Source organism: Devosia sp. 919, from assembly GCF_013185965.1.
Taxonomy (GTDB): Bacteria; Pseudomonadota; Alphaproteobacteria; order Rhizobiales; family Devosiaceae; genus Devosia.
Genome location: NZ_JABAOL010000001.1, coordinates 3,554,416 through 3,609,179, shown reverse-complemented (window position 1 = coordinate 3,609,179; position 54,764 = coordinate 3,554,416). Strand labels below are relative to the sequence as shown.

At 61.0% G+C, this 54,764-nt stretch carries 56 protein-coding genes and 2 pseudogenes (2 of these 58 only partly in view); 27 read left to right on the top strand and 31 right to left on the bottom strand.

The features are described 5' to 3' along the window. Positions 1 to 1,045: the 5' portion of an amidohydrolase family protein gene (locus HRQ64_RS17410; protein WP_172124695.1), read on the bottom strand. The gene continues 197 nt to the left of window position 1, outside the view; only the first 1,045 of its 1,242 coding nucleotides appear in the window; it begins with the start codon at positions 1,043 to 1,045; its stop codon lies beyond the left edge, outside the window. A gap of 115 nt (positions 1,046 to 1,160) precedes the next feature. Between HRQ64_RS17410 and HRQ64_RS17405 the strand changes: the two genes are divergently transcribed. Then, positions 1,161 to 1,592, top strand: a complete 432-nt coding sequence (locus HRQ64_RS17405) for a nuclear transport factor 2 family protein (RefSeq protein WP_172124693.1) — start codon at positions 1,161 to 1,163, stop codon at positions 1,590 to 1,592. An 18-nt stretch (positions 1,593 to 1,610) separates the two neighbouring features. Here HRQ64_RS17405 and HRQ64_RS17400 read toward each other — a convergent pair whose 3' ends face one another. Further along, entirely contained in the window at positions 1,611 to 2,381 is a 771-nt protein-coding gene (locus tag HRQ64_RS17400; RefSeq protein WP_172124691.1) for a GntR family transcriptional regulator, read from the bottom strand. A 242-nt stretch (positions 2,382 to 2,623) separates the two neighbouring features. Between HRQ64_RS17400 and HRQ64_RS17395 the strand changes: the two genes are divergently transcribed. The 4 genes from HRQ64_RS17395 to HRQ64_RS17380 all read left to right on the top strand — a co-directional run bounded on the left by HRQ64_RS17395 (position 2,624) and on the right by HRQ64_RS17380 (position 6,851). Then, positions 2,624 to 3,505 (top strand): ABC transporter ATP-binding protein, encoded by an 882-nt coding sequence (locus HRQ64_RS17395; RefSeq protein WP_172125160.1) that lies wholly within the window; start codon positions 2,624 to 2,626, stop codon positions 3,503 to 3,505. Further along, positions 3,502 to 4,272: an ABC transporter permease gene (locus HRQ64_RS17390; protein WP_172124689.1), complete on the top strand. Its 771-nt coding sequence runs from the start codon at positions 3,502 to 3,504 to the stop codon at positions 4,270 to 4,272. Before HRQ64_RS17395 ends, HRQ64_RS17390 begins: the two co-directional genes overlap by 4 nt. 36 nt (positions 4,273 to 4,308) lie before the next feature. Then, the gene (locus HRQ64_RS17385) at positions 4,309 to 5,337 is read left to right on the top strand and encodes an ABC transporter substrate-binding protein (protein ID WP_172124687.1); all 1,029 of its coding nucleotides are present in this window, start codon (positions 4,309 to 4,311) and stop codon (positions 5,335 to 5,337) included. A gap of 68 nt (positions 5,338 to 5,405) precedes the next feature. Then, positions 5,406 to 6,851 carry an amidohydrolase family protein gene (locus HRQ64_RS17380; protein ID WP_172124685.1) on the top strand — a complete coding sequence of 482 codons (1,446 nt, stop codon included), beginning with the start codon at positions 5,406 to 5,408 and terminating at the stop codon, positions 6,849 to 6,851. Positions 6,852 to 6,979: 128 nt separating this feature from the next. Here HRQ64_RS17380 and HRQ64_RS17375 read toward each other — a convergent pair whose 3' ends face one another. After that, positions 6,980 to 7,915 (bottom strand): LysR family transcriptional regulator, encoded by a 936-nt coding sequence (locus HRQ64_RS17375; protein ID WP_172124683.1) that lies wholly within the window; start codon positions 7,913 to 7,915, stop codon positions 6,980 to 6,982. A gap of 113 nt (positions 7,916 to 8,028) precedes the next feature. On the opposite strand from HRQ64_RS17375, the gene HRQ64_RS17370 reads away from it, so the two are divergent. Then, positions 8,029 to 8,892 (top strand): NAD(P)H-binding protein, encoded by an 864-nt coding sequence (locus tag HRQ64_RS17370; RefSeq protein ID WP_172124681.1) that lies wholly within the window; start codon positions 8,029 to 8,031, stop codon positions 8,890 to 8,892. Between the two features lie 201 nt (positions 8,893 to 9,093). Here HRQ64_RS17370 and HRQ64_RS17365 read toward each other — a convergent pair whose 3' ends face one another. The 4 genes from HRQ64_RS17365 to HRQ64_RS17350 form a co-directional block, all read right to left on the bottom strand. Beyond that, positions 9,094 to 10,203 (bottom strand): ABC transporter permease, encoded by a 1,110-nt coding sequence (locus HRQ64_RS17365; RefSeq protein ID WP_172124679.1) that lies wholly within the window; start codon positions 10,201 to 10,203, stop codon positions 9,094 to 9,096. Then, positions 10,200 to 12,959 carry a ribosome-associated ATPase/putative transporter RbbA gene (gene rbbA, locus HRQ64_RS17360; protein ID WP_172124677.1) on the bottom strand — a complete coding sequence of 920 codons (2,760 nt, stop codon included), beginning with the start codon at positions 12,957 to 12,959 and terminating at the stop codon, positions 10,200 to 10,202. Before rbbA ends, HRQ64_RS17365 begins: the two co-directional genes overlap by 4 nt. Beyond that, the gene (locus tag HRQ64_RS17355) at positions 12,956 to 14,023 is read right to left on the bottom strand and encodes an HlyD family efflux transporter periplasmic adaptor subunit (protein WP_172124675.1); all 1,068 of its coding nucleotides are present in this window, start codon (positions 14,021 to 14,023) and stop codon (positions 12,956 to 12,958) included. The genes rbbA and HRQ64_RS17355 overlap by 4 nt, the downstream gene beginning before the upstream one ends. A 335-nt stretch (positions 14,024 to 14,358) precedes the next feature. Then, complete coding sequence (locus tag HRQ64_RS17350) at positions 14,359 to 14,955, bottom strand: alkylhydroperoxidase (protein ID WP_248308215.1); 597 nt, start codon at positions 14,953 to 14,955, stop codon at positions 14,359 to 14,361. Positions 14,956 to 15,142: 187 nt separating this feature from the next. Here HRQ64_RS17350 and HRQ64_RS17345 point away from each other — a divergent pair, with 187 nt between their 5' ends. After that, positions 15,143 to 15,919 carry an MFS transporter gene (locus tag HRQ64_RS17345; protein ID WP_172124673.1) on the top strand — a complete coding sequence of 259 codons (777 nt, stop codon included), beginning with the start codon at positions 15,143 to 15,145 and terminating at the stop codon, positions 15,917 to 15,919. Positions 15,920 to 16,221: 302 nt separating this feature from the next. On the opposite strand, the gene HRQ64_RS17340 is transcribed toward HRQ64_RS17345, so the two are convergent. The 10 genes from HRQ64_RS17340 to HRQ64_RS17300 all read right to left on the bottom strand — a co-directional run bounded on the left by HRQ64_RS17340 (position 16,222) and on the right by HRQ64_RS17300 (position 25,432). Continuing rightward, positions 16,222 to 17,967, bottom strand: coding sequence for an ABC transporter substrate-binding protein (locus tag HRQ64_RS17340; protein ID WP_172124671.1), 1,746 nt, complete (start codon positions 17,965 to 17,967; stop codon positions 16,222 to 16,224). 78 nt (positions 17,968 to 18,045) lie between these two features. Further along, positions 18,046 to 18,327 carry a DUF2160 domain-containing protein gene (locus HRQ64_RS17335; protein ID WP_127751903.1) on the bottom strand — a complete coding sequence of 94 codons (282 nt, stop codon included), beginning with the start codon at positions 18,325 to 18,327 and terminating at the stop codon, positions 18,046 to 18,048. Between the two features lie 10 nt (positions 18,328 to 18,337). Next, entirely contained in the window at positions 18,338 to 19,225 is an 888-nt protein-coding gene (locus tag HRQ64_RS17330; protein WP_248307078.1) for a carbohydrate ABC transporter permease, read from the bottom strand. Beyond that, entirely contained in the window at positions 19,222 to 20,094 is an 873-nt protein-coding gene (locus HRQ64_RS17325) for a sugar ABC transporter permease (protein ID WP_172124669.1), read from the bottom strand. The genes HRQ64_RS17330 and HRQ64_RS17325 overlap by 4 nt, the downstream gene beginning before the upstream one ends. Continuing rightward, positions 20,095 to 21,165 (bottom strand): ABC transporter ATP-binding protein, encoded by a 1,071-nt coding sequence (locus tag HRQ64_RS17320; protein WP_172124667.1) that lies wholly within the window; start codon positions 21,163 to 21,165, stop codon positions 20,095 to 20,097. A gap of 10 nt (positions 21,166 to 21,175) precedes the next feature. After that, entirely contained in the window at positions 21,176 to 22,255 is a 1,080-nt protein-coding gene (locus tag HRQ64_RS17315) for an ABC transporter ATP-binding protein (RefSeq protein ID WP_172124665.1), read from the bottom strand. Between the two features lie 404 nt (positions 22,256 to 22,659). After that, entirely contained in the window at positions 22,660 to 22,896 is a 237-nt protein-coding gene (locus tag HRQ64_RS20260) for a helix-turn-helix transcriptional regulator (RefSeq protein WP_248308214.1), read from the bottom strand. Further along, complete coding sequence (locus HRQ64_RS17310; RefSeq protein ID WP_248308213.1) at positions 22,893 to 23,660, bottom strand: AraC family transcriptional regulator ligand-binding domain-containing protein; 768 nt, start codon at positions 23,658 to 23,660, stop codon at positions 22,893 to 22,895. The genes HRQ64_RS20260 and HRQ64_RS17310 overlap by 4 nt, the downstream gene beginning before the upstream one ends. 48 nt (positions 23,661 to 23,708) lie before the next feature. Continuing rightward, positions 23,709 to 24,530 carry an SDR family oxidoreductase gene (locus HRQ64_RS17305; RefSeq protein WP_172124663.1) on the bottom strand — a complete coding sequence of 274 codons (822 nt, stop codon included), beginning with the start codon at positions 24,528 to 24,530 and terminating at the stop codon, positions 23,709 to 23,711. 260 nt (positions 24,531 to 24,790) lie between these two features. Beyond that, a complete protein-coding gene (locus tag HRQ64_RS17300) occupies positions 24,791 to 25,432 on the bottom strand; it encodes a TetR/AcrR family transcriptional regulator (protein WP_248307077.1) in 642 nt (213 codons plus the stop codon). A gap of 221 nt (positions 25,433 to 25,653) precedes the next feature. Here HRQ64_RS17300 and HRQ64_RS17295 point away from each other — a divergent pair, with 221 nt between their 5' ends. From HRQ64_RS17295 to HRQ64_RS17280, 4 genes are all read left to right on the top strand, one after another. After that, positions 25,654 to 26,394, top strand: coding sequence for an SDR family oxidoreductase (locus HRQ64_RS17295; protein WP_172124661.1), 741 nt, complete (start codon positions 25,654 to 25,656; stop codon positions 26,392 to 26,394). A gap of 75 nt (positions 26,395 to 26,469) precedes the next feature. After that, positions 26,470 to 26,754: a hypothetical protein gene (locus HRQ64_RS17290; RefSeq protein WP_172124659.1), complete on the top strand. Its 285-nt coding sequence runs from the start codon at positions 26,470 to 26,472 to the stop codon at positions 26,752 to 26,754. 15 nt (positions 26,755 to 26,769) lie between these two features. After that, positions 26,770 to 27,516 (top strand): alpha/beta hydrolase, encoded by a 747-nt coding sequence (locus tag HRQ64_RS17285; protein ID WP_349236744.1) that lies wholly within the window; start codon positions 26,770 to 26,772, stop codon positions 27,514 to 27,516. Between the two features lie 104 nt (positions 27,517 to 27,620). Next, positions 27,621 to 27,980 (top strand): ester cyclase, encoded by a 360-nt coding sequence (locus tag HRQ64_RS17280; RefSeq protein WP_172125152.1) that lies wholly within the window; start codon positions 27,621 to 27,623, stop codon positions 27,978 to 27,980. Positions 27,981 to 28,116: 136 nt separating this feature from the next. Here the strand turns inward: HRQ64_RS17280 and HRQ64_RS17275 are convergent, their stop codons facing one another. Then, a complete protein-coding gene (locus HRQ64_RS17275; RefSeq protein ID WP_127755317.1) occupies positions 28,117 to 29,049 on the bottom strand; it encodes a LysR family transcriptional regulator in 933 nt (310 codons plus the stop codon). Positions 29,050 to 29,138: 89 nt separating this feature from the next. Here HRQ64_RS17275 and HRQ64_RS17270 point away from each other — a divergent pair, with 89 nt between their 5' ends. From HRQ64_RS17270 to HRQ64_RS17260, 3 genes are all read left to right on the top strand, one after another. Then, positions 29,139 to 30,152: an NADP-dependent oxidoreductase gene (locus tag HRQ64_RS17270; protein ID WP_172124655.1), complete on the top strand. Its 1,014-nt coding sequence runs from the start codon at positions 29,139 to 29,141 to the stop codon at positions 30,150 to 30,152. Positions 30,153 to 30,219: 67 nt separating this feature from the next. Further along, positions 30,220 to 30,525: a putative quinol monooxygenase gene (locus HRQ64_RS17265; protein ID WP_248307075.1), complete on the top strand. Its 306-nt coding sequence runs from the start codon at positions 30,220 to 30,222 to the stop codon at positions 30,523 to 30,525. 67 nt (positions 30,526 to 30,592) lie between these two features. Next, positions 30,593 to 31,393, top strand: coding sequence for a class I SAM-dependent methyltransferase (locus tag HRQ64_RS17260; protein ID WP_172124653.1), 801 nt, complete (start codon positions 30,593 to 30,595; stop codon positions 31,391 to 31,393). 250 nt (positions 31,394 to 31,643) lie between these two features. Here the strand turns inward: HRQ64_RS17260 and HRQ64_RS17255 are convergent, their stop codons facing one another. The 4 genes from HRQ64_RS17255 to HRQ64_RS17240 all read right to left on the bottom strand — a co-directional run bounded on the left by HRQ64_RS17255 (position 31,644) and on the right by HRQ64_RS17240 (position 35,383). Next, positions 31,644 to 32,480, bottom strand: a complete 837-nt coding sequence (locus HRQ64_RS17255; protein ID WP_248308212.1) for an SDR family NAD(P)-dependent oxidoreductase — start codon at positions 32,478 to 32,480, stop codon at positions 31,644 to 31,646. Between the two features lie 259 nt (positions 32,481 to 32,739). Further along, positions 32,740 to 33,912: an MFS transporter gene (locus HRQ64_RS17250; protein ID WP_172124651.1), complete on the bottom strand. Its 1,173-nt coding sequence runs from the start codon at positions 33,910 to 33,912 to the stop codon at positions 32,740 to 32,742. Between the two features lie 26 nt (positions 33,913 to 33,938). Continuing rightward, the gene (locus HRQ64_RS17245; RefSeq protein ID WP_172124649.1) at positions 33,939 to 34,589 is read right to left on the bottom strand and encodes an NAD(P)-binding domain-containing protein; all 651 of its coding nucleotides are present in this window, start codon (positions 34,587 to 34,589) and stop codon (positions 33,939 to 33,941) included. Between the two features lie 32 nt (positions 34,590 to 34,621). After that, entirely contained in the window at positions 34,622 to 35,383 is a 762-nt protein-coding gene (locus tag HRQ64_RS17240) for an SDR family oxidoreductase (RefSeq protein ID WP_172124647.1), read from the bottom strand. Between the two features lie 156 nt (positions 35,384 to 35,539). Between HRQ64_RS17240 and HRQ64_RS17235 the strand changes: the two genes are divergently transcribed. Beyond that, positions 35,540 to 36,130 (top strand): TetR/AcrR family transcriptional regulator, encoded by a 591-nt coding sequence (locus HRQ64_RS17235; protein WP_172124645.1) that lies wholly within the window; start codon positions 35,540 to 35,542, stop codon positions 36,128 to 36,130. 90 nt (positions 36,131 to 36,220) lie between these two features. On the opposite strand, the gene HRQ64_RS17230 is transcribed toward HRQ64_RS17235, so the two are convergent. Then, positions 36,221 to 36,589: a hypothetical protein gene (locus tag HRQ64_RS17230; protein WP_172124643.1), complete on the bottom strand. Its 369-nt coding sequence runs from the start codon at positions 36,587 to 36,589 to the stop codon at positions 36,221 to 36,223. A 98-nt stretch (positions 36,590 to 36,687) separates the two neighbouring features. On the opposite strand from HRQ64_RS17230, the gene HRQ64_RS17225 reads away from it, so the two are divergent. Beyond that, complete coding sequence (locus HRQ64_RS17225) at positions 36,688 to 37,578, top strand: LysR family transcriptional regulator (protein ID WP_172124641.1); 891 nt, start codon at positions 36,688 to 36,690, stop codon at positions 37,576 to 37,578. 139 nt (positions 37,579 to 37,717) lie between these two features. Here the strand turns inward: HRQ64_RS17225 and HRQ64_RS17220 are convergent, their stop codons facing one another. Together HRQ64_RS17220 and HRQ64_RS17210 are read right to left on the bottom strand one after the other, a co-directional pair. After that, positions 37,718 to 38,965, bottom strand: a complete 1,248-nt coding sequence (locus HRQ64_RS17220; RefSeq protein ID WP_210258572.1) for an MFS transporter — start codon at positions 38,963 to 38,965, stop codon at positions 37,718 to 37,720. Positions 38,966 to 39,523: 558 nt separating this feature from the next. Then, positions 39,524 to 39,901, bottom strand: coding sequence for a helix-turn-helix domain-containing protein (locus HRQ64_RS17210; RefSeq protein WP_172124637.1), 378 nt, complete (start codon positions 39,899 to 39,901; stop codon positions 39,524 to 39,526). A 47-nt stretch (positions 39,902 to 39,948) separates the two neighbouring features. On the opposite strand from HRQ64_RS17210, the gene HRQ64_RS17205 reads away from it, so the two are divergent. Beyond that, positions 39,949 to 40,758: an SDR family NAD(P)-dependent oxidoreductase gene (locus HRQ64_RS17205; protein ID WP_172124635.1), complete on the top strand. Its 810-nt coding sequence runs from the start codon at positions 39,949 to 39,951 to the stop codon at positions 40,756 to 40,758. 256 nt (positions 40,759 to 41,014) lie between these two features. Here HRQ64_RS17205 and HRQ64_RS17200 read toward each other — a convergent pair whose 3' ends face one another. After that, positions 41,015 to 41,821 carry a helix-turn-helix domain-containing protein gene (locus HRQ64_RS17200; RefSeq protein ID WP_127754275.1) on the bottom strand — a complete coding sequence of 269 codons (807 nt, stop codon included), beginning with the start codon at positions 41,819 to 41,821 and terminating at the stop codon, positions 41,015 to 41,017. 118 nt (positions 41,822 to 41,939) lie between these two features. Between HRQ64_RS17200 and HRQ64_RS17195 the strand changes: the two genes are divergently transcribed. Next, positions 41,940 to 42,878: a DUF6282 family protein gene (locus tag HRQ64_RS17195; protein WP_172124633.1), complete on the top strand. Its 939-nt coding sequence runs from the start codon at positions 41,940 to 41,942 to the stop codon at positions 42,876 to 42,878. A 75-nt stretch (positions 42,879 to 42,953) separates the two neighbouring features. On the opposite strand, the gene HRQ64_RS17190 is transcribed toward HRQ64_RS17195, so the two are convergent. Beyond that, positions 42,954 to 43,868: a hypothetical protein gene (locus HRQ64_RS17190; RefSeq protein WP_172124631.1), complete on the bottom strand. Its 915-nt coding sequence runs from the start codon at positions 43,866 to 43,868 to the stop codon at positions 42,954 to 42,956. Between the two features lie 29 nt (positions 43,869 to 43,897). Continuing rightward, the gene (locus HRQ64_RS17185; protein WP_172124629.1) at positions 43,898 to 44,791 is read right to left on the bottom strand and encodes a 3-keto-5-aminohexanoate cleavage protein; all 894 of its coding nucleotides are present in this window, start codon (positions 44,789 to 44,791) and stop codon (positions 43,898 to 43,900) included. Between the two features lie 202 nt (positions 44,792 to 44,993). Between HRQ64_RS17185 and HRQ64_RS17180 the strand changes: the two genes are divergently transcribed. The 7 genes from HRQ64_RS17180 (at position 44,994) to HRQ64_RS17150 (ending at position 51,846) form a co-directional block, all read left to right on the top strand. Next, positions 44,994 to 45,767: an aldolase/citrate lyase family protein gene (locus HRQ64_RS17180; RefSeq protein ID WP_172124627.1), complete on the top strand. Its 774-nt coding sequence runs from the start codon at positions 44,994 to 44,996 to the stop codon at positions 45,765 to 45,767. A gap of 16 nt (positions 45,768 to 45,783) precedes the next feature. Then, positions 45,784 to 46,545, top strand: a complete 762-nt coding sequence (locus HRQ64_RS17175) for an SDR family oxidoreductase (protein ID WP_172124625.1) — start codon at positions 45,784 to 45,786, stop codon at positions 46,543 to 46,545. A 105-nt stretch (positions 46,546 to 46,650) separates the two neighbouring features. Next, positions 46,651 to 48,075, top strand: a complete 1,425-nt coding sequence (locus HRQ64_RS17170) for an aldehyde dehydrogenase family protein (protein WP_172124623.1) — start codon at positions 46,651 to 46,653, stop codon at positions 48,073 to 48,075. A gap of 36 nt (positions 48,076 to 48,111) precedes the next feature. Then, positions 48,112 to 48,582, top strand: coding sequence for a tripartite tricarboxylate transporter TctB family protein (locus tag HRQ64_RS17165; protein WP_172124621.1), 471 nt, complete (start codon positions 48,112 to 48,114; stop codon positions 48,580 to 48,582). 9 nt (positions 48,583 to 48,591) lie between these two features. Further along, the gene (locus HRQ64_RS17160; RefSeq protein WP_172124619.1) at positions 48,592 to 50,097 is read left to right on the top strand and encodes a tripartite tricarboxylate transporter permease; all 1,506 of its coding nucleotides are present in this window, start codon (positions 48,592 to 48,594) and stop codon (positions 50,095 to 50,097) included. Positions 50,098 to 50,134: 37 nt separating this feature from the next. Next, positions 50,135 to 50,767, top strand: coding sequence for a nuclear transport factor 2 family protein (locus HRQ64_RS17155; protein WP_172124617.1), 633 nt, complete (start codon positions 50,135 to 50,137; stop codon positions 50,765 to 50,767). A 101-nt stretch (positions 50,768 to 50,868) separates the two neighbouring features. Then, on the top strand, positions 50,869 to 51,846 hold the full coding sequence (locus HRQ64_RS17150; RefSeq protein WP_127754265.1) for a tripartite tricarboxylate transporter substrate binding protein: 978 nt from the start codon (positions 50,869 to 50,871) through the stop codon (positions 51,844 to 51,846). A gap of 165 nt (positions 51,847 to 52,011) precedes the next feature. On the opposite strand, the pseudogene HRQ64_RS20250 reads toward HRQ64_RS17150, so the two are convergent. After that, positions 52,012 to 52,193, bottom strand: a pseudogene (locus HRQ64_RS20250) (hypothetical protein); the annotation flags it as partial. A gap of 14 nt (positions 52,194 to 52,207) precedes the next feature. Between HRQ64_RS20250 and HRQ64_RS20245 the strand changes: the two are divergent. Further along, positions 52,208 to 52,497, top strand: a pseudogene (locus tag HRQ64_RS20245) (3-carboxy-cis,cis-muconate cycloisomerase); the annotation flags it as partial. 155 nt (positions 52,498 to 52,652) lie between these two features. After that, positions 52,653 to 53,195: a cupin domain-containing protein gene (locus tag HRQ64_RS17140; protein WP_210258570.1), complete on the top strand. Its 543-nt coding sequence runs from the start codon at positions 52,653 to 52,655 to the stop codon at positions 53,193 to 53,195. A 12-nt stretch (positions 53,196 to 53,207) separates the two neighbouring features. Here HRQ64_RS17140 and HRQ64_RS17135 read toward each other — a convergent pair whose 3' ends face one another. Then, complete coding sequence (locus HRQ64_RS17135) at positions 53,208 to 54,101, bottom strand: LysR family transcriptional regulator (RefSeq protein WP_172124613.1); 894 nt, start codon at positions 54,099 to 54,101, stop codon at positions 53,208 to 53,210. 132 nt (positions 54,102 to 54,233) lie between these two features. Next, positions 54,234 to 54,764 carry the end of a beta-N-acetylhexosaminidase gene (locus tag HRQ64_RS17130; protein WP_172124611.1) on the bottom strand. 1,482 nt of this gene lie beyond the right edge of the window, so 531 of the gene's 2,013 nt are visible here — the last part of the coding sequence; its start codon lies beyond the right edge, outside the window; the stop codon is at positions 54,234 to 54,236.

Sequence of the window (54,764 nt, the reverse complement as noted above, 5' to 3'; positions counted from 1 at the left end):
CCGCGCTTTGGGTCACGAGGTCGAGCACCGTGTCGAATTCCAGCGGACCGGCATGACACACATTGGCGTAGAGATTGGCCATGCGCAGCAGTGAGAAATCGCCAAAGGGTGTGAAGGGATTGAGCACATTGTTGGTCGCGATCGAGCAGCACACCCCCGCACTTGCCAATCGATGAACCGGCGCAACGCCGCGGGGCACGTCTTGAGCGCGATCTCGGCCGGTCAGGAAGAGGTCGGTGGCAGGCAGCGAGGTTACGGCGACCCCGGCGGAGACCAGCCTCGTCGTGACAGCGGCGAGGGTTTCGGGCGTGAGCGCCGAAAGCTTGGTGGCATGGCCAACAGCAACTCTTCCCCCGAGGCGCCGCTTTTCGGTTTCGTGCAGGACCGTGTCGAGGTGCGTCCAGCTTGGGTCCAGATCGAAATCGAGATGAAAATCGATATCGACCTCGAAGCGCTCGGCGAGGTCGAAGACGCGGCCTATATGAGCTTCGGGCTGCGTGTCGGTATAGGGGCAGCCTCCGACCAAATCCGCGCCATTTTCCAGCGCCTCGACCAGCAACGCCTCCGTCCCGAGATTATTGAACAGCCCTTCCTGGGGGAACACGCAGATTGAAAGATCGATCGCCCAGGCATACTCGCGCTTGAGCTGCCGGATAGCTTCAAACGAACGTAGACCGATCTTGGGGTCGATCTCCACATGCGTGCGCATATAGCTCGTGCCCTGGACAATAGCCCGCTCGAGGCATCGGGCGCCCCTGTCGTAAACGTCCTCGACGCTCATGCCTTGTTTGAGCGCTGAAACAGCGGCGATGGCTTCGCCCAGCGTTGCATGATCATGCCCGCAGCGATCCAGCAGGCACGCCTTGTCGAGATGAACATGGCTGTCGCAAAAGCCAGGGAGCACAATGCAGCGCCCCACATCTTCGACGGGCGCATCGGCAGTGATCTCGCGCTCGATGGCCTGGATGCGCCCGCTTCCGATCGCCATGTCCCAGACGCCCTCGCGACCGCGCAGACATGCTTTGCGGACAATCAGATCGATCATAGGCAAGAACTCCCTTGCAGCGGCGCGTCAGTCGCATACACTTCTGAAGCATTATTGCATTCACTTTGGCAAGGTCCAGTGCGCGAATGCCACTGCTCGATGGAAGGACAGATCGATGGCTGCAACCCTATCCTCACACAACATCCCGGCTCGTCTAGTTGACCAGGACGCCGAGATCGTGCGGCAATATCTAGATGCCTCCATGATCCCAGATCCCGATGCGGCAGCCGAATTCGTGGGGCCCGATTTCGTCGTCACCTTTACGGGCGGCCGAGACTACGATCACCCGCGGGGCCCGACGGGCTTCAATGCTGCGCGGTACAAATGGGTGAAAAAGAGCATGCAGCGGTTCGATGTCGCTCGCTCAGCCGGGGAGACGGTCGTCTACAGTATCGGCACGCTGTATGGCGAATGGCCTGACGGCACGCCGTTTAAGGACAATCGCTACGTTGATCGCTTCGTCGTGCGCAACGGTAAGATCGTCAAGATGGATGTGTGGAACGATAGTGCCGAATGGATCCTCGACCCTTCGGTTTCGCGGCGTTGATGTGACGGCCGAGCTGGGTCAGCGCCTGCCCGATGGCCCCCGATCGGGCGCTAACGCCACTTGCTCGGCATAGGGCGCAAGAATATCCATCAGGTCGCGTGCGCGCGCCTCGGGCGCTACCAGAAGCGCGCGTTCGGCGACTTCCTCAAGATGACTGCTCATCAGTTTCATGGCGTCCTCCGCGCTCCCGGCGGCGAGCGCCTCGATGATCTGACTATGCTCATTGACGGCGCAGTCCGCAGAGTGCGGGCGGCTGAAAGCCGACAGCGTCAATGCACAGCGGTATGAGACTTCGTTGACATAGCGGGTGAGGATGGACTTGCCGGTCATCTCCGCCAGCAACACGTGGAACTCGGTGGCCAGGCGGATCGAGGCCGCTTCGCTTCCGCCCCTTGCTGATTGTTCCGCCTTGACGTGCTCACGCAGCAAAGCAATCTGGCTCTTGTCCAGCCGGCCTGCCAGCGCCTTGACGACAAGCCGTTCCAGTTCGATGCGGACCTCGAACGTGTCGCGCGCCTCTTCCATTGACGGCGTCGCGACTACGGCAATCCGGTTGCGGCGCAGATCGACTAGGCCTTCCGAGGCCAATTGACCGAGCGCATGACGCGCAATGGTGCGGCTGACACCGAAGCGCTCGCCCAAGGTATCCTCGGGGAGTCGGTCACCGGGGCGTAACGCGCGCTCGACAATGGCACCGCGGATCGCCCGGCGGATCGTCCCCGCCTTGTCTTCGCCCCTAGAGCCGTCGTTGTCGAGTGCACTAGTCTTCGTGGTCCTGGACACAGTCATCCCGCTCCCTTGGTGCGCCGGTGATAGCGGCGTCAGCATCCACAAGCAATCACCGACCCGCTGGCGCCCCTCTCCGCTCATTCTGAATCCGAGATGCCTAAATAGTACGCAGATTCTTCTGATTGTTCCCTAAATGATCAATTCAGGTCGGCAGGACTTCCCTGCGACAGCGGGACTCTGGGGCAGCGCTGCAGGACGGCCAAGTGGCACCGCAATTGCATACAGGTTTGGTTATGATGAGTATGCAAGTGACGTCACCCCTTTCTTCAGAGGCGAGAGCCGAGGTGGCTTCCCCACCGCGCGTGATTTCCCCCGCCGTCGAGCTGTCGCAGGCGACAGTGACCTTCGGGCGGGGCAACAACCAGGTTCCGGCCCTGTCGGAAACCTCGCTGAAAGTTGCCGATGGCGAGTTCCTTGCCCTCGTAGGCCCGTCGGGATGCGGTAAGTCGACAATACTCAAGCTTGCTGCGGGCCTGATCAATCCAACCACCGGCGCCGTGATCGTCGGCGGACGCGAAGTCGCCGCCAAGGCACTGCGTATCGGGATGGCCTTCCAAAACCCGACCATGCTGCCATGGCTGACCATCGAAAAGAACGTGATGATGCCGCTCAAGATAGTGCGGCCGTTCCGGCAGGAGTTTCACGCCAAAAAGAAGACCGGGTATCGCGATCGCGTCCATGCGCTTCTCGATGAGGTGGGGTTGAAGGGCTTCGCCAATCATTTTCCCTGGCAGCTCTCGGGCGGCATGCTGCAGCGGGCAAATCTGTGCCGCGCGCTGGTTCACGAGCCGCGCCTGCTCCTCCTCGATGAACCCTTCGGGGCCCTGGATCAGTTCACCCGGGAGGAACTCTGGGGGACCTTGCAGGATCTTTGGATCAAACTGCGCCCCACGGTGCTTCTGGTCACCCATGATCTCAAGGAAGCCGGTTTTCTTGCCGAGCGCATCTGCGTCATGAGCGCTCGTCCCGGCCGCATTCTTGATGACAGCGCCGTCACTTTCGCACGCCCCCGCACAATCGAAATGACCTTCGAGTCTGACTTTGTCGATCTTAACCAACGCTTGCGCGGCCTCATCGTCGACGCGCGCGGCAGTGCCCGCCCCGGCGAGGAGTCCCGCACATGAGCTATACTCTCCGGCGCCGGCTCGCCGCGGCCGCCGTCATCGTCGGGTTCTTCGTGCTTTGGGAAGTGCTCTGCCTTGCGCTTGGAATTTCAGACCTCATCCTGCCGCGACCCTCACAGGTATTTGCCACCCTGTTCTCGCGGATGAATGTGCTCTGGCCGCATGTCGTGCAGACACTAGTCACAACCTTGATCGGCTTCGGGCTGGGGGTCGCGATCGGCGTTCTGATCGGCGCGGCGGTCGGGGTCTCGCGCACTGCCTATGACACGGCCTATCCGCTGCTCATCGGCTTTTCATCGATCCCCAAAGTCGCCGTGGTGCCGATCTTCGTGCTCTGGTTTGGCTCGGGCACCGTGCCGGCAATCCTCACCGCCATCGTGATCTGCTTCTTCCCCATTGTCGTCAACATCGCGACTGGTCTGGCGACCACCGAGCCGGAACAGGAAGATGTGCTCAAGGCCCTTGGGGCTAGCAAGCTCGATATTCTCTGGAATGTCGGGCTCCCGCGCACCATGCCGTTCTTTTTCGCGTCGCTGAAGGTGGCCGTCACCTACGCGTTCGTTGGCACCGTGCTGTCCGAAACCGTCGCCTCGAACCGTGGCATCGGCAACGTCATGATGACAGCCTCATCCAATTTCGACGTGCCGCTCGTCTTTGCGGGCCTGTTCATTCTCGCGGCGCTCGGGGTCGCTCTCTACGCCATCTTCTCGCTGATCGAGGGTCGGGTCACCGGCTGGGCGACCCGCAAGCGGGAAATTCCGACCTGATCCATTCACCTCGTCCCACGCATAAGGAGAACTTGAATGAAACGTCTACTGATTGCGGGCCTCGGCTTTCTCGCTCTGACCACCTCGTCAGCCTTCGCGCAGGAGCTCACCGATATCCGCTTTACCCTCGGCTGGGTCACTCAGGGCTCGGACGCCGCCTTCTTCGTCGCCAAGGACAAGGGGTACTTCGAGGAAGAAGGCCTTAATGTCGTAATCGACAAGGGTGAGGGCTCCGGGGCGACGGTGACCCGCATCATGGGTGGCGCTTATGACGCCGGCTTTGGTGACATCAATGCCATCATCCAGAACGCGGCGGAGCGTCCCAACGAGGTTCCGGTGATGGTCTACATGATGTGGAACCAGCCTCCATTCGCTGTAGTCACCAAAAAGAGCAGCGGCATCACCTCGATCAAGGACTTCGAAGGCCGCACCCTCGGCGGCGCGCAGGGCACACCAACGACCCGCCTCCTGCCGGTTTTTGCCCGCACCAACGATCTCGATGTCGACGCCATCGCCGTTTCGAACATGGCGCCCAACCTGCAGGAACCCATGCTGATCCGCGGCGAGATCGACGGCGCCCTGGTCTTTAATATCACCAGCTACTTCAACCTGATCAACAACCGCCAGGACCCCGAGAAGGATTTCGACTTCTGGCAGTTCGGTGACTACGGGATGGATCTTTATTCCAACGGCATGATGGTTTCCCAGCAGCTTATCAAGGAAAACCCCGAAGCGGTCGCCGGTCTGGTGCGCGCGGTGAACCGGGCATCCATCGAGATCGGCGTGGATCAGGACACGGCAATGCAGGCCGTCATGAACTACGACAACCTCGTCAATGAAGAGGTGGAGCGTATGCGGCTGAACTTTGCCTATGCAAGGCTTATGGCTTCCGAGGAAGCTGCGGAAATCGGTCTCGGCGATGTTGATGACGAACGTTTGGCGCGCTCGATCGACATCGTCGTTGAAGGCTATGGTCTCGCCAGTACACCGGAAACGAGCCAGGTTTTCTCGCGTGAATTTCTTCCCCCGCGCCCAGATCGCGAACTCGTCTACGTGGCACAGTAAAGCGCCTTTACCCCCGGAGCCGTCGTTGTTCCGGGGCAATCCTCGCCGATCCATCCGGGGCGACCGCCATGCCGTCAATTCAAGCCACCTACGCCTTCATCGATCCGGCAATTGGCGTCGACAGCGACGTGGCGATAGAACTGCATGGTGAGATCATCTCGAGACTATTGCCGGGCCAAGCGTCTCGGGCCGGTGCTGGCCGTACACTGGTCCTGCCCGCCTTCGCCAATGGACACGACCACGCCCGGCCCTTGGCCATGTCGTCCTTTGGTGCAGCCTTCATGCCGCTTGAGACCTGGCTGCCTCGATCCATGCTCGCCACGCCGCCCGACGCCTATCTCGCCGCCCTGGCGCCCCTGGCGCGCGCCGCCCGATCCGGCTGCGCTTCGGTCATGGTCCATTATACGCGGCCCAGCGGACGATTATCCCCGGTCGATGAAGCTCGCGAAGTCGCGCGCGCCGCTGCCGATATCGGTGTGCGCATCGCTTATGCCCCGGCCCTGCGCGACCGCAATCCGCTGGTTTATGGCGATGAAGCCCATATTCTCGCCCGCCTGTCCCCTGAGACCGCAGCGTTGGTCAGGCAAATCTATTGCCAGCCGTCAGCACCGATCACGGCCTTGATCGAAACCACCGAAGCAATTGCCCAAGCCATTGAAGGGCCGATGGTTGACGTGCAATTCGGCCCCGCAGCAGTTCAGTGGTGTTCGCCCGGCCTGCTCGAAGCGATTGCCGCGCGATCCGCCGAGACGGGTCGCCGCGTCCATATGCATCTTCTTGAGACCATCTATCAACGCGAATGGGCGGACCGCAATTTTCCGCAGGGCATCGTGACCTACCTCAAGGAGATCGGCCTCCTCTCTCCCCGGCTGGCGCTCGCCCATTGCATTCATGCCCGACCGGACGAACTTGACCTGATTGCCGAGGCCGGAGCGACCATTGTCACCAATTCAAGCTCCAACATGCACTTGCGCTCCGGTATCGGCCCAATTGCAGATGCCTATGCCCGCGGCTGCCGGATAGCCGTTGGCATGGATGGATTGGCGTTCGACGAAGATGACGACATGGTCCGCGAGACCCGGCTCGCCAATGCCCTGCATGGCGGAAGCGGCTTCAAGCAGACATGGCATCGCCCGGCATTTCTGGCGCAAAGCATCGCGCATGGTCGAGCTGCCACGGGCGCGCCCGGGACGGGCCGGATCGCCCTAGGCGCTGCCGCTGACCTTGTTGTCATCGATTACGACCAACTCGATCGCGACCGCATCATGGATGTTAACCCCATTGACCTGCTGTTCGCGAGGGCAGACGCAAATCACATTATGGAGGTGATTGTCGCCGGCCGTACCATCGTCAAGGCAGGCGGCCTTCTCGGCATTGATCTCGATGCCGTGCATAACGAACTCCGTGCCCGCTACCGCAGCGAAACGCAACGAGTTGAGGGCCTCCGATCGGCTTGGCCGACCATCGGAGCTGAAATCGAGCACTGGTTTCACGATCTGTCTGGCTGCTGCTGACCACGGCGCGCGACCGTCACCATCACGATGTCCGCTTTTGAGAAGCGGCGCAGATCTTCGGAACGGCGAGCGTGGGGCGCGCTGCTGCCAGGCCATCACCGATCCCACCCGGGTCATGTTGTCCCGTCTTAGGTCTTTTCAGAAGCTGACATTTTTTGCTGCTCGTGCAAGTCACTGCGGCTGACTTCGATGAAGGCGCGCAGTGGTGCAGCAGCAAATCGGCTTGGATAGTACAGGCGTGGACCGTCGAGCTTGGCCCACCAGTTTTCCAGGATCGGAACGAGTGTGCCTGAACGAAAGTCATCTGCGCACCAGTTGCGGAAGGCGCCGATGATACCCATGCCCTTCCGGGCATAGCTGAGCCCACCGTCGAGCGCGTTGACGCTGATCACCAGCCCCGCCGTCGCCTCCACGGTCACGGTCTCATCGCCCTGTTGCAACCGCCATGGCAGCAGCGTCCCGCTTGGCAACCGGTAAAGGATCGCTCGATGATGCGTCAGGTCGGTCGGGCTCGCGGGATGACCATACCGGGCGAGATAGGATGGGGCCGCCGCCAAGGCCACTTGTTGCACCCTCGGGCCGATCGGGACGGAAATCATGTCTTTGGCCAAATGCGAGCCGTAGCGGATGCCGGCATCGCATCCGGCAGCGATGATATCGATCAGGTCGTTCTCGACGACAAGTTCCACATCGACTTCGGGATGCCTGTCCTGAAACTTCGACAATATCTGGGGCAGGATATCGGGAATAACTGCGCCGGGGACATTGAGCTTCAGCCGTCCGCGGATTTTGTCGGTGGCGCTCGCCACCTCGGCGATGGCAGCATCGATGCCAGTGAGAAGCGGCCCTATTTGGGTGGCTAGCCTACGGCCATGCTCAGTCGGCTGGACGCTCCGCGTGGAGCGCAAGAGGAGCGGCACTCCCATATCGGCCTCGATCCGCGTGATTGTCGTACTGACCCTGGAGGGCGCGACGTCAAGGCGTTTGGCCGCGGCACGGAAGCCGCGTTCCTGAACCACCGCCAGAAAGATGCGCAGGTCATCGGCCGACACGTTGTTCTTCATGGAGAACGCCCCATTCGAATTTGCCACGGTTATCACGTGAAAGAAGAACAGTCACAACCGGGGAAATGGCGTCGCACGAGATGCCACGGATGATAGCCTTTAGGAGAACACGCGTGATTATTGTAACCGGTGCCACCGGCCTGCTCGGCAAGGGAATTGTCGAGAACCTGCTCAGCCGCCTGCCGGCAGGCGCAATCGGCGTCAGCGTCCGCAGCCCCGACAAAGGCGCCCCCTGGGTCAAGCGCGGCGTGCAGGTCCGGCAGGGTGACTACAACGACGCCGGGTTGGCGCGAAGCTTTGAAGGAGCCGCCACCCTGCTGCTGGTATCCAGCGCCCGGCATGGGGCCGAAGCCCTGCGCCAGCATGCCAACGCAATCCGGGCCGCGAAGGCCGCCGGAGTGGAGCGGATCGTCTATACCAGTCATATGGGTGCCAACCCGCAGTCCCATTTCGCATCAATGCGCGACCATGCGGCAACCGAGCAGATGCTGATGGAGGCTGGAACTGCCTTTACCTCGTTGCGCAATGGCTTCTATGCAGCCGCCGCGCTGATGTTTATGCGCGGCGCCTTGGAAAGCGGGAAAATACTCGCCCCCTCCGACGGTCCGGTCTCCTGGACGACGCATGCGGATTTGGCCGAAGCGGCGGCTCTCACCTTGACGGGCGACTTGGCGATGACCGGCGTGACGCCAGCATTGACCGGCAGCGAGGCGCTGGATCTGGCGGACCTTGCGGCAATCGCCTCCGAGGTCTCGGGGCGGACAATAACCCGTATCACCGTCAGCGATGAGGAGTATCTAGCGATGATGGTGGCCTACGGAATGCCTAGAGAACAGGCCGAGTTTCTCCTGGGCATTTTCGTCGCCAGTCGCGCCGGAGAATTTGCGTCCGTTGAGCCGGCACTCGCGCTCGCTCTAGACCGGCGGCCGGTCACAATGCGAGACGTTGTGGGGCTATGGGCAACGAACGAGGGCTGAACGCGCCAAACGTCAGCTTGCGCCCACTCTCGCCTCAGGTGGCGTGGGACGCGTTCCGGAGGCTGACTAGAACGTCAGCTTTTCGGATTTTGATCTGACAAGTGGAGCGTCCGAATGGGGGCGCCTTTCAGCCCGACGGCAAATGAGCGCATTTAAGATATAGCGCACTGTCAAGTTTGTCTGAAAGCGGCTGGGCGCGGGTCACGTCAAGAAGCGGCGGAACTGACGCAATGCAAGGGCGAATAGTCCGGCTCCAATGAGCGCAAGCCCCAACAGATTGGGCCAGACCACGTCCAGGCCAGCGCCGCGGAACAGGATGCCTTGCGAGAGTATTACGAAATGCGTGTTGGGTGCTAGGAGCATGATGTCCTGGATGATCCGGGGCATGCTTTCACGCGGGGTCATGGCGCCCGACAGGATTTGCAGCGGCAGCAGCACCAGCATGATCAGCAGGCCGAACTGCGGCATCGAGCCGGCGAGCGTGGCAAGGAAGATGCCCATCGAGGTCATGGCAAAGAGCATCAGCACCGAGGCAAGGATAAACAGGGGCAACGAGCCCGCCACCGGCACCTGCAGCAGCATCTGCACCACGACGATGATCGCAAAGGCCGATGCCAAAAGCACAACCAGTCCCATCGACCAGATCTTGGACAGCATGATCTCGGCCGCCGTCACGGGCATGACGAGCAGATGCTCGACGGTGCCATGCTCCTTTTCGCGGATCAGGGCGGCTCCCGTCAGGATGAGGGACAGCATGGTGATCGAGGTGATCACGCTGGAAATGGCCCCGAACCAGCCTGGATCAAGCTTGGGATTGTAACGCGACCGCAGCTCCAGTGCCACCGGCACGGAGCTCGGCGCGCGGTAACCCGCCAGGAATTCCGCGACTTCCGCGTTGAGGATCTGCTGGATATAGCCGCTGCCTGTAAAGGCCTGGCTCATTCGGGTGGCATCGATGTTCAACTGGATCGCGGGCGCATGACCTGCCAGCAGATCGCGCTCGAAATCGGGAGGGATGTCGAGCGTAAAGGTGTCGCGGCCCTGGTCCATACGGCTGTCCATCTCGGACGTGGTGATCTGCTCCGGCACGAAGTGGGGGGGCATGAATGCGGTGGCGATGCGATCGGAAAGTGTCGAGCGGTCCTCGTCAACAATGCCGATAGTGGCATTCGACAGATTGTCCGGGGAAGCGCGGCCGGCTGTATAGATGGAGAGCGAGAAGGCATAGCCGATCAGCAGCAGCAGCGCGGGATCGCGCCACAGCCCCTGCAACTCCTTGACACCCAGGTTCCAAACGTTGCTCAGCCTCATCTGTCCTGTTTCCGTAGCAAAAGGACGCTCAATCCCAGGATCACCGGCACTGCGGCTGCCAGGGCGACAAGCGACATTCCGAGATCGTCCAGCCCCAGCCCCTTGGCAAAGACGCCGCGCGAAACGATGATGAACCAGGTCGTCGGAAAGATTTCGCCGATGATCCGGCCCGCACCCTGCAGGGACGATACCGGGTTGATCATGCCCGAATACTGGGCGGCCGGGATGATCGTGATCAGCGCGGTCGCAAACAGCGCCGCCACCTGGCTGCGCAGGAAGGTCGAGGTCAGCAGCCCGATCCCTGTCGCGGCGATGACATACAGCAAGGCAGCCAGCGAGAACGCAAGAAAGCTGCCGGTAAAGGGCACGCCCATCGCCAGCATGGCCAAAGCCGTCAGGGCGAGAAAGTTCAGCATGGCCAGGATCACATAGGGAAGCTGCTTCCCCATCAGGAACTCGACCCTAGTTACAGGAGTGACGTAGAAATTGATGATGGAGCCAAGTTCCTTTTCCCGCACGACACTGAGGGTGGTCAGGATGGCCGGGATGACCAGCAGCAGCAGTGGAATGACGGCCGGAACGATGGCGACGATACTGGCGACATTAGGATTGTAGCGGAAGCGTGCCTCGATCGCGAAATCGCCCTGCACGGCTGCATCGCCGTACAAAGTGCGGGCCTGTCGCGTCAGCCAGTCTGCGTGGATCCCCTGCACATAGCCCTGCACCGTTTGGGCGCGGCTTGGATTGGCCCCGTCGATCCAGGCTCCGATCTCGACCGGACGGCCACGGGCTAGATCGCGTGCAAAGCCGGGCGGGATCTCGATGGCGAGGCTCAGGTTGCCCGTCTTCGTCCGGGCATCGAGGTCCTCATAACTGGTCAGCGGCTCGGTTTGGTTGAAATAGGGCGACCCGGCGATGTCGAGGATATAGTCGCGGCTGACGCTGGTCTGGTCGCGGTCGAGGACCGCAAAGTTCAGGTCCTTGACATCCATGTTGATGCCATAGCCGATCACAAACATCAGGATCACACTCCCGATCGCCGCCATGGTCAGGCGAATGGGATCGCGTCGCAGTTGCAACGCCTCGATCCATGAATAGCTGAACAGCCGCCGCAGGCTGAAGCCGGGCGACTTCGAACCGGGGGCAAGGGAGGCCTCGCCGGGTGACAAGGTCAACGCGGCATCTTCCGCCTTGGCTCCTTCATCCAGTTGTGGACCCATGGCCTCCTGCAGATAGGCTATGAAAGCCTCGTCCAGCGTGCTGGCCCCTTTGCTCTGCTTGATCGCGTCCGCCGTATCGCTGACCAAGACGCGTCCGGCGTGCATCAGCGAAATGCGGTCGCAAAGCTCCGCTTCGTTCATGAAGTGGGTAGATACGAAGATCGTGACCCCATCCTCGCGCGAGAGCCTGCCCAGCATGCGCCAAAAGCCGTCTCGGGCGATCGGGTCGACGCCAGAGGTCGGTTCATCGAGTATCAGGAGTTCGGGCCCATGCATCATCGCTACAGCGAGCGACAGCCGCTGCCGGATCCCGAGGGGAAGATCGCCGGGAAGATCTTCGGCCTCTTCCCTGAGGCCGAACCGGTCGAGCACTGTCTCAACCCTTTGCGGGATTGTGTCCGCTGCGAGGTCGAACAGGCGGGCGTGCAGAATAAGGTTCTGCCGAACCGTCAGTTCTGAGTATAGCGAGAAGGACTGGCTCATATAGCCGACCCGGCGGCGGACAGCCATGTCCCCGGAGTCCAGCTTCTCGCCGAAAAGCTCGGCGCTGCCTTGCGAAGGTTCGAGAAGTCCGGTCAGCAGCTTCATGGTAGTGGTCTTGCCGCAGCCATTGGATCCCAGAAAGCCGAAGATCTCGCCTTTGCCGATGCTGAAGCTGACATCGTCCACGGCGGTGAAGTCGCCGAAGCGCTTGGTCAGGTGCTGCGCCTCGATGGCGATTTCCGGGCTGGGCAGGCGCGGAGCGATTGCCACCGGCTCGTGGACCGCGCTCTTGCTTGGGGGCAGCAGCGCGACGAAGGCAGCGTCCAGGTTGTTGGTCCCGGTGCTTGCCAGCAGTTCGCCAGGAGTTCCCTTGGCCAGGATGCGCCCCGCGTCCATGGCTATAAGCCAGTCAAAGCTCTCGGCTTCCTCGAGGTAGGCGGTCGCCACGATAACGCCCATGGTCGGGCGCTCCCGGCGGATGCGGTTGATCAACTCCCAGAACTGGCGGCGCGACAGCGGGTCGACCCCCGTCGTGGGCTCGTCTAGGATCAGCAGATCGGGGTCGTGGATCAGCGCGCAGCAGAGACCCAGCTTCTGCTTCATTCCCCCCGAAAGCTTGCCCGCCGGACGGTCGCGGAAGGGGGACATGTCTGTCGCCGCCAGCAATGCAGTGATGCGCCGCTCACGCTCGGCCAGTTCATGCCCGAACAGCCGGCCGAAGAAATCCAGGTTCTCGCTAACCGACAATGCCGGATAAAGGTTCTTTCCAAGCCCCTGCGGCATGTAAGCGATTTGCGGACAGGTTAGGCGACGGTGCCGGGCATCGGCCATGTCGCCGCCAAAACAGATGACCTTTCCTTGCTGGATGGTCCGCGCCCCGCCGATGAGCGAGAGCAACGTGGACTTGCCAACGCCGTCGGGACCGATCAGGCCGACCATTCGGCCCCGAGGTATGTCCAGCGTCACCTGATCGAGGGCAATGGTCTTGCCAAAACTGTGCGACACGTCGGCGACGGCAACGACCGGCTCTGCGTGTCGTTGCGGGGCGCTCATTGGAGCAGGTTGTCCAAGGACTGTGGCCACTCGACATTGGGATCAATGCGGACATAGGCCGTGCCGGGCATGCCGGTCTTGACAAAGTTGCTGTATTTTTCAAGCAACGCCGGATCAACCTGGGCGCGCACGCGGAACATCAGCTTTTCGCGCTCATCGGCTGTCTCGATGGTCTTGGGGGTGAACTGCGCGACATCGGCGACATAGGAGATGCGGGCAGGAATGACATATTCGGGTGCAGCATCCAGAACCAGCCGGGCTTCAGCCCCGACATCCAGCTGCCCTGCCACGGCAGTTGGAAGAAAGAAGGTCATGTAGACATCCTCGAGATCGACGAGATTAAGGATGCGGCTGCCAGCTCCAACCACCTCTCCATCTTGCGCGATGCGATATTGAACCCGGCCGTCGCGCGGGGACTCTAAGGTGGCGTCATCGATGGAGACCTGCACCGCTTCAAGGGCAGCCTGTGCCGCCTCGACCGCGGCTTCTGCGTCCACGACCTGGGCGCGGGCGGTGTTGATCTTGGCCTCGCTGGCCGCCAGCGCCGCCTCGGCCGAGGCGACGGCGGCCTCGGCCTGCTGGTTTTGGGCAGTCGCATCGTCCAGCGACTGTTGCGTTGCGACGTCCTTTCCGGCCAGCGCCTCCGTACGTGCTAGCCGCGCTGCCGCTGCTGCCCGCGCTGCCTCGGCCTGCTCGATGGCAGCAGCCGCCGCCCGTTGCTCGGCCTCGGCCTGGGTGACAAGGTTGTTTGCCGTTTCCACGCCAATCGTTGCACGGCGCAGCTCTGCCTCAGCCTGGTGCTTGCGGGCCTCGAGCTGCATCAGGTCCATCTGCACCAGGACATCGCCCTGGTGCACGAACTCGCCTTCCTCCGCCTCGATGCGGTCTATCCTGCCTGCCGACAGCGCCGAGATATCGATCTCGGTCGCCTCGATACGTCCGTTGCCCGAGGCGATGCCTTGTAACTCGTCTTCGGCGGATAGTCTTTGCCAGGCCAGAAACCCCACTGCACCCAGGACGACGACCACCAAGGCCAGTGCCCACCAAGATCGGATCTTGGCCATCGCGCCCCCTTAAAATCACGGAGTGACTGAGTTCTTGCGCAACTCTAAGTTTTTCAAGTTCGGCTTTTCCCCGGGAGAGATATCCGAAAGGGGTGCAGTCCGATTTAACGATTTATCGAGCTATTGAGGGTGTTTCGGTCGCACATGCGAGCGACGTGCCGGCTTAGAAAGCGGGCCCTCCTGCGGCTGCAGAATCTTCTGTGAGCTACGCACTTCGTTTCTTTTTCAGTCAAAGCGGGCTGCAAGAGCAACAATCCGCGGAGCCAGGAATGGCGGCTCTTAGGATCTTGACGGGATAGGTTGAACGTCCGGAGCGGGGCGCGAAGCCGTCTCGGTCAGTGGCCGCCCACCGACAACTCGTTTCGAACGTTGAGATCGCCGTCCAGAAAGTCTGGCTCGATTTTGGCCCCCACAGCGTCGAAGTAACGGCTTACGAAGTTCCGGAACGAGGCGGCCACGGCGATGTCGGCGATGTTGAGGTCGCTAAAACCGACGGCGCGCAGCGCGTCGATATCCCCTTGGGTTATGCGCGAAGCATCGATCGTGATCTGCTCGGCATAGCCCAGCATAGCGACTTGTTGGTCTGTCAGCCCGGCGTTTCGGTAGTCGCGATGCACCGCTAGCGTCTGCTCGCGCCCGATCATGGCCGACAGGGCCTTGAAATAGACGTGAGAGCAATAGCTCGAGGGCACGTGCTTGGCGGTTATGAGCGTGATCAGGCGAAAATTGATCAACCCCAGAGAGAACCCGTCCCGGATCTGGTGCAGCAAATGCTCAACCGGTGCCAGGATGTCGGGTCTGGCCGACCAGCATTGGGTTGCCTGCATGACGCGTCCCGTCGACGCGATTTCGTTCGCATAGATCGAGGCGACTTCCCCCTCAGCCTCGTCCGGCTCCACAGTGCGTATAAACATGGTCTCCTCCTTGGCCATTGTATGCTGCTGCATTCTCTCGTGGATGAGTTCTCCTGGGAAGATGTGGCACAGGGGTTGTCGAAAGTTGCCTCAGCTGTTCGTCGTAGGATGCCGGCTGCTGACGCACCGCGTCAGCTGTCCGGAATACAGCTACAATGCACACTGACCGCCGGCTTAGGTGTAGCCGCAGCAACGAGGCCGATCGATGAAGGCGTTTCACCAAATTCTGGCCAACAACCTTGTGGCCAACGTCACCAACTTCACAGTCTGGTTTGCCATAACGTTCTGGACCTTCATCGAAACCGAGTCGGTGTTCGCGACCGGGATGATTGCAGGCGTCTACCTGGTCCTCACAGCTGCCTTTGGGTTCTGGTTTGGGTCGATCGTTGATCATAACGCCAAGAAAACTGCCATGATGGGCTCGAGCGCCGTTTCGGCGGCTTTCTATCTGGCGAGCCTCGTGATCCTTCTGCTGGAACCCGAGGGCGCTTTTGCCGATCCCTATGGTCCCTATCTCTGGGGCTTCGTATTGCTGGTGATGCTGGGCGTCATTGCTGGCAATATCCGCTCCATCGCTCTGACCACCCTCGTGACGATCCTCATTGCGGAAAGCGAACGCGACAAGGCCAACGGCTTGGTTGGCATGGTCTCGGGCATCGGTTTTCTGACCACCTCGGTGATCTCGGGATTTCTCGTGGCCTATACCGGCATGCTTGGCGTGATTAGCCTGGCACTGGTTACAACCGTGCTGGCTCTGCTGCATCTTGGCCTTGTCCGGATCGATGAAGGGCGCCTGGCGCCGAGCGCCGATGAGCCCGCCGAACCCAAGCGCGTGGACATTTCGGGCACCATGGTGCTGTTATGGGGCCGGAGCTCGATAGCGAAGCCATCTTGCAACTCCACCTCCGGCAAGACATTGCCATGGACGCCGTGCGCCGATTCATCGAGGCAGGATTTGCCACCGTCTATCAAGATATCCTGATACGTGACGATTTTATTCGCGTCACAACAGCGCTCGCTGACCTTGCTCCCTGATAGTCGTGCTCAATCCCAGTGTGGAGACCTTGGCAGAGCGCGATGCCAACCGATCTAAGACTGGTTACAACCGACCCCTTCTGTGCCTTTGGCTTGGGTTTCCCACGTTCTAAAAAGCGGACACTTCTGACTTTGGACGCTGCTAAATCTCATATGCCGGGAAAGAGTGCACCGTTAGGGCCCAGTTGTTGAGCGGGCCCTTCACCAGTGATGAAGAGACGGCATCTTGGATCCCGCCTCTTTTTCTATCTAATTAGATGCGGCGCTAGCGTCGGCCCAGCTCTTGACCAGCTCGTCGTAATTGACGGTTATCGGCTCTTCCTTTTCGTTTTCGATCGCCAGCTGCGGGGCGAGATTGCCCTTCTGGACGGCATCGGCGTTCCAATAGGCCAGGTCATGCTCCTGGGTCAGTGCGGGTCCGATATCGCCCTGCACGCCCGCACGCTCCAGGCGCTCCATCACGCGTTCCTGTTCGGCGCAAAGGCTGTCCATGGCTTCTTGGGGTGACTTGGCCCCCGAGGACGCATCTCCGATCGCCTGCCACCACAGCTGTGCGAGCTTAGGATAGTCAGGCACGTTGGTGCCCGTGGGCGACCACTGCACGCGCGCCGGCGAGCGGTAGAACTCCACGAGGCCCCCTAGCTTAGGTGCGCGTTCGGTGAAGCTTTCGTGCCGGATGGTGGATTCACGCACAAAGGTCAGACCGACATGCGATTTCTTGACGTCCACGGTTTGCGACGACACGAACTGCGCATAAAGCCATGCCGCCTGGGCGCGATCCATCGGAGTTGACTCTAGGATGGTCCATGAGCCCACGTCCTGGTAGCCCAGCTTCATGCCGTCCTTCCAGTAAACGCCATGTGGGGAGGGGGCAAAGCGCCATTTTGGTGTCCCATCCTCGTTCATCACCGGCAGGCCGTCTTTGACCAGGTCAGCGGTGAACGTGGTGTACATGAACATCTGCTGGGCGATTTTGCCCTGGCTCGGCACCGGTCCGGACTCCGAGAAGGTCATGCCCTGTGCTTCAGGGGGCGCATAGGCCTTGAGCCATTCCAGATATTTGGTAATGGCATAAACCGAGGCCGGTCCGTTGGTGTCGCCACCGCGCGCCACGCAGGAGCCGACTGGGCGCGAGTTCTCGTCGACCTTGATGCCCCATTCATCGACCGGCAGCCCGTTGGGAATGCCCTTGTCGCCGTTGCCGGCCATGGACAGCCAGGCGTCGGTGAAGCGCCAGCCCAGCGAAGGGTCCTTCTTGCCGTAGTCCATGTGGCCGAAGATCGGGCCTTCGCCCATGTCACGGCCGGTGAAGAACTCGGCGATGTCTTCATAGGCGCTCCAATTGACCGGCACGCCTAGATCGTAGCCATATTTATCCTTGAACTCGGCCTGGATGGCCGGATCGTTGAACCAGTCGTAGCGGAACCAGTAAAGATTGGCGAACTGCTGGTCGGGCAGTTGGTAGAGCTCGCCATCCGGGGCTGTCGTGAAGTCGATCCCGATGAAATCGTCCAGATGCAGGTTTGGATTGGTGACGGAGGCGCCATCTCCTGCCATCCAGTCGGTCAGGCTGCGTGCCTGCTTGTAGCGCCAGTGCGTGCCGATCAGGTCGGAATCGTTGACATAGGCGTCGTAGATGTTCTCGCCCGACTGCATTTGCGTTTGCAGCTTCTCGACGACGTCGCCCTCGCCGATAAGGTCATGCGTCACCCGGACACCGGTGAGCGCCGTGAAGGCTGGCGCCAAGACCTTGGATTCATATTCATGGGTCGTGATGGTTTCGGACACCACCTTGATGTCCATGCCCGCAAACGGCGCCGCCGCATCCATGAACCATTTGAGCTCGGCTTCCTGCTCCTCCCGGCTCAGCGTGGACATGTCGGCAATTTCGGCATCGAGGAACTTGATCCCTTCGTCCATGCTTTGCGCCCAGGCGGGGCTGGCCACGATCAGCGCCATCACCGCCACCGTTGATTTCAGTAAATGCCTGCGCATTCGTTCATCCTCCCTTGGATTGCTATGCGACGCCGCAGACCAGCATCTTTTGGCTGTTATCTCCGGCCTGAACTCTCCCTAGACAAAGCGGAATACGCACACTGCGTAGGCCACCGATAGGGCGAGACTCCACCACAACTCGGGCCCGAGCAGCCCCAGCCATGCAAGATTGATAAAGGCGCTGCCGAGCAGCGATATGAACAGGCGATCGCCACGCGTCGTTTCAAAGCGCAGGAGGCCGACCCTCGGACTGCCGCCCGGAACACGCCACTCCCAGATCCCCGTGCCGATCAGCAGCATCGCGATCATCCCGAAGAAAGCGGCTGTCGGCCAGGTCCATGCCATCCAGGAAAAGTCCATCGCACTCTCCTCAAACCCGGCCCAGGGCAAAGCCCTTGGCGATGTAATTGCGAACGAAATAGATGACGAGCGTGCCCGGAATGATTGTCAACGCCCCGGCGGCCGCCAGCACGCCCCAGTCGAGCCCCGAGGCAGATACCGTGCGGGTCATGATGGCCGAGATCGGTTTGGCATCCGTTGTCGTCAGCGTGCGCGCCAGCAGCAGTTCGACCCAGGAGAACATGAAGCAGAAAAACGCAGCCACCCCGATCCCCGAAGCGATGAGCGGCATGAAGATGCGCACAAAGAACCGCGGAAATGAGTAGCCATCGATATAGGCCGTTTCATCGATCTCCTTGGGCACCCCGCTCATGAAGCCTTCCAGGATCCACACCGCGAGGGGCACGTTGAACAGGCAATGGGCCAGCGCCACGGCGATATGGGTGTCGATCAGCCCGAAAGCCGAATAAAGCTGGAAAAACGGCAGGGCGAACACCGCTGGTGGCGCCATGCGATTGGTGAGGAGCCAGAAGAACAGGTGCTTGTCGCCCAGGAACCGATAGCGCGAAAAGGCATAGGCGGCCGGCAACGCCACCGCGAGCGAGATGATGGTGTTAAGCACCACATAGATGATCGAGTTGATGTAGCCCGAGTACCAGCTGGGGTCCGTGAAGATGACGCTGTAATTGCCCAGGGTGAAGTTGCGCGGCCAGAGGGTAAAGGCGCCGGTGATCTCCTGGTTGGTCTTGAAGCTCATGTTCAGGAGCCAATAGATCGGCAGCAAGAGGAAGATGATATAAAACGTGGGCACGAGCCAGCCGAGCCGCAGCGGTCGCCGCAGCCGGTTGACCGCGGCACTTGGGGCGGTAGAGCGCGCACGGACCGTCATGGATTCCGCTGTAATCGGGCGGTCCGTCATGCATCGCTCCCTTGGCCGTAATTGGTCATCACGGTGTAGAACACCCAGCTCAGCAGCAGCACGATCAGGAAATAGATCAACGACATGGCCGCCGCCGGGCCCACGTCGAATTGCCCGATCGCCATCTTGACCAGGTCGATCGACAGGAACGTGGTTTCATTGCCCGGTCCGCCGCCGGTCACTACGAACGGCTCGGTGTAGATCATGAAGCTGTCCATGAACCGCAGCAGGACTGCGATCAGCAGCACCCGCTGCATCTTGGGCAGTTGGATGAAGCGAAAAACACTCCAGCGCGAGGCCCCATCGATCCGCGCGGCCTGGTAATAGGCATCGGGAATGGACACCAGTCCCGCATAGCACAGCAGCACCACAAGGCTGGTCCAGTGCCACACATCCATGAGAATGATTGTCGCCCAGGCGTCGAATGGGTCCTGCACATAATTGTAGTCCACGCCCAGGCCTGAAAGTCCACGCCCCAGCAGGCCAATATCCACGCGCCCGAACACCTGCCAGATCGTGCCCACCACGTTCCACGGGATCAGCAGCGGCAATGCCATCAGCACCAGGCACACCGGCACGCCCCAGCCGCGCTTGGGCATGTTGAGGGCTATGAAGATGCCAAGCGGAATTTCAATGGCCAGGATAATGGCCGAGAACAGCAGATTGCGCTGCAAGGCTTCCCAGAAACGGTCCGAGTGCAGCGTCTCGTCGAACCAGTCCAGCCCTGACCAAAAGAACTCGTTGTTCCCGAAGGTGTCCTGGACCGAGTAATTCACCACCGTCATCAGCGGAATGATGGCCGAGAACGCCACCAGCACCAGAACGGGGAGCACCAGAAACCAGGCCTTGTTGTTCCAGGTTTTTTCCATTTACCCCTCCAGCGCCTGGCGCCAGGAATCGGCATAGATGTTTATCCCCTTGGGATCGAACATGACGCGCGGCTCGGCCGGGATCTCGTCATGTTCCGGCACGATGGCCGCTATGTCGCTCCCTTCCACCACGCCGCGCACGATCCGGTGCCGCCCAATGTCTTCCACCGTTCGCACCTGGATCGGAATGCCCTGATCCCCCACGCGCACATATTCGGGCCGGATCCCAAGCTCCATGCGTGCGCCACCCTGCGGGTGTGCTGATCGGGGCAGGCTGATCTGCTGCGAACCAAGATGCGCTGTCTGCCCCTCGAGCTTGATGGGCAGGACATTCATTCCCGGCGACCCGATGAAATAGCCGACGAAAGTATGGCTGGGCCGCTCGAACAATTCCGCCGGCGTTCCGATCTGCACGATCTGGCCCTCGAACATCACCACGACACTTTCCGCAAAGGTCAGGGCTTCGGTCTGGTCATGGGTGACGTAGACCATAGTGTAGCCAAAGCGCTGGTGCAGTTCCTTGAGCTGGCTGCGCAGCATCCATTTCATATGGGGATCGATCACCGTCAACGGCTCGTCGAAGAGGATCGCATTGACGTCCTGGCGCACGAGCCCGCGGCCAAGCGAGATCTTCTGCTTCTGGTCTGCAGTCAACCTGCGGGCGCGCTTGTGAGCCCGATCCGCCAGCCCGATGATGTCGAGCGTCTCCGACACGCGCCGCTTGATATCGGCCTCATCTACGCCACGATTGCGCAGGGGAAAGGCTAGGTTCTCGAACACCGTCATGGTGTCGTAGATCACCGGAAACTGAAACACCTGGGCAATGTTGCGCCGCTCGGTCGGCAAATCCGTCACGTCCTTGCCGCCAAACAGCACCCGCCCGCGCGAGGGCGCCACCAGGCCCGAGATGATATTGAGAAGGCTTGTCTTGCCACACCCCGATGGACCCAGCAGGGCATAGGCCCCGCCATCGGCAAAGCCATGGTGCAATTCCTTCAGCGCAAAATCATCATCGGTCTGGGGATCGGGAAGATAGGAATGGCGGATATGATCGAGATCGATGCGTGCCATGTCTCTTCCCCTATGCCGCTTCAGCCTGAATATTGCCGGCCCGCCGGCCCTGCTCGTCGAACACCATCAGCAGGCGGGGATCGAGGAAGGCCTCGATGGGTTGCCCCACGGCAAAGCTCTGCACCCCGGGCGTCAACATGATCCAGCGTGCATCCCCAAAGCGCAGGTGCACAAAGCTTTCCGATCCGGTGATCTCGATCGCTGAAACCTCGGCGCGCAACGCTGCAGCGTTCGGGCTGGATTGGCCAAGCGAAAGATGGTGCGGCTGGAACGCGATGGTGTACTCGCCATCCTCAAGCCCAAGCTCCGCCGGCACAGGCAGTGTTAATCGCTCGCCCAGTATGAACTGCCCATCCATCTTGCGCGCTAGGATGGAATTGAGCGGTGGATCGGAAAAAGTGCGTGCCGTCACGACGTCATTGGGGCGCCGGAACACATCGATGGTCCGGCCGAACTGCGTGACCCGGCCTTCCGAAAGCGTCGCCGTATTGCCCCCCAGCAGCAGGGCCTCGGACGGTTCGGTGGTCGCATAAACAAAAATCGTGCCGCTTTCAGCAAAGATGCGCGGCAACTCGGCGCGCAATTCCTCCCGCAGCTTGTAGTCGAGATTGGCCAATGGCTCGTCCAGCAGCACAAGGGCGGCATTCTTGACTATCGCCCGCGCCAGGGCCGTGCGCTGCTGTTGGCCGCCCGAGAGGTTCAGCGGCATGCGGCTGAGATAAGGCGTAAGCTTCATCAGGCCCGCAGCGCGCTGCACTGCCTCGTCGATGGCTTTGCGATCGGCGCCTGCCACCCGCATGGGCGAAGCAATGTTTTCGTAAACGGTCATCGTCGGATAGTTGATGAACTGCTGGAACACCATCGCTACATCGCGCTTCTGCGGCGTCACGCCAGTCACGTCTTGTCCGTCGGAATGAATGGTGCCGCTGGATGGCCGGTCAAGACCTGCCATTATGCGCATCAGGCTGGTCTTGCCCGAAAGGGTGGGCCCCAGCAGGACGTTCAGTGTGCCCCGCTCCAACTTAAGCGAGATGTCGCTCAAATGCTGCTCGGCGCCGGCCCGCTTGCCTATGTTGCGCAGTTCTAGCATGAAGCTTCACCCGGCCTTCATAAGGCAAGTCTGCACAACATCAGCCTCGTTGATGCTGAGTATCTCCACAAACCCCTCCAGTACCCTCGCCGGTTTTCCGGTCTTCAGGGACAATCATACCCCAGGCAGAGTCAGTGGCGCTGATCCATTTGATGTACCCGTCCACCTTAACAGCACGGTCAGCGAAGTACCTGGAGTTTGGCGAAGTGGTAGATCCGAGCTGTCCGTTTTCCGGTGTCGACGATTTAAAACGGACAGACCGCTTGCCACCCCAAGGAAGCCGTCTCGGAGCGCCGAAACAGAATGGCCGCTTTCAGGAGCTTGATCGGACTCGCTGAACGGCCGGAATGCGGGCGCTCGACTGTCCCCAGGGTGGTTAAGATTCGAGCACGGGCACACCCAGCTCAAGCGGTCCTCCGATTCGCCCGCCTCACCCCGTCCGGTGTAGTGCCTGTCCAGTTCCGGAAGGCTCGATAGAAGGAGTTGGGCTCGTCGAACCCTAGCAGGAATGAAATCTCCGCAGGGGCGAGGTTGGTTTTTTCGAGGTAGTGGCGGGCAAGTGCCTCGCGGGTGTTCCGCAGGATTGCCTGGAAACTCGTGCCCTCGACCTCGATGCGGCGTTGCAGCGTGCGCCGGCTCATGGCCAGCTTCCCGGCAATGGCCTCAATGGTGGCAGACCGCTGGGGAGGCTTTCGAGCAGGGTGGCCCGCACCCGCTGCGCGGTGGTCGCGGAGGCTTCAAGGCTGGCCAGGCGGTGCCGAAGCTCGGGTTCGAACACCGACCAGAGCTGTTCGTTGGAGGTCAGGAACGGGCGAGTGGCATCGGCCAGTGTGAAGGTGATGCTATGCCCAGTTCCGCGTTGGATGCCGGTCCCCAGATAATCCTCGTAGGGTGTAGCTGAACTTGGCAGCACGGTCGTGGTGACGGCCGTTGGCCTTATCAGTTCACGCGTGCCCATGCGGGCGATCGAGACGCCGAACAGCAATTCCAGCAACACCAGAGATGTTGGTGGCAGCAGGGGCGTGTCGAGCCAGGTCAGCTGGAAGGTCACGGTGTCGGCCCTAGGCGTGACGTCCAGCCCGATGGGGCCGATCAGCGTCTTGTAGTGGACGATGCGCTGTGCCGCCACCAGCAGGTTGGGGCTGCACAGCGCTGCAAAGAGGAGGGGCGAGAAGGATTCGCTGCGGAGGCTTTCGCACAGCCGGATCGGCAGGAGCGGGTCTGCCGCTTCCGCCTCAAGGCTGTCCCAGAGGCGGTAATAGTGTTCCGGAGCAAGGCGGGCCGAGGGTTGCTGGAACAGATCATCGGGAAGGCCCGCCCGGCGCAGCACATTGGCGGGGACAATCTCCAGGTCCCTGAGCAGGGTGCGCCATGTCGTATCGAGTGCATAGTGATGCTCGTGCATGACGTCTCCAATCATCAAACCACCATCACGCGGCCAACCCCGGGCACTTCATGCACCAATGCCGAACTGCGCCCGCATGCCCGAAAAGAAGCTGGCGTCATCGGTTGTCCGCCGATTGTTCAGGAACTGGATGGCGTCTTCCCCCGCTGCGTAACGCAGCCGGTCGGTGCCGTCGGTGGTTGCGGCATAGACCGTTTCGGCGATCTGTTCGGGCGTCGATCCCTCCACCATCATAGGCCCCATCACCTTCCACAGGGCCTCCACCAAGCCTTGGTATTCCGCGATCGGTGGATCATTGCTGAAGTCAAAAGACGGCCCGGCGAAATTGGTGGCGATGGTGCCGGGCTCGACGAGCTTGAGGGCAATGCCGAGCGGGGCAAGTTCGTAGTGCAGCGCTTCTGAGAGCCCCTCCACCCCGAACTTGGTGCCATGGTAGAGCGTACCAAGCGGGAAAGCGACCCTTCCGCCTACCGAGGAGATATTGACGATCGTGCCCTTGCGCTTGGCCCGGAAGTGCGGCAGCAGGGCCTGCGTGACCGCCATGAGCCCGATGACATTGACGTCGAACTGGCGGCGGATCTTGTCGAGCGGTGTCACCTCCAGCGGACCGTAGGCGCCATAAGCGGCATTGTTCACCACCGCGTCGATGCGCCCGAACCTCGCCAGCCCAGCATCTATCGCAGACTGGATCGAGCCGACGTCCTGCACGTCGAGCCGCGTGACCAGGACCCGTTGGAGCTGGTTGAGTTCTGTCTCCCGATTGGGCGTCCGCATGGTGGCGATGACGTTCCAGCCCCTGGCTTGGAAAAGCTTTGCCGTTGCCCGGCCCAGGCCGCTCGAGGTCCCCGTTATCAAAATGGTGTCGGTCATGATGTGCTCCTTGGCTGGAGCGATCCTATGTCGTGCGGGCGACAGCGGCATTGGCAGAGGATGACAAGGGGCAATCAGATGGCGCCAAAAGTGAGTAGGATCTGAGTTTACGCTTCATGCTTCGACCTCAGCCAGCAAGTCGGTACGGTGTGGCAGGTCGCAGAGGTCGCGACAGCTTCGCGCATCCATGCTCAACAAACATGGTGCGGCAGCGGCAGTAGGGTAAACTGAAGTGGCAAGGCGTGCGGAGGGAGCAATCCCTAAGCGTCATGCTGTTCTGGAGAACGGGATGCCTTAGCCAAATAGGCGTCCCAACCTTCGATAGCCAACTCGGCGACCGCCCGCAGCTCGGCGAAGCTGACATCGTCCCGCGCCAGAATGGACATGCCTGCCTGGACTGTTTGTATGAGGCGCGCCAAGGCATGGAGATCAACGGCGTCCGACAGATCGCCATCGAGAATTGCTTGGCTAAACCTGGCTTCCAGTCGTTCCACAGTGGCCGCCCGTCCAGACCTTACGATCTCTCCGAGGACGTCGTGACCCTCGCTGCCGACAGAGGACAGCACCAGCATGCAACCCTTTGGGATGTCAGCCAAGTGTCCCGTGAGCGCAGCGGCGGAGTCCATCAGGAAGGACCGCACGGCCTCCCGTGCGGTGGCCGCGGCAGCGAAGTTACCCCACACCAGGTAATCATAAGTGCGGCGGTAGTACTGCAGCGACTCCACATACAGAGCCTCTTTGGAGTGGAAAGCGGCATAAAGGCTGGGCGAGCCAATGCCCATGGCTTGCTTGAGGTCAGATAATGACGTCGCCTCATAGCCTTTCGACCAGAACAGTCGGGCTGCGGCGGCAAGCGCGGCGTCTCGGTCGAATTGGCGAGGTCGTCCACGACTTTTAGCCATCTTCCGTCTCCAAGAAGTGGGCGATGAGATAATCTGCATCAAGCGATACATATCTACCCCAGCCCTCACCTTCAAGGTTCCTGCTCGGGCGGGGTCAGCCACGCCGAGCTGCTCGCTACCTATGCCTAACTGAATTCTGTGTTGATCGATACATAATCCTTGACGGGCCGGCGAGCGCCCGTCTACTGATTTGTGGATTGACCGATACAGAAAGTAGTTCAATGAGCGACCTGATCGGAAAACGCGCCCTGGTGACAGGGGCTTCCCGCGGCATCGGCGCCGGCATAGCTCTGGCTTTAGCGGAGCAAGGTGCTGACGTCGCAATTACCTATGAGCGGTCGGCCGACCGGGCGAATGAACTGGTGCGCAAGATCGAAGCCGCCGGTCGCCGGGGAGTGGCGATCCAGGCTGACAGCGCTGATGCCGCTGCAGTGAGCCGGTCGGTAGGCGAGGCGGCGGGCGGATTGGGCGGTCTCGACATTCTCGTCAACAATGTCGGCACCGCGCGCATGGGGGCCTTTGTTGATCTCACGCTGGACGACATTGATGCCTTGCTGAATGTGAACCTGCGCTCGGCCATGCTGGCGATCAAGGCGGCAATTCCGCACCTTGGCCGAGGCGGCCGTATCATCAGCATCGGTTCAAACTCGGCTGAACGCGCGCCCTTTTCTGGCCTGGCGGCCTACGCTCTCACCAAATCGGCTTACTTGGGACTGTCCCGCCATCTCGCCCGCGAACTGGGTCCGATGGGCATCACAGTGAACGTCGTTCAACCCGGCCCGACTGACACCGACATGAACCCGGCTAACGGTCCATTGGCCGACGAAAACCGTCGCCTGACGTCAGTGCTCCGGTACGGCACGCCCGCCGACATCGCGGCGGCCGTGGTTTTCCTGGCTAGCCCCGGTGCTGATTTCGTGACCGGAGCGACCTTGACCGTGGACGGCGGGTACAACGCCTAGGCCCAAGCAAAGGCGGCCCGTCCCTCTTCAGGCGCGACGCGCAAAAATTACAATGGCAATCCAATGAGCAGACGAATGAATCCTAAATCCGATACCTGGTCCGTTTGGCGCAGCAAAGTTCGTGTGGGCGCAGCATCAGCGCTGATGGGCTTGGCGATGTTCTCGCCTACAGCAGTGCTTGCACAAGTCACCGACAAGGGAAATCCCTACGCCCATTTGGACGTGTCGGATGACGCCCTGGTCGCTCAACTCGACGGCTTTCGCCGCGGGTTTGCCGACGTGAATGGGACGCGGCTGCACTATGTGGAGGGCGGGGAAGGCACGCCGGTCGTCCTCATGGCGGGGTGGCCCCAGACCTAGTGGGCGTTCCACGAGATCATGCCCAAGCTGGCGGAAAGCCACCGCGTCATCGCGGTCGATATCCGCGGCATGGGGGCATCGGACAAGCCCGAGGGTGGCTATGATAAAAAGAACATGGCCCAGGACATATACGAGCTGATCCAGAGCCGCGGATTGGAGAAAGTCCATATCGTCGGACATGATATCGGCGGGCACATCGCGTATCCGTTCTCTGTTCTCTACCCCGAAGCAACCCTGTCGACGACCTATCTCGACGTCGGCGGACTTCCCGCATCAACTTCCCAGATGACGCTCCTGCCGCCCCAGGTTCTGTCGGGAGAATTCAGGAAGGACTTCTTCATCTGGTGGTTCGCCTTCCATCAGGTGCATGGCATGCCCGAGCAGCTGATCGAGGGACGGGCACATATCTACCTGGACTGGTTTTGGGACTCGCTCCTCTACGATCAGGACGCGATCACCGAGTTCGATCGCGCCGTTTACGCAGACGCCTACAACACGCCTGCTGCCATTCGGGCAGGCGACGGATGGTACCAAGCCTATCCGCAGGATCTGATCGACAACGCTTCCTTCCCCGAGAAAATCGATGTCCCCTCGCTGGGCATCGGTGGCTTGGGCTACGGTTTGCTGGCTGATTTCATGGAAAATCGGATCGCCAACCCTAAGATCGTTCAGCTTGATGTCGGTCATTACGTAGCCGAGGAGGCACCCGAAGCGGTCACTGACCTGATCCTGGACTTCATTGGCGATAGCGAAGGCCAGTAAGCTTCAATGGCGTCGATCACCCCGACGCCATTCCCATCGCTCAGTCAACAACATGGAGAAGTGCTTCATGACAGACGAATTGTTGAAGCAACTATCTTCATTACATCCAAGCAGCGAACGCGCGGGATTTCAGTGCCATCGCGGATTTGATCAGCCCTGATGTCACCATAAATGGCCGATCCTACAGGCGGGATGACGTGGTGGATTCCCTCAAGAGCATAGTCCAGGCTGTGCCGGATTTCACCTGGGAGGTCGAAGAATTGTTCGTAGATGATGATCGTATCGCCGCCCGGCTTCGCGATACCGGAACCCCCGGGCAAACCTGGCTAGGCCTAGAGTCAACTGGCTGCCGCGTCGATTTCACCGAGTTCGCCAGCTACCGGATCCGAGACAGTCGCTTCGCCGAGATGTGGTTCTTAATGGACTACCAGGCCATTGCCCGCCAGCTCGGTGTGCTGCCTTAATACTTTACGTGATCTCAGCCATCCGATGCTGATGCACGAGTGACCCTCGTCAGCACGAAAACGCTGGCCGAACACCTGAAAGGGGGCGCAGTCTGTCGGCAGGAACCGACCCCTTAGGCCGCCCTTCCGCGCAAGATCAGCCGATACTTGAAGCCGCCGTTCGCTGGGTGAAAGTGGCGTCGAGCATGGTTAGAAAGGCGCGCACGGCGGGGTTGGCGCGTCGGCTTGCCGGCCAAAGCACGGTGACGTTATTTCGCTCAACGGCGAACCTGGACAGCACTGGGATCAATTCACCGCGCTGCACGTAGGGAGCTGCCATGAAGGAGGCGCCTACCCCTATCCCACCACCGGCTGCCAGCATGATGAGCACGGCCTCGCTGGCATCGGCGAGCACACCGGAATTGGGCACGATCTCGATTTCACGATCGCCAATCCGGAATGGCCAGCGAAATGCCTGGCCCGTGCTCTGATACCGAAGATTGACGGTGTCGTGCCCTCCTAGGTCATCGGGGTGGGTTGGGGTGCCGCGTTCCTCGAGATAGCTTGGCGAGGCGAAGCAGCAAAGCCGATGGGGCGCGAGCTTGCGTGATAGAAGTCGAGTGTCAGCCAGATCACCGATACGTATGGCGACGTCGATCCCTTCCTCAATCATGTCCACCATCTGGTCACCCAGCCTAAGATCAACGACCAGGTTCGGATGGAGCCGGCGGAAAGCTGGTAAAGCGGGAGCGATCAGGTGGAGTCCGATCGGCAGTGACGCCGCCACGCGCAACGTGCCCGATGGCTCCGAGCGGGCCGTCATTGCCGTCTGCTCGATCTCCTCCGCCTCGCGGAGCAGACGCAGCGCGCGCTCATGCAGGTCGCGTCCTTCAGGCGTGAAGGCCAGCGAGCGTGTCGTACGGGTAAACAGCGACACCCCCAGATGCCGCTCAAGCCGCTGGACACTCTTGCTGACAGCCGACGGAGAAATCGACAGCGCGCGCGCCGCTGCCGTGTAGCTGCCCAGCGATCCCGCACGCGCGAAGGCGATAATGCCAGTGAGCCGGTCCAGAGTGATATGTTCCACCATGGCATTACTTAAACGCCTTCTGCAGCGATTATCAACCAGCAGTGCTGCCGCTAAATTCGCCAATGACAATGAGAGGCGGAGATTTGACCATGAGCGACGAGATGAAGGCAGTTCGTCTGCACGCATTTGGTGGTCCAGAGGTGCTGATGTACGAAGACGCGCCCAGGCCGGATGTGCAGCCCGGCGAGGTGCTTGTTTGGGTCCACGCGGCAGGGCTTAATCCGCCCGACTGGTATCTGCGGGACGGCTATCGAGCGCTGCCGCCAGAATGGCGACCCAACGCATCCTTCCCACTGATTCTCGGCACGGATGTGTCGGGCGTCGTGGAAGCGGTTCACCCCGACGTCGATGAGTTCAGCATTGGCGACGAGGTCTACGCGATGGTTCGCTTCCCTGACGACCTAATGACGGGAAGCGGCGCCTACGCGCAGTACATCAGTGTGCCGGCATCGCATCTTGCGTCCAAACCAACCGGTATCGACCATATTCATGCGGCCGGTGCACCGATGTCGCTTTTAACGGCATGGCAGTTCCTGATCGAGCTTGGCCATGACGAGCCCAATCCGTTCCAAGCCTTCCGGCATGAGCCAGTGCCCCTTGGCGGCCAGACGGTGCTGATCAACGGCGCCGGGGGCGGTGTCGGGCACCTGGTTGTCCAACTAGCGAAATGGCAGGGCGCTCGCGTCATCGCGGTGGCATCGGCCAAGAACGAGGCGCTGATGCGAAATCTCGGCGTGGATCAGTTCATCGACTACAAGACGATCGCGACGGAGGAAGTCGTCCGAAACGTGGACCTTGTCCTCGACGCAGTAGGCGGCGCGGACATGGAGCGCTTCTTACATGTTCTGAAGCCGGGTGGCGCGCTGTTCCTGGTCAACCCGCTGGGCTTTTCTGGTCACGCGGAGGCCAAGAAGCTCGGGATTACGGTCTCATCCACGCAGGTTCGATCCAATGGCGCGCAACTGGCAAAAGCCGCCCGCCTGCTCGACGACGGCATTGTGCGTGTCGTCATCGACAGCACATTCCCGCTGGCCGAGGCATCGCGCGCACATGAGCGCGCCGCCCACGGCAGTATTCAAGGCAAGATCGTGCTGTCCGTCTGATTTGTTGCTGTCAGCCGCCCGATCGTCGGAAGTGCAGACGGTCGAGCGGGATCCACCAAGGTAAGCCATGATGCTGATTGTTACCGGCTATATGTATGTCGAGCCCTCCTCGATTACCGAGTTTGTCGAGGATCTCCAGAAACTCGCCATCACTGCGCGGCAGCGGGACGGAAATCTGTCCTATAACGCGGCTATGGACGATCCGCATGCTGGCCGCCTCCTGATTGCCGAGCGGTGGAGAGACCAGGCCGCACTCACTGCTCATCTCCACTCTAGCGACACGGTCGCGTTCGTTGGCCGATGGGGTGACGCCATGAGAGGTGAAATTCTCAAATACGACGCCCGGCGTGAACGTGGCTTGATGGACGAGTAACAAAGTACGCCAATCAGCGCCGCCCCCACACTTTGCACGTTACGAGAAGATTTTAGGAGGCCTAGCTTTGACAAACAGCCCCATCGATGCAGGCGCCGGCCCAATTGGACTTTACGAGCGTATGGGCGAGCGCGCGACGCAGCCATTCGCGATCCAGCTGCTCGACCAGTTGATGCCGCTCGATGGCTTGGCGTTGATTGACGTCGCAGCCGGTACTGGTGGACTCGCGGTCGCTGCGGCAGAGCGCGGCGCATGGGTAACGGCGACCGATATCAGTCCGGACATGGTGGCGCGCAGCGCGGAGCGGCTCCGATCCTTCAAGAATGCCCGCACTGAGGTCATGGATATCACATCGCTCGGCCCAGCCGGTGCAAGCTACGATGTCGCCATCTCGCATTTTGGCATTCTTGCTTATCCGACATGGCGGGTGGGGCTGGACGAGTTGCTGCGGGTCACCCGCCGCCAGGGTCGTGTTGGGCTGACAATGTGGACCCAGGAAGACGATTGCTCACCGGCACATCTGATGCGGCGTGTGTTCGCGCAGCTTCATCCGGATCGCGAACTATGGCCGGCAGGGATGTTCCCTACCTTCTCGCAAGACGAGCTGAGGGAGAGCCTGTTGGAGACTAGTTGCTCCACTGCCAATATTCACGTCGCTCAGGCAGACTGGAGTCCTTACTCCTCACCCGACGTGGTCAGCGAGTGCGACCCGATGTTCCGCGGTTTTCCGGGGTATGCTGCCTTGAGCCCCGATGAGGGTGAAAACTTACGTGAGGCGTTGCAGCAGGCCTTCAATGGCTATGCCGATGCACAAGGTATTATCCGGCTGCCCACTCGCGCCTTCATGATTGTGGCAACGAGTGGCTGATCATCTCGGCCTCGGCGCCTTGCGGCGGTGGGGCCTAGCCCAGCCGGGCGACTTGTTCTGGACTGCAGGCCAATGAAAGTGAACTAACATCGTCCAGCACTTGCTCGGCCGCTTGCGCCGATCAGGACGGAGGAAACCACCAACCGGGCTTCCAGCCAGCCGACCCGCTGTTTTATCGACGGTCCTCGCCCATTGCGCCCGCGGCTGAGCCGGGACCGCACCGCGCGGTCCCCTCTTGCTCCCGCGAGGCTCAGTGCGGACCGTCAGACCAGGCATCCCAGTCGGCGGTCCGGCCGGCATAGACTTGATCGATCTGTGCCCGGCCGCTGCCAAGCAGCAGGTGCAAGGGCGGGTGGGGGGCATCCACAACTGCCAATATTGCGGCAGCTGTTGTACGGGGATCATTGGCGCCCCCGGCCGGATACGCCGCCGCAAGTTCGTCCCGAAGGGGCCCGTAGGCGTCGATCGGCTGGGCAACGACCATCGAGGACGCGCTTGTGAAGTCCGTAGCGTGCGGGCCTGGCTCGATGATCGTGACGTTGATGCCCAGCCGCGCGACTTCGCCGGCAAGGGCTTCACCCAAGCCTACGACCGCGAACTTGGCCGCATTATAGAGCCCACCGCATGGTGTTGCCATGATGCCCGCGGTGCTGGCCACAGTCAGGATGTGACCAGACCCTTGGGCGCGCATGATCGGCAACGCAGCTTTCACGACTGCCAGCATGCCAAAGAAGTCGGTGTCCATGACGAGGCGCGCTTGTTCAATGCTGACCTCCTCTACCGCGCCGACCATCCCGAAGCCCGCGTTGCACACGACGATGTCGAGCCGGCCGAAATGATCGTGGGCCATGTGAACGGCCTTGATCGCGGCATCGGAGTCGGTGACGTCGAGCGTCAGCGGAAGCACCTGATCGCCGAACCTTTCGGTCAGTTCGACAAGCGAGGCTGGGTCGCGCGCGGCGACCGCAACCTTGTCCCCGCGCTTGAGTGCCGCCTCCGTCCAGATCCGACCGAAACCGCGTGATCCGCCAGTGAGAAACCATACTTTTTCAGCCATTGTGATGCCCTTTCGTGTTTTCAGAAACATGGGAACTGGTGTTCGTTTCGACAGGACCAAAGATGTCTCCTGTGATCCCTGCCGACTAGCTGGGATGAACTTGCAAGCCTTGTGAATGGGGCTCAGCAATGCATCGTGACACTTGGGGTGACATGGCTAGGGCGAGACAGTGACCATCCAGTCTCACGAACAAGGCGCAGCCCTGCCCGCCACGGTCTCGTGAGCCGCTCGTGATACGAACCACACTCTGGGGCAGGTGAGGTGACTGGTACCTGCACCATGGAAAGGGTCATCTGCTTGGGCGGGCCTTCAGCATGAGGGTCGACACGAAGCTCAAGGCCAGAACCGCCGCGCAGGCAAAGAATACCATCCGCGAACCATTGTGGTCGAAGATCCAGCCGCCTGCTGCCGCTCCAATGGTGATTGCGAGGTTGGCCGTTGCCACCAACAAGCCGCCGCCGGACTCCGCTTCATCGGGTGCGACGCGGGTGACCCATGTCGACCAGGAAACCGGAATAATGCCGAAGGCGAAACCCCAGATGGCGGTGAGTGCCGCGTCGGCAAACGCGTTGCCACCAAGGGTCGCCAGCAGGATGGCTAGAACCGCAAGCAGAAGGGGCATTGTTGCCAGCGTCCCGAACATCGAGCGCTCGATCAGCCGGCTGCTCACTGAATTGCCCACAAAGGTGCCGATGCCGAAGATGAGCAGTATGGAGGTGACACCCATCGGGCCCGCCCGCGTCACCGTTTCAAGAAACGGGCGAAGATACGTGAAGAAGCCAAAATGGCCAGTGAACACCAGCAGGAAAGCCAACATTCCCAAGCCTAGGCCTGGCCGGCGCAAGAGGCGAAACACGGTACTCAAACGTGCCGCCTGCTCGGAATGCATGGACGGCAGCAGCACCAATTGCGCGAGGAGAGCAAGGGCGCCCAAACCTGCCGCTGCCACAAAAACGGCCCGCCATCCCCAGAGATCGCCCAACAAGCTGCCAAGCGGCGCGGCAAACACGGTAGCCGCAGAAACGCCCCCGAACAGGATTGCCAATGCCTTGGCGATGTCTTTCTCCGGGACCAGCCGCATCATTGTCGCCGCGGACAATGCCCAGAAGCCGCCAAGCGAAATCCCGAGCATCATGCGGGCGAGCAGCAACAGGTTCAGCGAAGGCGCCACGGCCACAAGGAGATTGGACACGACCAGCAGGGAGGTGAGAAAAATCAGCACATTGCGGCGATCCACGCGACCGCTCGCGGCGGCAACGAGCAGGCTGGTAAGGACGGCCACGCCGGCAGTCACGGTCACAGCCTGGCCGGCCATGCCTTCGGTGACCTCAAGGTCGTGGGCCATGGAAGTGAGCAGGCTTGCCGGCAGAAGCTCGGCTCCAACGATGCCGAATATGCCAAGGCTCATAGCAAGCACGGCTCCCCATAACGGCAAGGAGGGCGCATAGGCGGTCGATGTCATGGCGGATATTCCTTGAATATGGGCTACTAGGCCAGAACGATGGGGCGTGCCCGGGCCAAATTGGCCATCAGCTCTGGCCGGGTTTGGCGCTCCTGCTTCCACGCCGGTTGCCCGCGAGCGCTGCGCCAGGATTGGCTGAGCGGACTATGGTCCACGGTGTCGAAACCGAACTGATCGTAAAGCCGGGTGACGAGCTCTACGGCTTCGGAGAAATTGCTTGAAGTTGACAGCGCTAGCCGGTCGGGGGCTCCGGCCGGTCGACCCCAGCTATTGATCCGGGGCGCCTGGATATGGGTGAAGGCCTTGACCACTTTCGATGTGGGAAGCTGCTCCTGGCGCAGTTCGTGCACGGTCTTTTCGCCGGAATCGACGAGGGGGAAATGGCCGTCACGCCAGATCATGTAGTTGTTGGTGTCGAGCACGATTTTGCCCGCGAGTTCGTCGACGGGCATGTCGTTGATCAACTTGAGCGGCACTGCCACGACCACGAAATCGGCTGCGGCTCCAGCTTGTGCCGCAGTTGCGGCTTGAGCTGATGGCCCCAGTTCTTGAACGAGGTCGCGCAGCGTTTCAGGGCCTCGCGAATTGGCCAGCACGACGTGGTAGCCATTCGCGATGGCTGCGCGCGCGAACTGTGTGCCGACTTCGCCTGCACCGATGATGCCGATCGTGGTCATGACAGCTCCTAGACGGACTGGGCCACGAGCTTTCAGATGCCGAGGCCACCAGCCACATCGATAATGCCGCCCGTCATGTAGCCGGCATGCGGGCCTGCCAGAAAACAGATCACCTCTGACACTTCCTTGAGTGTGGCGATCCGGCGGATAGGGTGCAGATCCAGAAAAGCGTCGGGAGCAACAGTGCCGCCGAAGACGTTGGCCATCATGTCGGTGGGCATCGCGCCGGGCTGGACGACGTTGACCGTGATGCTGCGGCCACCCAGGTCCCGGGCGACACCCTTGGCGTAGCCGTTGATGGCGGCTTTGGTTCCCGCATAGTCGGCAACACCGGTAACCAGAGCATGGGTGCCGTTCAGCGAGCCGATGAAGATGATGCGGCCGCCATCGGAGAGCACCGATGCTGCCGCCCGCGTGGTTGCCACCACGCCGAGGACGTTGACTTGCCACTGCTGGTCGAGAGCGCCCGTATCCAGGGCGAGATCGTCGACCATCTGCCCCTTGGCGACGATCGCCGCGTTGTTGACGAGGATGTCGAGCTTGCCAAAATGGGCCAGGACCTTTTCAATCAAGGGTTTTGCCGCGGCGGTGTCAGCCTGATCACTTTGGATCGCCAGGGCGCGCACACCCTTCGCCTTGAGTTTGTTGACCAGTGCTTCGGCTTTCCCGGCGGAGGCAACATAGCTGATGGCGACATCTGCGCCTTGGTCAGCCAGCGCCTCAGCTGTGGCGGCACCCAAACCGCGCGAGCCACCAGTCACCAGGGCAATCTTGCCTGCTAAGATATTTGACATGAGAAGTCTTTCATGGACGACCAGCTTCCGGCCGGGCGTATAATGCGGCGAAATCTATTGCATAATGTCCGTTACGGTAATGACGATTACGAAATCTTGACGTAGCGTGTCAAGCGGTTTAATAATAGCCGTTATGGAATGTGTTGAGTTGAGCTGATGGGACGTCATCGCGAGTTTGACCCCGATAAAGTACTTGATGCGGCGCTGGGGGTGTTTTGGGACAAGGGCTATGAGGGGGCTTCCTATGCCGACCTCACCAAGGCCGCTGGCGTGGAAAGGCCCGCGCTTTACTCCGCCTTTGGCAATAAGGAAGCGCTGTTTCGCCTGGCCCTGGCGCGCTACAACGAGCACTACCTGACATTCATTCCCGAAGCTCTCGCTCTGCCGACAGCACGGGATGTCGCTGCCCATATGCTGTTCAGCTCAGCCGACCTGAACACCCGCTATCCCGGGCACACGGGCTGTTTGAACATCAATGGGGCTGTGGCTGCATCGGATGATGCCGAGCCGATCCGACAGGCGCTGATCGATGTGCGTGCTGCAGGCGAAATCCAGTTCCGCGAGCGCTTCGAGCGGGCAGTAGCCGAGGGTGACTTGCCCCCGACTGCCAAGCCCGCGGCCCTCGCGGCTTTCCTGATGGCAGTCCTGCACGGCATGGCCTTGCAGGCCAAAGCCGGCTTTAATCGCGCGATGCTGGAAGCGGTGGCCGAGCAGGCACTTTCCGCCTGGCCCGCCAAGTTTGCATAGGTTGGAAGCTCGATTGGACCTTTGCCCGGGGGATCTTCCCGGCACAAGCCAATGGGACTCGAGGCTGGTGACAGCCTCGAGTCAGGTCGGTTACTCGTCACTGTTCTGAGAAAGTGAGAGTGGCGCCTGAGATGAGGAAGGCGCGGTGCGGACGGCGCCCGAGGTCGTGCCTACGTCAAGGCTGGTGGCTACTGCAGGGGCGGCCTCGAGCGTCCGAAATGTATGCTGATCGACGAATAGCCAGTAGACCTCGCCACTTGCGCTCTGGGCGTGAGCACGCAAGGCGTCACCCCATTTCTCGATGCCCGTGACGTCGATGCCTTTGGCTTTAAGATTTGCCTCGATCTCGCTGATCGAATGACCGTTGATCTCGCGATCCGACACCAAGCTTTCTGCTGCCATAGCAACGGGAGAAGCGGCGAACAGGGCAAGGGCGACAAAGCTGGTTTTCAGAAACATGGAAGTGTCCTTTCGTGTTGACAGGACCAAAGATGTATCCTGTGATCCCTGAGGACTAGCTGGGAAGAACTTGCAAGGCTTGTGAATGGAGCTCAGCAATGGATCGTGACACCTGGGGCGACATGGCTGTTCTGGCCGCAATAGTGGAGGCGGGCGGCTTTAGCCGGGCTGCCCCTCTGCTAGGTGTTTCCGCATCCGCATTGAGCCACCGGGTCAAGGCATTGGAGAACCGACTGGGCGTGCGCCTGCTCAATCGCACCACTCGCAGCGTTGCGCCGACCGAGGCCGGCGAACGTCTTCTCGCCCGCTTGCGGCCCGCCATCGCTGAAATCGATCTGGCCATCGCCGATCTTGACGCTGATCGCGGCCGCCCCTCCGGGCGGGTCAGGGTTACAACGCATCGCTCAGCAGCGTTTGAGCTGGTGCTGCCCAAGCTGCGCCGCTTCTCGACCGATTACCCCGAAATCGTCGTGGAGCTGGTGATCGATGATGGCTTGGTGGACATCGTGGCCGCAGGGTTCGATGCTGGTATCAGGCGAGCGCCCTCGCTGGAAAAGGACATGGTGTCCATTCGGCTTGATGAAGGTGATACGCTCTATGTGGTCGCCGCGCCGTCCTATATCGCCCGATTCGGGACGCCGCAGCACCCTCAGGATTTAACAGGGCACAACTGCCTCAACTTTCGCTACCCTTCGGCCCGCTTCATCCACCGCTGGACCTTTGAGCGCGATGGCCAGACGCTGGCTTTAGACGCTCCCGGCACGTTCGTGACGAGCGACAATGATTTGCTGCTCGCCTGCGCCCGCGAAGGCGTGGGCGTTACCATCGTGCTGCAGCGACATGTTGCGCCTTATCTAGCCTCGGGAGAGCTGGTTCGGGTGCTGGAGGACTGGCACTACCACGTGCCGCCCAATCATTTGTACTATGCTGGCCGGCTCAACCAACCTCCAGCCCTCCGCGCCTTTATCGATGCCATGAAGGCACCATAGGCACGCGGGCGGGCGATGCCTCCGCAGTCGACCGACCGGCCGATCACGACCCCTTTCGGTCTTTCCAAACCAAATGCCGTAGCCCGAAAGCTGCCGCCGATCGGCGCATAGTGCCGGAACAGCTGCTGGCTTCATTGGCTCAAGCGTTGCGAACGGATGCCGAGTTAAGCGGGGTGCTAGTCGAGCGCGCGTAAAGTGTGCTGGCAGCCAAGAGCACAAAAGCTGCTGCCGCGGCATACGGAGCACCGGCGAAGAGCCCGTAGAGCCATGCACTGGCAAGCGGGCCGAACATACGAGCAATTGATTGCTGGGACTGGTTTGCTCCCTGCACCTCCCCCTGCCGTCCAGCTGGGGCAGCGTCGGAGATTAGCGCGCTGACAGATGGCTGAAATAACCCGTCACCGAACGTGAACATCGCCATCCCGCAGATCAGCAGCAGCAACGTGGGAAAAATGGCAAGAAGTGACAGCATAACGAGTCCGGCCCCGTTAATGATAAGCCCAGCGATGGCCACGCGCCGTTCGCCGAAGCGTGGCAGTAATCGGGGTGCGACAAGCCCTTGACTGACGATGTCCATCACACCAATACCCGCCAGCACCAACCCAACAGTTGCAGGGCCGAAAGCCAGCAGTTCCTTGAGCAGCACCGCCAAATTCGACTGGAGGACCGTGCTGCCGAAAGCAAAGCAGAACACCACACCAAAGAGCAGCCGCAGACGCCGGTTACGAAGTGCTCCCGCCAGTTGCCCGAAAACGTTGAACTGACCCCAATGAAGGCCCGCGCTGCGACTCTCGGAAGGATGGCTTTCTGGCATATAAAGCTGGACCAGAACTGCATTGAGCACTGCCAGCCCCGCGGCCCCATAGAGCGGAGCGGAAAGCGATATTTGCCCGAGCAGGCCCCCGAGGACCGGCCCAAGCATGAAACCTAAGCCACCGGCTGCACCAAGCAAACCGAAGGCCGGTCCGCGCTCTTCGGGAGCATGGGTATCGGCGACATACGCGTACATTGCCGAAATGCTGCCCGCCGTAAGGCCCTCGATGATGCGGCCCAGCACAAGGACCCAGAGGGCCCCCCCGATGCCGAACACGGCAAAGCTCAGCGCCGACCCGCACAGGGATAGTAGCAGGATCGGGCGTCGGCCGAAGCGGTCGCTCATCGCCCCGAGCACTGGCGCCGCGACGAAGGAGCAAAGCGCGTAGACGGCTATGATCAGCGACACCCAAAACGCTACTTCCGCGGCGGAGACGTAGCGCGCGACTGAGAACGGCAGCACCGGGATGATGAGCGTAAAACCGGCAAAGTTGAGGAAGACCGAGATCGCAATAACGCCGGTGCGACCAGTCAAACGGGTAAACAGCGAAGGAGTCGGCTGTGGATCGTGCATGAATTGCTCCTGTGTCGTTCGACCGGAGCAGCTCGTCGGTTGCGAACCACACGGACGAACAGTCGGCGCCTGTAACGGCGGCAGATGTTCGTCGTGGGACCTCATGCGCTAGGCAAGGGCAGAGCTTCCGTTTCCGAAAGGACTTGGGCCAACCACACCAAGTCATGCCTTTTCCGACACGGCTTACGTATTCACTTCGCTATCTATCTGCAACGGCAAAGTACTTCAGTTGGAAAGGTGCGTTCCATTTTAGCCGAGAGTTCACTAGGCGCCGCCGCGACGCGGAGGGAGCCGGCAAGATCATCAACATCACCTGCGTGCATGAGGCGATCCGGACCCCGGGGCTTCATTCCATGGCGCTGCAAAGGGGGCCTGCTCACCTTCACCCGCAGCGTGGCATTAGAAGTCGCCGACTTGCGCACCAATGTGAACGCCATTGCGCCCGGGCTGATCCGCACTCTCATCGCCCCGGGACCTTGACGCTCCGACCGCGCCAACAGACAGCGGCTGACCGACAGGACCATTGATGTCTTGGCACGTCGGCTTCGGGCTCCGGACCTAACCGCCTGGGTGGCTTTCCGAGAACCGCTTTGCGGCTGCCAGCACCGGGATCAAACCGCGGCCGGCATCGCTGAGGCTGTACTCGACGCGCGGTGGTTGCTCGCCAAAATCTTGTCGGATCACCAACCCGTCATTCTCCAACTCCCGCAGATGCTGCGTCAGCATCTTCTGGGAAACCTCCGGCATGTCCCGTCTGAGTTCTGAGTTTCGCAGTGTCGGTCGCTCGACAAGACGGAACAGGATCGGAAGTTTCCAGCGACCGCTGACCATGACCAACACTCTCGTGACATGGGCCGCCGATCCCTCTGGCCCGAGGCAAGCAGACCGATCCGGATTGGGTGCAGGCACTTTTAAGTGCGTAATTGTCTGGGTCATGGGCGGGTCTATCTATGCAAAACGAACTTTACGATAGGCGCTACGGCATGGATTTGAAACTGGACGGCAAAGTCGCACTCGTTACCGGGAGCAGCAAAGGGATCGGCGAGGCGATTGCGCGTGGGCTCGCTCGCGAGAAGGCGACCGTCATTGTCCATGGTCGCGATCGTGGCAAAACCGAGCAGGTTGCAAAAGAGATCGTGGCCGATGGCGGGCGCGCCCATGCGGTGGTCGGGGACCTGACACTTGATGGAGACGTGCAGCGCCTCGTTACCGAAGCACGGGACCTTGCTGGCCCGATCAACATCGTGGTCAATAATGCCGGTGGCTCCGGCGGCACCGAGGACTGGACTAATACGCGGGCGGCCACCTGGGCTTCCGCTTTTGATCGCAACGTGGTGGCCGCGGTCAGGGTAACGGCTTTGTTGCTGCCGCATATGCGGGCGGCCAAGTGGGGGCGGGTCATCAACATCGCGAGCTTGGCTGGCATGATGCCGCCCGCGACGCGGCCGGACTATTCGGCGGCGAAAGCCGCCATGGTCGCGATGACGGCGTCATTGGCAAAGGCGGTGGCGCTCGACGGCATTACCGTGAACACCGTGTCGCCTGGCACTATTCGCAGCACCAGCCTCGAGACCGGTTTCCGAACTGTTGGCATTGCCAACGGTATTCCCGCGGGCGCGGCTTGGGAGCAGGTTGAACAGGCCGTGTTGCCCATGTTTGCGCAAGTCCCACTCGGCCGCGTTGGAACATTGGAGGAAATTGCGGACGCCATCGCCTTCCTGGTCAGCCCTAGAGCCGGCTATATCACTGGGTCGAACCTGCGATTGGATGGCGGCATGTTGCCGACCACTTAAGTGATGCGGAACGATCAATGAGCATTTTCGACCACGTCAGCATTCATGTCGGTGACTTGACCGGTTAGGCGCATCCTAGTTGCAGGCGGGCAGCCGGCGAATGGCGGTCGCCTGGCGTCCTTGGGCCAAGCGAGCGGGTGGACGTTGTCCCCCGCAGAGTGCTTACCCCCGGGTAGTTTCGACAACGGGCTCCAGTACGGCCGCGCCATGGCGCAAATTATCGCGCCGCTTTCGAAGCGAGGTCTGGCGAGCGCCTTCAGATCGCGCCGAATTCGGACACGTCCACCGCCATTTTGTTGGAAAGGCGGCCAAGGTCATCCGCGATGGCGACGGCTGCTGACTGGAGGATTGGAACAAAGCGCTCGCAGGCCTCCAGTTCAGATGTGAAGGCGGATTTGAAATAGGTCAGCCCCAGGCTCGCCAGCACGCGTCCCTCAAGGCTAATGATCGGCACGGCAATGGTGTTCGAATTGCGCGGCTCGACAAATGAGGCGCGCGTCGCGTAGCCCGCCTTGCGCACCTGTGCCAGCAAACGGTGGACCTCCTGTGGATGATGGCTGAGGCCATCCTCGGGATCTTCCGACTTGGTCAGCGCGTCAAGGATAAGCGCAAACTCTTCGCTCTCGATAAACGCGACATAGGCCAAGCCCAAGCCTCGTGTCAGCATCTGCAGGCGTCGGTTGACCGTGCTATGGAATGGCGACACCGGGCTGTCGGGCACCGTGCTGAAGCGCACAACCATGCTGGTATAGTCTGGCAGGGCGATGGCTATGGGCCACTTGTGCTTGCGGGTAATGGCCAGCGCCCAGGCACGGCCGGCTTCAACTACGAGCGGGCTCTTATGGTAGCCCGAACTAAGCGAGGTCACCAGCCCGCTCACCTGATAGCCGCCTTGTCGCGTATCGTTCTCCACATAGCCCGCCTCTTCCAGGGTCTTGAGGATACGAACGAGCGTGGGCTTGGGCAGTCCTGTGCGGGCATGCAATTGCGCGATCGTGTTTATAGGTTGCCGGTTGAGTTCCAGCAGCACATTTAGACACCGTTCGATCGAGCGTATGCCCACCGTTTGCCCCTTATTCCATGGCGCATTGTTGTTCCGCAGCACGAAACAGGGGGGACTATAGGTTGAGCCGCGCCGGCGTCAACCTCTATGCCGACTGGGTATCAGGCGGGAGAGTTTTATGGGCACGAGTGCACAAAATCGGGAACAGGCGCGGGAGCTTATGGCCGGCGTCGATGAAGACGTCGCGGCGGGTCTGCTGCGGGGTGCATTGGACCTGCATGTGCATTCCGGCCCCTCGACCATGCCGCGCCAGCTTGACCATATGCAGGCCGCCGAAGAGGCCATAGCCGCTGGTATGCGGGCCGTGCTGTTCAAGGATCATCACTATTCTTCCGCCCCGTTCATCCCGCTGATGGAGCGGCTGATCGATAACGACGAATTCTCCATGTTCAGCGGGCTCGTGCTCAACAACTCCACGGGCGGTCTGAACCCCTATGTGGTCGACGCCCAACTCAAGATGGGCGCCAAGCTGATCTGGATGCCCACAGCGCAGTCCGCCAACCACATCCGCAGTTCGCACCGCAAGTCGCGGCTCGTCTCCAATGTGCAACTGATGAATTCGCCGGCTTTGACGGTCGTCGATGAGCTGGGCAATGTCCTCGACGTTGTTAAGCAAATCCTTGATCAGATCGCCGAGTTCGACGTTATCCTGTCGTCAGGCCACCTGCATGTTTGGGAAATTTGGAAGCTGTTTGACGAGGCACGCAGCCGTGGCGTCAAGCGCCTGTTGATCAACCATCCGATGTACGGATTACACTTCACCCCTGAAGACGTGCGCGACTTCGCCAATCTTGGCGTGATCGTAGAGCAGTCCGCCGCCATGTATGTCGACTCGCGCTTCAATGTTTATTCCCCCCAGGAACTCAAGGATCACATTGATGCGGCGGGTGTCGCCAATTCGTCGATCGGATCTGACCTTGGCCAGGTGGACAATCCCACCCCGGTCGAAGGCATGCGACAGGCAATCAAGCTCTGCCTGGCGCTGGGCTACAGCGAGGCCGATGTTCGCACCATGGTTACCCACAATCCTGCGCGCCTCGTGGGCCTGGCGACCTGAGGCGGGAGCCAATACCTAATAGAAGAAGCCGGGGTGCTCATGCCCCGGCTTTTCGTGTCTACGGCTCGGCCCTCGCTATCCGTTGGGCAGCGGGTAGTCGTCTGCATTTAGCACCCAGCCGGGCTTGAGCGAGAAATCCAGCCGCGGCGGCGCGAAAATGTCCACAAGTTGGTTCACCTCCGGCCCTTCGGCTGTCGTGGTATGGATCGAAGGCGGCGGGATCACGCAGATCGAGGGGGACTCGCAATAAAGGTGCTCGTCCTCACGCCATACATTCATGTTCGTGGTCCAGGGCCAGCGCAGATGGTGTGTAAAGGCGCCACTGAGCGCCAGCGAGCACTGCTCGAAATCGTCGTGGTGGTGCGGCGAGACGTTGTCGCGCGCCCGCGGACCAACGCGGGGGGTGAGGAAGTTCACCATGAAGGTGGTGCAGCGGAAGATGCGGCCAAAGCGCGACGGATCCTCAGGCACGTCCAGCGTGTACCACCGCAGTTTCAACCCATCAGCAGGCTCGGGCCAGGCCTGGAACGGCGGCACATTGGGGTGCGGGTCAGCGAAGGCGTCGGCATTTGAAGCGGCATTGGCCATATCCGCCGATTTCGGCGTCAGCAGCCGCACGATTGTACCCGGCGTTAGCATGCGAATAGTGCTCTTGCCGGGGGGCACGAATACTACCGAATATCCTGGTACCAGCTCGGTGCCAGCTTCGGTTGTGATCTCGACCCGCGTTTCTGCATCGGGGATGACAACAGCGTATTCGTCGGCCTGCGCGGTACGCTCGAACGCGCCGCCTTCCAAGGCCTTGCTGTAGGCGACGACGAAGTTCTGCCCCCGGCTGATCCAGGTCTCGCCACTAGCGTCCTTGATCTGGGGCGGGGTGCCATAGAACAGCGCGAGTTGCGAGCCGAAGAACGAGTTGTGCACCCAGCTCGCTTCGGGTTTCGGCTTATCGCCGGACAGGGTGGATCGCGGATCGCTGGAATTATACATGTCAGTTGTCCCTAAGATTATTGTGCAGGCTATTCGGAAAGCGGCGCCTGCTTCTTGAGCCCGAGGATTTCCCGTGCCTCGCCAGGCGTAGCCACTTGGCCGCCCAACTCCCGCACGAGCCGAACCGCTTTCTCAACCAGTTGCGTGTTGCTTTGGGCTAGCACGCCCTTTTCAAGGAAAATGTTGTCCTCGAGCCCGACCCGGATGTGGCCGCCCAGCAGCCAGGCTTGGGCCAGCATCGGAAATTCATAGCGGCCAATGCCGCACCCACCCCAGTTCGAGCCCGCCGGCAGCAGGCTCTTGAGATAAGCCATCGTTTCTGGCGTGGCGACGGCGCCGTAGCGTACCCCCAGCACGATCTGACAGAATACCGGCGTCTCCAGCTTGCCCTGACGCACCATGTCGTTGAGCAGTTGAATGTCGCCGCCGTCGAACACCTCGACTTCGGGACGTACGCCTGCCGCCTGAATGCGCTCAGCCATGATGGAAAGGTTTGTCGGCGTATTGATAACCACCGACGTGCCCGAATACATCGTATTGAAATCGAGGCTGCAGAGTTCGGGGCGAAGCACTTCCACATGCGACACGCGTGGTTCAGGCCGCATCAGCGTTGTGCCGGGTGCGGCAATGCTGGGATTTTCCTCGCTTGGAATGAACCGCTGCCCCGGCCCGGTAGTCAGGTTGATGACCACATCTTCGTCGGCCGCGCGAAGGCGCTCGACCACTTCGCGGTAATGTTTGAGTTCCATGCTAGGACGCCCATCGTCATGGCGCACATGCACATGGATGATTGCAGCGCCTGCTCGGAGAGCCTCAAGCCCAGCATTGGCGATCTGCTCGGGCGTTACGGGCAGATAAGGCGTTTGCGCCAAGGTCGTGATATTGCCCGTCACCGCGCAGGTGAGGATGGTGGGATCGGCCACGGTCAGGTCCTTCGAACGGCCGCATAGGCGGCTTGGTGAGGGCTAAGTCCCACTTGCTGTCTGCCACCAGCAACCGGATTCCGGCACCGTTTCGCTCAAGGAAACGCCGTGTCGAGGCCATTTCGCACAGGGAAATGGCGCCGGTTCAACGTCTCGGGCTGCTGCCGTCTACGTATAGAAGGTGCGCAAAAGGGAACGATCCATGTCTGAGCAGCGCCCCCACTTCTCCACCTTTCGTGCCCGTCTTTTGGCGCGCGAGCGTCTCTTTGGCACCTTCGTTAAGCTGCCAACTACCCAAGTCATCGAAATGCTGGGGCAGATTGGCTACGACTTCATCATCATCGATCAGGAGCATGCGCCGCTGGATCGCTCGATCACCGACCTGATGATTTTCGCTGCCCGCGCCGCAAACCTCGCGCCGATCGTTCGAATTCCTGAATTTACCGAAGCCAATGTTCTGTCTTGTCTCGACTCTGGGGCGATGGGCATCATGGTCCCCCATGTTGCTTCCGTCGAAAAAGCTCGGGCAATCGCTCGCGCTGCCCACTACACTCCTGGCAGCCGAGGTTTTGTCGGGCTGTCGCGGGCGAGCAACTGGGGCAGCGTGGGTTCAGTCCAGCATATGGAATTGCAGGATAGTCAGATCGCCGTGATCCCCATGATCGAGGATCAGGACGCCATTGATCAGGCCGGCGACATCGCTAAACTTGAGGGCATCGACGCCCTCTTTGTCGGGCGGGGCGACCTGACGGCCTCGTTCCGTGACAACCCCGAGGCCGCGCTCAATGTCGCGGACATTGCCCGCCGTGTGGCTGATGCCGCCAAGGACGCCAATACCCCCCTCATGATGCTGCCGACGACCAAGCCGGATATGGAGTTCGTCACCGCCCTGGGCGCCACAGCCATCGTGCTCTCAAGCGATCACGGCTTCATCCGCAACGCCGCCACGGCGGCGCTCAAGGATTTCTCTGCGTAAGAATCGGAGATCTGGCATGGATTTATTTGATGTTCCGCCGCTCGCCGTCCCACGCACCGTTTTGGTGACTGGCGGCAGCAGTGGCATCGGCCGGGCGACCGCCGCGCGACTTGCCGCCTTAGGGTCAACCGTTGTCGTTGGCTACAACAGCCACGCTGAAACTGCCAATGAAGTTGTTGCTGGTTTAAAGGGCAGCGGCCACCTTGCCATGCGGATCTCCATGGAGGATGGCGGGACCATCGCCGAGGCGGCCGCTGCCATCGAGCAACGCTTCGGCAGCCTCGACGCGCTGGTCAACTCAGGTGGATCCACGACACCTGTGCCAGTGGCCGACCTCGCCGCTCTGAGCGACGACATCTTTGATCAAACGGTTCTGATCAATCTGCGGGGGCCATTTGCAGTCATGCGAACCTTTCGCCCCCTGCTGGAGCGCGGCACCGGCGCAGCGATCGTCAATGTCTCGTCAATTGCCGCAAAAACGGGAATCGGCAGCAGCCTGGCCTATGTAGCGGCCAAGGCGGGTGTCGATGCGCTCACCATCGCTTTGGCCAAGGTGCTGGCACCCAAGGTCCGGGTGTTTTCGGTCTCGCCCGCTGGCGTCGATACGGGCTTTGTGCCGGGACGCACGCGCGAGCAGCTGGAAAAGACCGCCGAACGGCTGCCGCTTGGCCATGTCACCACACCTGACGATGTGGCTCGCGCCGTGGTGGCCTGTATCGTCAATTTGACCAGCTCCACCGGCATCGTCGTGCCGGTGGATGAGGGCCGGCACCTCTGAGACAGTTCGCCTCGCCAGGCGGAACGCCTGCTGCCGGTGCCTTGCGACCAGAGGATGATGCACTAGTGATGAAAGCGATCGGCCTTACGGGCTTAGGTGGCAGGCATGGATAAGCTGAACTTCTATATCGATGGCCAGTGGGTCGAGCCCGTCGGCGCCACGACTTTGGGCGTAGTCAATCCGGCGACGGAGGAAACCATCGGCCGGATCAGCCTGGGCTCGTCTGCCGATGTGGATCGCGCCGCGAGCGCGGCCCGTCGCGCTTTCGCATCCTACTCTGAGACCAGCGTCGAGCAGCGCTTGATCTGGCTTGGCGGCATTATCTCGGGCTTCCGCGCGCGGCTGCCCGAACTGGCGCGGACCATGACGTTGGAAATGGGTTCGCCGATCACCTTTTCCACCGAACGCCAGGCCACCGTCGCGCTGTTCCACTTCGAGGAAGCCGCCCGTGTGCTCGCCGACTTTGCTTTCGAGGAACGCATGGGCCCCGGCATCGTGCGCCACGAGCCCATCGGCGTGTGTGGGCTGATAACGCCATGGAACTGGCCGCTCAACCAGGTGGCCTCCAAGGTTGCGCCGGCCATTGCGACCGGCTGCACCGTGGTGCTGAAGCCGAGCGAAATCGCTCCGCTCAGCGCGATGATCCTTGCCGAGATCATCCATGATTCAGGTCTGCCGCCCGGCGTGTTCAATCTGGTCAATGGCGACGGGCCCACGGTGGGGGAGGCGCTTGCCTCACACCCCGAGATCGACCTCGTTTCTTTCACCGGCTCGACCAATGCCGGCATTCGCGTGGCCATGCTGGCGGCCCCAACTGTTAAGCGGGTGGCACAGGAATTGGGTGGCAAGTCCGCCAACATCATCCTGCGCGATGCTGATATTCGCGCCTCGGTGATCGCGGGCGTCCACGCTTGCTACACTAATGCTGGCCAGAACTGCCAGTCTCCAACCCGCATGCTTGTCCACGTCTCGCAGCGCGACGCCGCCTTCGATGCGGCAAGAACCGCCGTAGCCTCGATCCGCCTCGGCGACCCGCTCCTGCCGGAGACCACTCTGGGACCGCTGGTCAGCCAGAGCCAGTTCGACAAGGTGCAAAAGCTTATCCAGAGCGGCATCGACGAGGGCGCCACCCTGGTCGCCGGCGGGACTGGCCGTCCAGCCGAGATGAACCGGGGCTACTACGTTTGCCCGACGGTGTTCGGCGATGTCACCAGGCAGATGACCATAGCCCGCGAAGAGATCTTCGGCCCGGTTCTTTCAATCCTCAATTACGAAACCGAAGAGGAGGCGATCGAGATCGCCAATGACACGCCCTTTGGTCTGGCAGGCTTCATCCAGTCCAGCGACCCTGAGCGCGCGCTCAAACTGGCCAAGCGCATCAGGGCAGGGCGCGTTTATCTAAATGGCGCACCATTCGATCGCAGTCTGCCGTTCGGCGGCTACAAACAGTCCGGAAATGGCCGCGAGTTCGGGGTCTACGGCTTCCGTGAGTATCTCGAAGTCAAGGCTGTGCTGGGCTATCCAGGCTAGCGCCCGAACACCAGCATCAGCTTCAGGAGTGTGCACGTGAAGATTACGCAAGATGTTGTTCAGGGCGGACTTTTCACCGCCATCGGCATCATCGCCCTGCTAATGGCGCTCGGTTATCCGCTGGGCACGCCGGGCCGAATGGGCCCAGGTTTTTTCCCGGTCGTCATCTCAGCTCTGCTGACTCTGACCGGATTTGCCATCTTGGCGCGAGCCCGCCTTGGTACCTCCGGGGCAATCGGACTGACGCGCTGGTTGCCTATTGCCATTGTCTCGGGTGCGATCTGCGTGTTCGGCTTCCTGCTCGACAAGTTGGGATTGCCTCTTGCGGTGCTCCTGCTGTGCCTTGGAGCTGGCATGGCCAGCATTCGGTTCGAACTGAACTGGAAGGCCGTTGGTGGAGCCGCAGCCTTTTCGGTTGTCTGCGGCGTCCTGTTCGTTTCGCTGTTGGGTCTGCCCATCCCGCTGGTCGGGACTTGGCTGCAGGCTCTGGGCGCTCCCAGTATCTAAGAGGTCGACATGGACATCTTCAGCGGGCTGCTGCTCGGCCTACAAACTGCCAGCACGTTTACAAATTTCGCATATTGCTTTGCGGGCGTGCTGCTGGGCACCGCCGTCGGCGTGTTGCCGGGCCTCGGTCCTATTGCCACCATTTCCATGCTCCTGCCCTTCACCTTCGGGCTACCGGTCGACACCGCCCTGATCATGCTGGCGGGCATCTTTTACGGCTCACAATATGGTGGCTCCACCACCGCGATCCTGATGAACCTGCCCGGCGAGGCCTCCTCGGTGGTGACCACGCTCGATGGCCACCAGATGGCCAAGCAGGGCAAGGCGGGTCGGGCGCTCGCCGCAGCCGCCATCGGAAGTTTTTTTGCCGGGACGGTCGGCACCCTTTTCATCGTCATCGCCGCACCCATTCTTGCCGGCATGGCTCTCAGCTTTGGTCCCACCGAATATTTCTCGCTGATCGTACTCGGTCTCGTTACCTCGATGGTACTGACATCTGGCTCTTTGCTCACAGGGTTTGGCATGGTGCTGCTGGGCATGCTGCTGGGCCTCATCGGCACCGACGTTAATTCAGGGGCCGCGCGCTATACCTTCGGCTCACCGGACCTGATGGACGGGCTGAACTTCGTCATTATTGCCACTGGCATCTTCGGTCTGGGCGACGTCCTGGCTAATCTGGAAAATGAGGATACACGGGCTGCAACCATCGCAAAGGTGAGCTCGCTGTTTCCCACCCGGGACGACTGGAAGCGCATGACAATGCCCATCATGCGCGGTACCGGCATCGGCGTGCTGCTGGGGGTCCTTCCGGGCGCTGGCCTGCTGCTATCTTCATTCTCAGCTTATGCGCTGGAAAAGAAAATCTCCAAGCATCCGCAAGAGTTCGGCAACGGCGCCATTGAGGGCGTGGCTGCGCCCGAAGCTGCCAACAATGCTGCCGCCCAGACCGCCTTTATCCCCATGCTAACGCTGGGCCTGCCAGGCACCGCGACCATGGCCCTGATGATAGGAGCGCTGGTGGTCCAGGGCGTACAGCCCGGCCCCAATATCCTGACCGAGCAACCCACCCTTTTCTGGGGACTGGTCGTGTCGATGTGGATTGGCAATCTGCTGCTGCTCATCCTCAACCTGCCGCTTGTCGGCATGTGGGCCAAGCTGATCTCCGTACCCTACAAATATCTGTTCCCGCTGATCTGCGTATTCACCGCCATTGGCGTCTACAGCATCCGCAACAGCGCTTTCGATGTCTACCTCATGGCCCTGTTCGGCGTGCTTGGATACGTCTTCCGGAAGGCTGGCGCCGAGCCAGCCCCTCTGATCTTGGCATTGATCCTGGGTCCCATGGCGGAAGAATATCTGCGCCGTGCGCTGCTGATCTCGCACGGAGACGCGACGGTTTTCGTCACGAGCCCTGTCAGTGTCGCAACCCTGCTGATCGCAGCGGTCCTCCTGGTCTCGATCCTCCTGCCCGCCTTCCGGAAGGTGCGGCAGGATGGGCTCCAGGAAGTAGACTGACCTCAACCCGCCCGTTCACTAAACACGAGGACCAGTCATGCAAATCAACGTCGGCCAAGGTGAGGGCGACTATCTCAACCGCGCGGTGCTGTTCGACCTGGTACGCCGCGAACGCTTTGCGCGCGACCAGCGCCGGTTCGATGTGATGGCTGCGTGCTTTCATCGTGACGCCTATGTCCGCACCAGCTGGTATGACGGCAGAGGGGGCGACGCCTATGTCGCGGCAACGCGCAAGTGGATGAGCAACACCGGCAACAGCAAGCATTGGGTGTTTCCCGCTTTTGCTCAGATCATTGGGAACCGCGCCACAATCGAAAGCCCGGCCATGATCTTCAACCGGGCCAAGCTCGAAGGGGTGGAAGTCGACTTCCAGGTATTCTGCCGGTTCTTCTCCCGCGCTATATGCGAGAGCGGCGACTGGAAGCTGGCTAGCTTCCACGTCTTTTTCGAGCGTGACGTGATGGCGCCCACGCTCGCGTCTGACCCGCTGCCGATCGACCGCGCCTTGCTCGACACCATGCGGCCCTCCTACAAGTTTCTCACCTATATCCAGCGCAGCCGTGGCGTGATGGTCAACCAGGACCTGCTTGGTGATGACCGACCGGAGGAACTCGCGGACTTTCATGCCAACGAAGAGCAGTGGTTGGCAGGCGAGGGACCTGTTTCGTGAGGTGGAATGGGCGGCTTGTTGAATACCTGCTGCTGTAGCTATGCGCTAAGTATCGCTCCAGCCAAGCCCAAGCAATCGAAAAGGGCGTGCAGGAGGGAAACATGAAAAGACGCGAATTTATCGTCCTTGGCGGTACCGCAGGACTATTGGCCTCAACAGGAATTTCGTTCGCGCAAGATAGCTGGCCCAGCAAGCCGGTTACAGTTCTTTCAGCTTATCCGCCGGGCGGCACCAGCGACATCCTTGCGCGCCTCGTTGCCGATATCCTGACCAAAGAATACGGCCAGCAATTCGTGCTTGAGAATATTGCTGGTGCCGCTGGCGCGCTGGCCGGTGGCAAGCTCGCGCGGTCCGCGCCGGATGGTTACACTATCCTGGTAAGCGGCAGCGCACCCCTGGCGGCGAACAAGGTGGTGCAAACCAACCTTGCCTATGACCCGGAAGCTGATTTTGAGCCCATTACGGTTTTTGCCGAAAGCCCGGCGCTGCTGACTGCCAGCATGAACGCCCCAGCCAAGACGCTGCCGGAGTTGATCGCCTATGCCAAAGCCAATCCGGGGCAGGTCAATATCGGCAATCCCGGCGCCGGCACCAAGGGTCACATTTGTGCTGCCATCATTGGCCAACAGGCGGGAGTGGAAATCAACCACGTCCCCTACAAGGGCTCGCCGCCTTTGGCCGCCGACCTGCTTGGCGGGCACATAGATTTTTCCGCCGACGCCCCGGCCAACTACCTTGCGCATATCAAGGCCGGCAAGCTGCAGGCCCTTGCGGTCACCTCGGCCCAGCGCATGGGCGAGCTGCCGGATGTGCCAACCGTTGCCGAGCAGGGGTTTGACGGTTATCAGCAAACCCTATGGTTTGGTATTGTTGGCCCCAAGGGCATGCCGGCCGAGATCATCAGCAAGATCAACGATACGCTCAAGACCTGGAGCAAATTGGCGGAATCGCAGGCGCTGCTGGTTTCGCTCGGCGTGGCGCCTGTCCTGAACACACCGGACGAAATGCGCGAAACCGTTGCCCGTGAGATCGAGGCGATCCGGCCGCTCGTCGACGCCGGGCTCGTGCAGCCGACCTAAGGACACGTTCTCAACGCATGTTTATTACCGCCCCTCGCTCAGGGGCGGTAATGCCCGCCACGAGTATCGACCCGCTGACCTTGGCGGGCTCTCGAATGCAGGGGCGATTCCTGCACTTCAGCAATTTCGTTGTTCTGTACCTTCAGCTCCCAAGGTCGGCCTTCCTCAAGCACCAGCCACCATTGTCAGCGCTCGCTTCTGCGCGGCGTTACGGAAGGGGGCGTTGAGAGCGCCGTAGCCGGCATAGCTGGCCTGGCGTTGCACAATCTCTAAAAAGAAGCCTTCCCCGATATTGCGCGAATATAGCTGGAAGAACTCCCCGTCGGCATGCGGTCATAAAGATTATTGGCAGCGCGCTGCTGACGTCGCCTTGCTGGCCCAAAACGAGCAGGCGGCAGTGCGGCTGCAAGGCGGCGGCAGCTCGTCGGCAATGGCGCAAATCTAACCCGGTGAATGCCGAGGTGCTCGTCGCACTCACGCGCGCTAATGCGGGCCTTGCCGGTACCGCTGCAGCAGGCCATGGTGCATGAATATGAACGCTCAGGCGCGGCATGGACGCTGGAGTGGCTGACCTTGCCGCCCATGCTGATCAACACCGGCGCGAGCCTGCGGCTAGGCGTGGCGCTGCCGGACCAACTGGAACTGCTCTAATGCGGCGATCGAGCGTCAACTGGGGCTATAGGCAGTGCGTGGCAGCGGAAGGATCGCGGAGCAGTGTTCCATGGGCGAGACTGTTCGTCCAAATACGCGATCTGCCGCTCGCCAGTGCAACGGCATATCTTGTTCATGTTCTTAGGAGAAACGACATGAGCAACAGCCAAATGGGCGAACAATCCACCCAGCTTCCACCCGATGATCCCAGCCGCACCGCGACCATCGTCCACCCAGAGGATGCAGGACTTACCCATTTGGGCATCGGAGCTGGCAACTACACCATTCTGATCTCCGGCGAGCAGACCGGCGGTCGCTATACAATGATCGACATGCTGGTGCCGGCCGGTGGTCCACCGCCCCATCGGCATGATTTCGAGGAGATTTTCCACATCCTCGAAGGCGAGTTGGAAATTGCCTTTCGTGACGAGGTCTATCACGTCGGCCCCGGCCAATCCATCAACATCCCGGCCAATGCGCCGCATGGCTTTCGCGTGTTGTCGGCCGCTCCGGCCCGCTTCCTCTGCATCTGCCTGCCGGCGGGGCAGGAAGAATTCTTCAAACTCGTCGGTGAAGTGCTCCCGAGCCGCACCGCGCCACCGACCCCGCCAACTCCCGAAATCCTGGCGGAGCGCCGCGAAATCCTGATGGCCAATGCCGCCCGTTTTCATAGTGAGTTTCTGCCTCCTCGTGGATGAACCATCCTTTCGTCACCACGCGACATAGGCCGCCAACTCGTCCGGCGTGCCTTCAGGAAAGGCCAGCCGCAAATGCTCGAGAAAGGCCGATACCCGCGCACTTAGCAGGCGCCGAGACGGATAAAGCGCCCAAAGAGTGGTGTCGGGAGCATCGATGTCGCCCCAATGCACCAGCCGGCCGGCGGCCAGGTCATGGCTGACCAACGAGATCGGCAGTTGTCCGGCGGCAACCCCTGCACGGACAGCATCGCGGATCATGGGCAGCGATGAGAGTTTAAGAATTGGATCAACGGCTATGCTCTTGGGTCCGGTCGGCGAGCGCAGGCTCCAGGTCACGGCGCGCTCGCCTGAAACCCGGACAACCGCTGGAACCGGCTCGCCCTTATCCGGACGCGCCAAGGCGGGGCTCCCAACCACAACGAGCCGATCATGCAGGAAGGCGCGTCCGACCAGACTTTCATCGGGCTTTGGGTTGACCCGGATCACCAGATCATAGGCCTCCTCAACCATGTCGACATTGCGGTCCTCACCCGTCACCTCGAGCCGGACCTGAGGGTATTTCTTCGCAAACTCGGCGGCGAGTTTTCCCATCGCCATCTGGGAGAACAACAATGGCGCGCTGATCCGGAGCGTGCCGCGTGGATTCTCGCCACCGGATGCAATAGCTGCCGCAGCCTCCTCGAGTTCAGTGAGCAGAACGCCAGTTCGCTCGAACAAAGCGCGGCCTTCCTGCGTAAGCTTCAGGGCGCGCCCACCCCGCTCAAACAAGCGTAGTTGCAGGCTCGCTTCCAGTTCGCTCACCCGGCGGGACAATGTTGCCTTGGGGCGCCCAGCTTGTCTTGCCGCCTTGCCGAACCCGCCATGGCGGGCAACCAGGTTGAAGTCAGCGAGAGCGAGCAAATCCATGTGTTTCACCTCTAAGACATTGGGCCCAGACATATCGCCTATTGGGTGACCAAGTTAAAAAAAGGGAGCCTTGGCTCCCCTTGTGTCTTGAACGATGATGACACGGCTATCGCCGTGAACCCGGTTGAGCTGTCACTCGCTGGCCCAATGGCCGTACATGATGGGCATCAGCCCGACCATGGAGGCGAAGCGCTCCCAGCTTTTATGCTGGGGCAGGGTCCAGCCCGCTTCGGCGACGGCGGAAAGGCGGGGGAAAACCAGGCGATCAAAGATGGCGCGGTCAGTCATCGATTCCGACCAGATGCAGCTCTGGATACCCAACAGGTGCTTGAGCGCCTCTGGCGAAAAACCCTCCCGTGCCTCGAACTCATAGGTTTCGCGCGGGCCGGACCATCCCGCCCAGCCGGCACCCGGCTCGGCCCAGGAGACGCCATTGGCCATGTCGAGATAATAGCGCTGGCCCGGGGAAACCACGATGTCGAACCCGCGCTCGGCCAGCTCGGCATTGACCTCCACATTACGCCAGCCGATCACATAGGAATGCTCCTTGGTCACGGCATCGCCATGCGCCGCCTCTTCCCAGCCGCCGGTCAGGGCGCCTTTTTTGGTGATATAGGCGTGGACGCGCTTGATGAACTCGGCCTGCAGGATCGCGGTGGGGGA

Excerpts from the sequence above, each read along its gene's own strand:
- HRQ64_RS17405 (WP_172124693.1), top strand. The coding sequence starts at position 1,161 with ATGGCTGCAACCCTATCCTCACACAACATCCCGGCTCGTCTAGTTGAC.
- HRQ64_RS17400 (WP_172124691.1), bottom strand. The coding sequence starts at position 2,381 with ATGACTGTGTCCAGGACCACGAAGACTAGTGCACTCGACAACGACGGC.
- HRQ64_RS17395 (WP_172125160.1), top strand. The coding sequence starts at position 2,624 with ATGCAAGTGACGTCACCCCTTTCTTCAGAGGCGAGAGCCGAGGTGGCT.
- HRQ64_RS17390 (WP_172124689.1), top strand. The coding sequence starts at position 3,502 with ATGAGCTATACTCTCCGGCGCCGGCTCGCCGCGGCCGCCGTCATCGTC.
- HRQ64_RS17385 (WP_172124687.1), top strand. The coding sequence starts at position 4,309 with ATGAAACGTCTACTGATTGCGGGCCTCGGCTTTCTCGCTCTGACCACC.
- HRQ64_RS17380 (WP_172124685.1), top strand. The coding sequence starts at position 5,406 with ATGCCGTCAATTCAAGCCACCTACGCCTTCATCGATCCGGCAATTGGC.
- HRQ64_RS17375 (WP_172124683.1), bottom strand. The coding sequence starts at position 7,915 with ATGAAGAACAACGTGTCGGCCGATGACCTGCGCATCTTTCTGGCGGTG.
- HRQ64_RS17365 (WP_172124679.1), bottom strand. The coding sequence starts at position 10,203 with ATGAGGCTGAGCAACGTTTGGAACCTGGGTGTCAAGGAGTTGCAGGGG.
- rbbA (WP_172124677.1), bottom strand. The coding sequence starts at position 12,959 with ATGAGCGCCCCGCAACGACACGCAGAGCCGGTCGTTGCCGTCGCCGAC.
- HRQ64_RS17355 (WP_172124675.1), bottom strand. The coding sequence starts at position 14,023 with ATGGCCAAGATCCGATCTTGGTGGGCACTGGCCTTGGTGGTCGTCGTC.
- HRQ64_RS17350 (WP_248308215.1), bottom strand. The coding sequence starts at position 14,955 with ATGGCCAAGGAGGAGACCATGTTTATACGCACTGTGGAGCCGGACGAG.
- HRQ64_RS17345 (WP_172124673.1), top strand. The coding sequence starts at position 15,143 with ATGAAGGCGTTTCACCAAATTCTGGCCAACAACCTTGTGGCCAACGTC.
- HRQ64_RS17340 (WP_172124671.1), bottom strand. The coding sequence starts at position 17,967 with ATGCGCAGGCATTTACTGAAATCAACGGTGGCGGTGATGGCGCTGATC.
- HRQ64_RS17335 (WP_127751903.1), bottom strand. The coding sequence starts at position 18,327 with ATGGACTTTTCCTGGATGGCATGGACCTGGCCGACAGCCGCTTTCTTC.
- HRQ64_RS17330 (WP_248307078.1), bottom strand. The coding sequence starts at position 19,225 with ATGACGGACCGCCCGATTACAGCGGAATCCATGACGGTCCGTGCGCGC.
- HRQ64_RS17325 (WP_172124669.1), bottom strand. The coding sequence starts at position 20,094 with ATGGAAAAAACCTGGAACAACAAGGCCTGGTTTCTGGTGCTCCCCGTT.
- HRQ64_RS17320 (WP_172124667.1), bottom strand. The coding sequence starts at position 21,165 with ATGGCACGCATCGATCTCGATCATATCCGCCATTCCTATCTTCCCGAT.
- HRQ64_RS17315 (WP_172124665.1), bottom strand. The coding sequence starts at position 22,255 with ATGCTAGAACTGCGCAACATAGGCAAGCGGGCCGGCGCCGAGCAGCAT.
- HRQ64_RS20260 (WP_248308214.1), bottom strand. The coding sequence starts at position 22,896 with ATGAGCCGGCGCACGCTGCAACGCCGCATCGAGGTCGAGGGCACGAGT.
- HRQ64_RS17310 (WP_248308213.1), bottom strand. The coding sequence starts at position 23,660 with ATGCACGAGCATCACTATGCACTCGATACGACATGGCGCACCCTGCTC.
- HRQ64_RS17305 (WP_172124663.1), bottom strand. The coding sequence starts at position 24,530 with ATGACCGACACCATTTTGATAACGGGGACCTCGAGCGGCCTGGGCCGG.
- HRQ64_RS17300 (WP_248307077.1), bottom strand. The coding sequence starts at position 25,432 with ATGGCTAAAAGTCGTGGACGACCTCGCCAATTCGACCGAGACGCCGCG.
- HRQ64_RS17295 (WP_172124661.1), top strand. The coding sequence starts at position 25,654 with ATGAGCGACCTGATCGGAAAACGCGCCCTGGTGACAGGGGCTTCCCGC.
- HRQ64_RS17290 (WP_172124659.1), top strand. The coding sequence starts at position 26,470 with ATGAATCCTAAATCCGATACCTGGTCCGTTTGGCGCAGCAAAGTTCGT.
- HRQ64_RS17275 (WP_127755317.1), bottom strand. The coding sequence starts at position 29,049 with ATGGTGGAACATATCACTCTGGACCGGCTCACTGGCATTATCGCCTTC.
- HRQ64_RS17270 (WP_172124655.1), top strand. The coding sequence starts at position 29,139 with ATGAGCGACGAGATGAAGGCAGTTCGTCTGCACGCATTTGGTGGTCCA.
- HRQ64_RS17265 (WP_248307075.1), top strand. The coding sequence starts at position 30,220 with ATGATGCTGATTGTTACCGGCTATATGTATGTCGAGCCCTCCTCGATT.
- HRQ64_RS17255 (WP_248308212.1), bottom strand. The coding sequence starts at position 32,480 with ATGTTTCTGAAAACACGAAAGGGCATCACAATGGCTGAAAAAGTATGG.
- HRQ64_RS17250 (WP_172124651.1), bottom strand. The coding sequence starts at position 33,912 with ATGACATCGACCGCCTATGCGCCCTCCTTGCCGTTATGGGGAGCCGTG.
- HRQ64_RS17245 (WP_172124649.1), bottom strand. The coding sequence starts at position 34,589 with ATGACCACGATCGGCATCATCGGTGCAGGCGAAGTCGGCACACAGTTC.
- HRQ64_RS17240 (WP_172124647.1), bottom strand. The coding sequence starts at position 35,383 with ATGTCAAATATCTTAGCAGGCAAGATTGCCCTGGTGACTGGTGGCTCG.
- HRQ64_RS17235 (WP_172124645.1), top strand. The coding sequence starts at position 35,540 with ATGGGACGTCATCGCGAGTTTGACCCCGATAAAGTACTTGATGCGGCG.
- HRQ64_RS17230 (WP_172124643.1), bottom strand. The coding sequence starts at position 36,589 with ATGTTTCTGAAAACCAGCTTTGTCGCCCTTGCCCTGTTCGCCGCTTCT.
- HRQ64_RS17225 (WP_172124641.1), top strand. The coding sequence starts at position 36,688 with ATGGATCGTGACACCTGGGGCGACATGGCTGTTCTGGCCGCAATAGTG.
- HRQ64_RS17220 (WP_210258572.1), bottom strand. The coding sequence starts at position 38,965 with ATGCACGATCCACAGCCGACTCCTTCGCTGTTTACCCGTTTGACTGGT.
- HRQ64_RS17210 (WP_172124637.1), bottom strand. The coding sequence starts at position 39,901 with ATGACCCAGACAATTACGCACTTAAAAGTGCCTGCACCCAATCCGGAT.
- HRQ64_RS17205 (WP_172124635.1), top strand. The coding sequence starts at position 39,949 with ATGGATTTGAAACTGGACGGCAAAGTCGCACTCGTTACCGGGAGCAGC.
- HRQ64_RS17195 (WP_172124633.1), top strand. The coding sequence starts at position 41,940 with ATGGGCACGAGTGCACAAAATCGGGAACAGGCGCGGGAGCTTATGGCC.
- HRQ64_RS17190 (WP_172124631.1), bottom strand. The coding sequence starts at position 43,868 with ATGTATAATTCCAGCGATCCGCGATCCACCCTGTCCGGCGATAAGCCG.
- HRQ64_RS17180 (WP_172124627.1), top strand. The coding sequence starts at position 44,994 with ATGTCTGAGCAGCGCCCCCACTTCTCCACCTTTCGTGCCCGTCTTTTG.
- HRQ64_RS17175 (WP_172124625.1), top strand. The coding sequence starts at position 45,784 with ATGGATTTATTTGATGTTCCGCCGCTCGCCGTCCCACGCACCGTTTTG.
- HRQ64_RS17170 (WP_172124623.1), top strand. The coding sequence starts at position 46,651 with ATGGATAAGCTGAACTTCTATATCGATGGCCAGTGGGTCGAGCCCGTC.
- HRQ64_RS17160 (WP_172124619.1), top strand. The coding sequence starts at position 48,592 with ATGGACATCTTCAGCGGGCTGCTGCTCGGCCTACAAACTGCCAGCACG.
- HRQ64_RS17155 (WP_172124617.1), top strand. The coding sequence starts at position 50,135 with ATGCAAATCAACGTCGGCCAAGGTGAGGGCGACTATCTCAACCGCGCG.
- HRQ64_RS17150 (WP_127754265.1), top strand. The coding sequence starts at position 50,869 with ATGAAAAGACGCGAATTTATCGTCCTTGGCGGTACCGCAGGACTATTG.
- HRQ64_RS17140 (WP_210258570.1), top strand. The coding sequence starts at position 52,653 with ATGAGCAACAGCCAAATGGGCGAACAATCCACCCAGCTTCCACCCGAT.
- HRQ64_RS17135 (WP_172124613.1), bottom strand. The coding sequence starts at position 54,101 with ATGGATTTGCTCGCTCTCGCTGACTTCAACCTGGTTGCCCGCCATGGC.